Raw genomic sequence first — 56,409 nt, 5'->3', positions numbered from 1 at the left:
CCACTGCTCCGTCTGACCGCGCCGAGGCCCTCACCCGTCCGCGCGGCCGGTGGCGGTGCTGTCGTCCGGTACCGGCTCGCTCCCCCGTACGGCACAGCGGAGTGGCCCCGGAACGCGCGGTTGCGTCGAATGGGGGGCGGGACGTCGGGGCGGGATCGGGAGGCGCAATGTCGTGGACGAGCCGGGTGCAGGGCTTCCGGAGCGGGGCGGAGAGCCGGTTCCCCGTGCTCTCGGAGATGACGAGCCGGCTGGTGAGCGGCAATCTGCTGGACGCGGGCACCCGGCTCGCCGCCCAGGCGTTCCTGGCCTCGGTACCGCTCCTGTTCGCCCTCGCGGCCTTTGCCCCGCAGAGCGTCCGGGACCAGCTCGGTGAGTCCCTGAGGGCCATGTTCGGTCTGACCGGCCCGTCCGACCGCGAACTGCAGCAGGCCATGGGCCGGACCGCCACCGAAGGGCTGCGGGAGACCACCGGGATCGTCGGCGCGCTCGTGGCGCTGGTGTCGGCCACGAGCTTCAGCCGGGCGATGGCCCGGGTGTGCGAGCGGGCCTGGCTGCTCCCGAGGGCCGGGACCAGGATCGCGGCCTGGCGCTGGGCGGTGTGGCTGCTGGTGCTCCTGCTCGTGGTGCTGCTGCAGGCACCGTTCCGTAACGGCTTCGGGGCCGGCCTGTGGCTGGGTGCCCCGGTCTTCTTCCTCGTCAGTACGGGGGTGTGGCTGTGGACCCAGCACCTCCTGCTGGCCAACCGGGTCCGGTGGCTGCCGCTGCTGCCGGGCGCCCTCCTGGCCGCCGCGGCCACGAGCGCGCTCGCGCTCACGGCCCGGCTCTACATGCCGGGCGCACTCAACAGGGCTCTGGGGGAGTACGGCTCGTTGGGACTCGTCCTCACACTGCTGTCCTGGCTGATCGTGGTGTGCGGTGCGCTCACCTTCGCGTTCACCATCGGCGCCGTGCTCGCCCAGGAACCGCCGCTGAACCGGTACTTCGGTACGGGCGGTTCCGACGGCTGAGGACGCGTCAACCGCCCTTCCGGCCGGCGTTCTTACGGCATGTCGACTACCCCGCCACCCCAGGCCCCTGCCCTCGGTCCGGATTCGTCCCGTAGACCTTCTGGCGCGTAACGGACCGAAAGAGGGACCGTGCGACCACACACCGCCTCCCGAGGGCGAGGTTCACCGCCTTCGCCCTCACGGCCGCCCGGGCCGGCTCGCCGCGCCCGACTTCGGGTTCGACGCAGACGTTCTCCAGGTGAACGAGGCCGGCCCCGCGCCGGAGCTGCCGGCGCTGGATCGTCGGCGCCGCCGAACCGGAGCCCGATGTCACGACCGCCGTGATCGGCGATACGCACGGCCGGATGTACGACCTCGCAGCGATGGTGGACACGCATCACAAGGGTGCCCGCCGAGGGCATCGGGGTGAAGAACCGGGGCGAGGTCGCCTTCTACGCCATGGACACGACCGACGGCGGCTCGACGAAGGCCGTCACGGCCGGACTCCCCGGCTGACACCGGGACCTGGACCCGCGGAACCCGGCTCACGGGTTCCGCCGGACCTGTTCCGGCGAACCGGGCTCAGCCGTGCAGGGCCAGGTAGGGCGCCATCGCCAACAGGCTCACGACCAAGGCGTACTTGAGGCGCCGGGCCGGAATCCGGTGGGCGATGCGCCAGCCGATCAGGACCCCGGCCAGCTCCGGCACCCCCACCAGAGCGGCCAGCGGCCAGTCCACATCGCCGTGCACCACATACGCCACCGTGCCCACGCCCGCGATCACGATCGACTGCGCCTGAGCCGCGGCCAGCGCCGCCAGCACCGGCAGTCCGCAGACGACGAGCAGGGGTACGGCGAGCATCGGGCCGCCGAGCCCGAACAGGCCCGCCGCCAGTGACACGACGAAACCGACCACCGCCGTGCGGACGGGGGGAATGCCGGGGCTCACCAGGTCGTCGGGCACGTGCGGGGCTCGCCGGTCGCGTACCCACACCAGTACTCCGGTGACGGTGACGGCGAGGGCGAGCAGCAGTCCGAAACCGCGCCCCGCGACCAGGGTGTTGCACAGCACGCCCAGCGGGGTGCCGGCCAGCGCCGCCAGGGCGAGCACGGCGGCGCAGCGGCGGGTCGCCGCCGCCTTCAACTGGCCCGAGTGCGTATAGGCCGCCGTACCCAGGACGCCGGTGGCGACGTGCGTGACGATCGCGGTGCCGGCGACACCGGACGGTGACAGGCCGGTGAGGAGGAACAGGCCGATCGTAGGCAGCACGCCGCCGGGCCCGATGGCCGTGATCCCGATACCGCCGAGGAGCCCGGCGAGAGCCAGGAGGACGAGGTGTGCGGCGTCCGGATGGGCCGTCATCCGTTCAGCTCCTCGGCAGTACGGCGCGCAGCGCGAAGCGGTCGGCCCGTACACGCAGGGACTCCACGTCGACCGGCCTCCCGTCGGACAGCCGCGTGAGCCGGTCGATGGCGAACAGCGCGGCCCCGTCCGCGACATCGAGCACCCGGGCGATGTCCGGCTCGGCGGTGACCGCGTGCACGGTGACCTCGGCGCTGCCCAGGGCGGCCCCGGTCACCTCCTCGATCAGCGCGAACAAGTCCCGCCCCGCCAGGTCGCGTTCGAGGAGTGGCCGCCCGATGTCGGGGGCCAGCCACGTGGAGTCCAGGGACAGCGGGCTGCCGTCGAGCCGGCGCAGCCGCTCGATGTACACGGCCTCCGACCCAGGGGGCAGGGCGAGACGCTCGGCGATCGCCGGGGGCGGCTGCGGGACGACATGTGCTTCACGTACGTCGTTGGAGACCGTGCCATAGGGGGTGAGCTCCTCAGCGAGCCCCGCCAGACGGTCGAGTCCGTGCCGGTACGTGTGCGCGGTGACGAGGGTGCCGATGCCGCGCCGCCGGACGACGAGGTTCTCGTCCCGCAGCAGGTTCAGCGCCTCCCGGGTGACGTTGCGCGAGGCGCCGAGCGACCGGCTCAGCACGTGTTCGTCGGGGAGTCTGCCGTCCTCGAACTCACCGGCGACGATGCGCTGCCGCAAGGCGTCGGCGGCCCGCCGGGCCTGCGCCGCCCGGCCCGTGGTCGTGGTCATGTTCCGCCTCCCTCATCTGTTCAGGGCTGCAGACCGTACCCGCCTTCATGTTTCGCCGGTGTTACGCCACTCCCTGTGACCTGGGGGAATCGTCTGACCTGTGGTTCTGTCGCGGGCCGGGGGGCCAACGCCGGGCCGGCGCCGGGGACGGACGTCGCGAGCGGCGACCGCCCGCGCCCGGGACTTCCGCCCCGGGCCGGTGGTCCCGGGAGGGCCGGGGCGAAGGTCCCGCCGGTCGAGGACGGGCGCCTCGTGATGCCGGGGGGCGGGCGCCCTAGGCTGGTAGGTCAGACGGAAGGCCGCTCCGCTCCGGACCGCGGCGCCGTTTCGCGCCGGACGGCGGAACGCACCGGCAGGGTCATGTACCGCTGCCTCGGCAGCCGCGCGGAGAACCCGGACCCTCAGTGAGTTCCGGCCCTCGTTGAATTCCGGCCCCTCGGCGAAGTCCGGCCTCTCGGTGAGGCCTTGGTGAAGTCCCGCCTCAGGGAAGGATGATCAGATGCTCGCGCAGACGTCCACGGCCCACCAGCCATGGGTGATCCCCGCCGCCGCGATGGGGATCGTGGCGACGGCCTCGATCCTCGCGGGCCCCGGGTTCGGTCTCCTCCCCTTCTACACGGCCGGGCCCGCCCTGGCGGCCGCTCGCGGCACCTCACGGACCGTCCTGGGCGTGGGTGCCTTCTCGGCCGCGCTCTGCCTGGTCAGCGCGCTCGTCGACGACCACTTCGGGAACACCAGGATGCTGGTGGCCCTGGGCGGGATCGCCTTCGTCACTGCCGCCGCCTGCTACGTGAGCAGGGTCCGGCGGCGGGCGGAGCGGGACCTGGTGGACGTACGGGAGGTCGCGGAGGCGGTGCAGGACGTCCTGGTTCCCCCGCTGCCGGCTCAGGTCGGTCCCCTCACGCTGGCCGATTCGTACCTGTCCGCGACCAAGTCCGCGAGGGTCGGCGGTGACCTCTGCCAGGCCGTTCCCTGCGAGGGCGGAGTGCGCGTCATGATCGCCGATGTCCAGGGCAAGGGCATCGAGGCACTACGGACCGCCGCGGTCGTCCTGCACACCTTCCGCGACGCGGCACGCGGTCCACTCGGCCTGCGGGAGATCGCGCCGCGCATCGAGGAGGCCCTCGAAACCCGGACCGACGGAGAGCGGTTCGTCACGGGCGTCATCGCGGAGGCCCTTCATGACGGCACGGTCGACCTTCTGAACTACGGCCACCCCGCTCCGCTGATACGGCGCGCGGACGGGCACCTCGAACTCGCCCGGCCCTCCGAGCACGCACTCCCTCTGGGCCTCGCCGGCCTCGTCTGCCCCCGCACCCCCGGCCCTGCCGCCGCCCGGCTCGTCCTCGCCCCGGAGGAGCGGATCCTCTTCTACACCGACGGACTCAGCGAAGCCCGCGACGGCCGGGGCGAGTTCTATCCCGTCCGGGACCGGGCCGGGGGCCCGCTCTCCCACCCCGCTCCGGACCGGGCGCTGCAGGAGCTGCGCGCCGACGTGGACCACTACACGGGCGGCGGCGGTGACGACGACTCGGCGCTCCTGCTGCTCCAGTTCGAGCGGGTGTCGTGACCGTGACCTGAGAGGGCTGACGGATCAGGAGTCCGAGCCGTTCTCGGTCGCGAGGCTCATGCCGGAGCCCGACTTCTACCCGATGGGCTGAGCCGGTCCGCGGCCGCATGAGTCAGCCGGCGTCCTGGATCTCGACCCGGTCGACGGTCCAGAAGGCACTGTTCGTGCCCGTGTACCGGAACCGGAGCCGGAAGGTGTCCGCGCCCGCCGGCGCGGACACCTTCAGCCGCTCGGCCCTGTTCACGTCGGAGCGGTAGGACGTCAGCAGCTGCGGCTCCCCGCCGTCCCAGGAGACGTGGACGTCGCCTGTCTGGGGGCCGTCGACCCGGTAGTCGGTCACGTATGCGGCGGTGAACGTCCCGTCGGCCGGAACGCTGTACGTCGGGCCGATCAGCGTGGAGTCGAACGGCCCGGCGCCGTGGTCCTTGTCGTCCCATTCGTCGGAGTCGGCGACCGCGAACACGTTCCGGGCCCGGACGTTGGTTTCGCGTCCCTGCCCCGGCTCCGCTCCGGTCCAGAACTCGTCGGTCGCGAACGACCAGCCCCGCCATTCGGTGACGCCCCCGCTCGGCATGGCGGAGTTGTCGATCCGCCAGCCGCGCGGCGCGGTGGGCCGAACGGGGCCGGCCCGCCACGGATCGTGTCCGGAGACGTCATCGCCGTTGTGCCGGAGGGGGGGCAGGGGGGAATACAGGCGGAGCGGGATCCCCGCCCGGCTTCCGTGGTACACCGGAAAAGTCACGCGACACGAACAGAGAGGGCACCGCCCATGGGCCTGCCGACGACACATGCGCCTCTGCCGAAAGACACGAAGGTCCTGTCCATCGGGGTGCATCCACGTGCACTCGACTACAGCCGGATGCCCGAGGGCATCGACGAGGCGGCCTTCACCGCCCGGGTCGAAGCCGGGAACGCGGCGCTGCGCGAGTCGGGGTTCGATGTCGTCGCGTGTCTGATCGACACCTCTCCGGACCACGCCGAGGCGACCGTACGGGAGCACCTGGGGCGGCATGCGTTCGGCTTGGCCATGATCGGCGGTGGCGTACGCATGCTGCCGGAGAACACTCTGTTGTTCGAGCGGCTGCTCAACGTCCTCACCGAGGCGGCGCCCGGGATCCGGCTGTGCTTCAACACGGCGCCGGAGAACACGGTCGAGGCGCTGAGGCGGTGGATCCGGCCGTGAGCGGTCGAACCACCGGCTCATGAACCCCGCTGAGCTCATGAACGAGCACTGAGGCGAAGCGAGGGTACGGCGCGGACGCGCACCGCGCCGCGAGGCAGCCGCCCGATCATGTCTCTCCCGGGCTCGTCGCGTGCGGGGCCACCGTCCCCACAGACCTCGCGCACCGCGTCGCGGACCCGGGCGCGTGCCCTGTACACACACAAGGCAGGATCAACCCCGGAAGCCGCAGCCGGAGCCGCCCCTGGGCCACCCAGGTCCGGTTCCGCCCCCCCCCGCTCATGTCCAGGAGAACCGCATGCCCCTCGACGTCCCCGCGCTCCGTGCGCAGATCCCGGCCCTGTCGGCAGGGTCGGCCCGTTTCGACGCGCCCGGTGGCACCCAGACCCCGCAGCCGGTGATCGACGCGGTCGTGGAGGCCCTGTCCCGTCCGCTCGCCGTACGGGGCACGCAGAACGAGGGCGAGCGGAACGCGGAGGCGATCGTGACCGGGGCGCGGGCGGCGCTCGCGGACCTGGTGGGGGCGGAGCCGCGCGGCATCGTGTTCGGACGCAGTTCCACCCAGCTCACGTACGACCTGGCGCGGACCCTGGCCAAGGGCTGGGGGCCGGGGGACGAGGTGGTGGTCAGCCGTCTCGACCACGACGCCAACATCCGCCCCTGGGTGCAGGCGGCGGAGGCCGTCGGTGCGACGGTCCGGTGGGTCGACTTCGAGCCGGACAGCGGGGAGTTGACGCCCGCCCGGTTCGACGGGCTACTGTCCGCGCGAACCCGCCTGGTGGCGGTCACCGGAGCGTCCAACCTCATCGGCACCCGTCCCGACCTGCCCGCGGTCGCGGAGCTCGTCCACCGGGCGGGCGCCCTGCTGCACGTGGACGCCGTGCACCTGGCGGCCCACGGCTCCGTCCGCCTGGACACGCTCGGCGCCGACTTCCTCGTCTGCTCCCCGTACAAGTTCCTCGGCCCGCACATGGGCGTGCTGGCGAGCCGTCCCGAACTGCTGGAGACCCTGCGGCCCGACAAGCTGCTGCCGTCGACCGACGCGGTCCCGGAGCGGCTGGAACTGGGCACCCTGCCGTACGAGTTCCTGGCCGCGGCCAGGGCCGCGGTGGACTTCCTCGCCTCGCTCGCACCGGGCGTCGACGGCACCCGCCGGGAGCGGCTGGCCGCGGCGTTCGAGGAGATCGAGGCCCACGAGGACGTCCTGCGGGTCCGTATCGAGAAGGGTCTGTCCGCTCTCGACGGCATCGTCGTGCACTCGCGCGCGGCCCGGCGCACCCCGACGCTGCTGGTGACCTTTCCGGGCAGGTCGGCGGCGGACGCGTCCCGGTTCCTGGCGGAGCGCGGGGTCGACGCACCGGCGGGTTCGTTCTACGCCCTGGAGGCCTCGCGCCACCTGGGGCTGGGCGACGCGGGAGGGCTGCGGATCGGCCTGGCCCCGTACAACAATGAGGAGGACGCCGACCGGCTGCTGGAGGGTCTCGGCGCCTTCCTCGCGCAGACTCCGCGCGACTGACCCGGGGCTCAACGCAGGCTGACAGCCGGAAGTGCGTCGACGCGGTTCGGCTACTCGCGGCGGTCCTTGCCCTGCGCACCCTCGCCGCGTTGCCCCGGCGAAGAGCCGCAGACAGCGATCCGGAACGTGTAGGCGGTGCACCGGCCCGCGTTACGTGCCGATCCGGCGCAGGGCGAGGAGGGTCGCGTCGTCGGTGCGGTGCGGGCCGTCCAGGCGGGTGACGAGGCGCTCGATGTAGTCCTGGAGCCCGACGTGGCCGACGCCCGGGGCGGCTTCCTGGAAAGAGTGTTCGCTCGCCCTGAGGAAGCGCTTCGTGTCCTGGTCCGGGTCGGCAGGCCTGCGCTCGGTCAGACCGTCGGAGTACATCAGGACGATGTCGCCGACCTCCAGCGGTGTGGCGGTGGCCGCGTAGTCCGTGCCGGGCAGGACACCCAGCGTGAGGCCGGGGCCTTCGTCGGGCGTCGGCAGCTGGGTGGCGCGGCCGTCGCGCAGCAGGACGGGGCGCGGATGGCCGGCGCAGGTCCAGCGGAGCAGGGCGCGTTCGGGGTGGTAGCGGGCGATGATCGCGGTGGCGGTGGACTCGTTGCCGTCGCCGCAAGCCACCTCGTTGAGCCACTGCGTCAGCCGTTCGACGGGCTCCTGGGTGTAGGCCAGACCGGCTAGCGCGTACCGCAGTTTGGCCATCAGGGTGACGGCTTCCAGTCCGTGTCCGCGGGCGTCGCCCAGCGCGATCAGGAGGCGGCCGTCGGGCAGTCTGCGGGCCTTGTACCAGTCCCCGCCGACTCCGGCCCCGCGGGCGTCGGGGCGGTAGACGGCCGCTGCTTCGAGCCCGTAGGCGTCCAGCTCGTCCTGGAAGTGGGGCAGTACCGCTTCGCGCAGGGTGTCGGCGATTTCCGCCACGGTGTCGGCCCGCTCGTGCTCGCGGTGTGCCTCGAGTGCGGAGCGCTGTGCGGCTTCGCGCCGCCGCCGGTCGGTGGTGACGTCGATGAGGACGGCCCGCATGGCCCACACGAGGCTCCCGGGGGCGATGCGTACGGGTTCGGCGACCATGCGGAACACACGGTTGCCGCTGCCGCGCAGGCGCAGTTCGCACTCGGTGGTGCGCTTGCGCAGGATGACGTCGTACAGCGTCTGGTAGAGGGCGGGCAGGCTGTCCGGCGTTGCTGCGGCGGCCAGGTCGAACAGGCCGGGCAGGGGAGCGTCGTCGGCCAGGCCGAGCACGTGGCGAAAGCCACGGGAGGGCTCGACACCGTGGTCGCTGAGATTCCACTCCGCCCAGCAGGTGCGTACCAGCCGCTGGGCGGCGGCCGCCATGCGGAGCCGGTTGCCGCGTTCCCAGGTCAGCAGGAAGTGGTCACCGCAGGGGGCGATACGGACCTCGTCGTGGATTCGAACCGGCCCTGAGTGCGTGTTCGCCACCCACTGCACCGTTTCCGGCCCCTGCGGCGTGCCGTGACGGAGCGCGTCGGTGAGCATGCGGGGGACCGCGGTACGGGCCAAACCGGGGAAGCGTTCGAACAGCGAGGCCGGCGCGGTCCATGGGGGCACGGTGCCTGGAGGGAACCGGGCGGCCGCGTCGTCGGCGGCCAGAGGATTGTGGCGCAGGTAGCGGGCGTCCTGGAGTTCGCCGTCCTCGCCGAGGACGGGGCTCAGCAACAGGGCCGGTACGGGGAGGGCGTCGAGTACCTCCTGGCCCGAGGGCGGGAGCGAGGGTGGCACGTGCGGCGCGGCCGAGTGCCTGGGGGCGGCGGGGGAACCGGTCCGCCGGAGGTCGGCATAGGCCGTGACCCGGCGCCGTTGGGACTCCAACAGCTCCTGGATCGCCTGTAGTTCCAGGCGGGAGCGCACGCTGCCCGCCGAAGAGGGGTCGTCCATGCGCTCAGGGCCCTTCTCGGAACGGGGTATGCCGACGGTGCCGGGAACAGCATCGAGCCGAGCGGCGGGGCCCGCCAGCCGGCGTGGGCCGGGTGGCGGTCACGCCCGGACCGCGGTGCCGAGCGTCCGGTCGCCGACGGAGTCCAGGAAGAGCAGCACGGTGAGCAGGGCGCCACTGGTGGCCGGGCAGATTCCGTAACGGGTGAGCTGCTCGTCGAGCTCGGACAGCAGGCGACGGCCGTCGGGCGTACCGGAGCCGCCGGCGGCCGGGGCGGAGACGGCGTCCTCCTGGAGGATGCGCAGCGCGAGCGGGCCTTAGTCGCGTACCACGCGTTCGTCGTCCATGGCCGCCATCAGCGTCAGCAGCGCATCGAGCGGCGCGGTCTCCTCGGGGACGCCCTCCGCCCGTGCCACACGCAGCGTGCGGAGCGCATCCTCGGTGGTGGTGAGGCCGTGCCGCCTGGCATGGCTCGACAGCAGCCGGTAGCTGTCGCGCAAGTCGCCGGACGGCTCGATCTGCTCGCCCAGACCGAGAGCCGTCGCGCAGGCGTCGTGGGCGCTCGTGGCGTCGGCGACAGCAGGGCTGTCCGGCGAGCTTCAGGACCCGGCACGCGACCGTGACGGGAACCCCGTCCACGGCCGGATCCCTCACGAGCGGGTAGATCCTCCGTCGCGGCCGGTGTCCTCACGGTTCGGCGTCGCCCCACTCGTTCACAGCCACCTCGTTGCCGACCGACAGCTTCCCCGGCGTGATCACGGAGAACTTCGTGCCGAACACGACGCCTCCGTTCGCCGCTCGTCGGTAGCCGGCGAGCGTGCGCAAGGGCTCCGGCCCCTGCCGTGCCCCGACTTCCTGCGCAACCAGAGTGACGGCACATCGCACCGCGAGTTTGGCGTAGCCCAACTCGGTACTGCCGATGGTGATGCGGCGTGCGCGGTCCTCGGCGTGCGGCAGGGCCGTCCAGTCGCCGCCGCTTTCGTGGTCGTGGCCGTCGAGGCCGTCGACGACGATGTTGGGGCGGAAGCGCCCCATCGACAGGGGCGGGGCGCCTCGCTCGGCCATCCGACGGTTGAGGAGGGCGAGGGAGGCGCAGGACAACAGGTGCACGGCGCTGCTGTCGGCATAGCCGGACGGGCCAGGGATCAGGCCATCGGCGATCCGGTCGTGCTCCGGCGGCACGCGGACCAGGCGGCTGGGAGCGTCGAGGACCTCCGAGAGCCAGGCGGCGACCTCGTCACCCTGGTCGATCCCCTGGAAGGCGGCGCCGAACAGATCGACGTCTCGGCGTGGCGCGGTTGTCGTTACATCGAGGCGGACTGTGCCGTGACCGGCCGTACTGTCGGCCGAGTCGAGTGTGAGGCGGGTGCCGTCGGCGCTGACGGCCGGCCGGATCAGCGCGAGACGAGGGTGCCGGCGCTGCGTGCGGAAGATTCCGTCTTCGCTGATGACCATGAAGCTGCGGTCGTGCGCGAGGCCCGCCGGAGTCATGAACGCATCGCTCATCGACGTGCCCGCGCACCCCTTGACGGGATAGCAGGTCAGATTCACAACGTTGGCCATGCGCCGCCTCCTTGACCCCGGTACGACCATCGGGTTCCACTCCCACAATCAGGGGGATCCCGCATTCGATCATCATCACGGACAGGTCTTGTGTCGTAGGTGGTAGGACCGGGTCACCACGGCCAGGAGTGGACCCCACAGGAGGAGTGGGGCGTAGGCGGCGACGAAGAGGGCTTCGCCGACCGAGACGCCGGGATCCGGACTGGGGGAGGTCAGCAGTCCTCCGAGAAAGAGGACCCACCACAGGAAGGTGACCGCGAAGGCTCCCAGTGAAGCTGCGAGGGTCGCGATCCCGTGGTCGACTGGGCGACCTCCGAGGAACGGAATCCAGCGCGGCACCACTTCCCCCCAAGGCCGTACCAGGCCCAGCGTCAGGTACGAAGCGGCTTCCGCGACCCCACCTATGAGCAGTACGTAAGCCAGGCCGAGCACAGGGGAATGGTGCGGGAAGGCGGCGAGGAACTCTTCTCGCTCCATCACGCCGACCGGCACCCCGAGCACGAGCGCGACGCGCCACACCCCGGAGGGGACGGTCGACCAGGCCGCCACATGGGCGGCACACACGGCCCAGCGCGGGGGCGGTGGGACCGGCGGCACGCGAGATTCAGGCGGGGCGGGATCCGTCGTCGTCATGATCCGAACCTCTCGCACCGCCCCGCCCGCCACGTCATGCTGCATGATGATCCGCCTCCACCCCACGGGGGAGCGCGGACGCGCCCTGACCGTGTGCCGGTTGGAGGTGTACGGAGTCCGGAACGATGTCGCCCGGAAGCTCGTCGCCAAGGGCCGGCGGACATGATCCGCGGGCAAGATCGGTGAACGACTGTTCACATCACCGCGCGAGCAGCCGCCCGCCGCGCCCAGAACGTGCTCGGGTTCCTCGCGTGCCTGGCCGGCGGTGCCCACGCACAGCCGCACCGACGTGGAAGAGATCGGCGGCCGGATCGACACGACCACCCTCCAGCCGACCGGGCCCCGGAAGGACCGGCCCGGGAGGCTCTGGCGCGCCGCGCGTGCGACCTCACCCGCGAGGACCGGCGAGGCGACAGGCGACTGGTCCGACCGCCCAGGCCTCCGGCCCCGTGGTCCTCAGCCCGAGGCGCGGTGGGACGTCCGCGGCGTGGGCGTCGGTGCGGGGGCCTGCGCGGCACGGGTCACGTCCGATACCAGCTCGACCACATCGGGCCCGTACGCCTGCGAGTTGACCACCTTTAGCAGCAGGCAGAAGGTGTTGTTGCCGTGCTTGCGGGCGAGGCGCTCGTAGTTGCGGGCCAGGTAACGGGACGCCGCCTGGTTGGTGATGGCCTGCTGGCCGCAGAACAGGAAGACCGGGCGGGCTTCCTGACCGGCTGTCAGCCGTGCCAGGATCACGTACTCGGCCACGCCCTTCTCCACCCGGTAGCGTTCCGAGCCGATCTGGAAGGCGTTGCGGTCCGGGCCGGGCTCGGCGTCCGTGTTGATCTTCACGCCGGGCAGCAGGGAGTGCAGGTGCGCGGCCATCCGGCGGTTGGATACGGGGCCGCCGACGCAGAACTCGGTCCGTTCGCCGAACCCTTGCTGGGCGATGTCGTGCGCCAGGATCTGGGCATGTGCCGAGCAGTCCTTGATCAGCGCGGAGAGTTCCAGCAGGGCGAAGACGTCGTGCCGGTGGACGGCACCGTCACCACCCGCGTCGCGGTTGACGACGAGCAGGCACTCCGAGTTGCCCGGCAGCCCGAAGAACGCCTGCTTGCGGCGGAGCTTGCGGCGCCAGATATAGGTGCGCGCGAGCCAGCCGAGGGCGGCGCTGAGGCCGGCGGCTATCACGCCCAGCACGATGTTGCGTACGTCGTCAGTCATGGGCGGGCATGTTAGCGGGCATTCGGCCTCAAGTTCGAGGCGGTCCTGACGGGGCTGCCGGAGCGGCGTTACCCTGCGCGGACAATCCTTCACTGGAGGTGCGCATGAGGCGTTCCGTTGCGCGGAATGTGTCGTTGTTAGGTGTTCTCGCCGTTGTGGTGACGGTCGGGGCAGCCGCTCCGTCCTCCTCCGCGCCACCGGTCCCACCGCCTCCGAAGTCACCCGTGGCGGCCGGATACGGGGGAGCGGTCTCCAGCGTCGACGCCGATGCGACGGCCGCGGGCATCGAGGTGCTCCGCAAGGGCGGCAACGCGGTGGACGCGGCCGTCGCGACCGCGGCGGCGCTCGGGGTGACCGAACCGTACTCGGCGGGGCTGGGCGGGGGCGGCTACTTCGTGCACTACGACGCCCGCACCCGCACGGTGGAGACGATCGACGGCCGCGAGACCGCGCCGCGCAGCGCGGACTCCTCCCTCTTCCTGGAGAACGGGAAGCCCATCGCGTTCGAGTCCGCCGTCACCAGCGGCCTCGGCGTCGGGACCCCCGGCACCCCCGCGACCTGGGACGCCGCCCTCGACGCCTGGGGGAGCAGGTCGCTCCGGCAGGTCCTGCAACCGGCCGAGCGGCTGGCCCGCGACGGATTCGTCGTCGACAGCACGTTCCGCTCGCAGACCGAGGGCAACCGGGCCAGGTTCGCCGACTTCCCCGCCACCCGGAAGCTCTTCCTGCCGGGCGGCGCCCTTCCCGAGGTCGGTTCGGTCTTCAAGAACCCCGACCTGGCGCGTACGTATGACGAGGTCGGCCGCAAGGGGGTCGACGCGCTGTACCGGGGCAAGCTGGCGGACGACATCGTGCGGACCGTACGCAATCCGCCCGTGGACCCCGCGTCGGCCCGGGTGGTGCGTCCGGGGGACCTGACCGCGAAGGACCTGCGTTCCTACCGGGCTCTGCGCCAGGCACCCACCAAGGCCGGCTATCGCGGGCTCGACGTCTACGGCATGGCGCCGTCGTCGTCCGGTGGCACGACGGTGGGCGAGGCCCTCAACATCCTTGAGTCCACCGATCTTTCGAAGGCGAGCCAGGCGCAGTACCTGCACCGCTACATCGAGGCGAGCCGCATCGCCTTCGCGGACCGCGGGCGCTGGGTCGGGGATCCGGCGTTCGAGGACGTGCCGACGAAGGAGCTCCTCAGTCAGCGGTTCGCCGACTCGCGGGAGTGCCTGATCAGGGACGACGCGGTGCTCACCAGCCCGCTCGCCCCGGGGGACCCGCGCCACCCCGGTGACTGCGCCGGTACGGGGAAGGCCGCGCCGACGACGTACGAGGGTGAGAACACCACACACCTCACGACCGCCGACAAGTGGGGCAACGTCGTCGCGTACACCTTGACGATCGAGCAGACCGGCGGCAGCGGCATCACGGTGCCGGGGCGCGGATTCCTGCTCAACAACGAGCTGACGGACTTCTCGTTCGCACCGGCCGACCCGGCCGTCCACGACCCGAACCTGCCGGGTCCGGGCAAGCGGCCGCGGTCGTCGATCTCCCCGACCATCGTGCTGAAGCACGGCAAGCCGGTGCTGGCCCTGGGGTCGCCGGGCGGTGCCACGATCATCACCACCGTGCTCCAGTCGCTGATCGGTACGGTCGACCGGGGCCTGCCGCTGGTGGACGCCATCGCGGCGCCTCGCGCCAGCCAGCGCAACGCGGCGGCCACGGAGCTCGAACCGGGGCTGTGGAACAGCCCGGTCCGGGCCCAACTGGAAGCCCTGGGGCACGTCTTCAAGCCCAACCCGGAGATCGGGGCGGCGACGGGCGTGCAGCGGCTGCCGGACGGGCGTTGGCTGGCGGCGGCCGAGACGGAGCGGCGCGGCGGCGGTTCGGCCATGGTGGTGAGGCCGTCCCGATAGGGGTGTGATGGTTCGTCAGTAGTCGTACGGGCGGGGTCGGTCGGGCGCGGTGAGATGCGCGCCGGACCGGCCCCGCAGCCTCGACGGGGGCATGTCGGGGGGCGTCTTGGCTGATCTCAGCAAGGGAAAGACTCCTCACAGAAGGGCACCCCCACGGTGCGTATGCGAACGCTTGCCCTCGCCACGGTCTCCGGCGCCGCCCTGCTCGCGTCCGGATCCCTGACGCCCGCGGCCCGGGGCGGTTTGGTCCTGCGGTCCGCCGTGTTCACGCCGGTGCCGAAAGCGCGTCCGGTGGCGGTGGATCTCACTCCCGCCGCCTATGCCCGCCCGGCGTCCGACACCGGTCCGGCCGGGACCGCCCCGCCCCACCCTTCCGACGACCCCGCTCCTGCCGATGGCCCCGCTCCTGCCGATTCCGGCGAAGGTGCCGTCGGTGCGGCCGAGTTGCTGGCCAAGGTCGCCGCGTGCAAACCGATCTCGAACGGCTCCTACCGTACGGACGAAAGCGCCTCGCCGTCCGTGCCGGTGTGCGGGATGAACGGAGCCGTGTTCTGGAAGGCCGACCTGGACATCGACTGCGACGGCCAGGTGACCAAGGCCTGCAACGTGGACACCGACCCGTGGTTCCAGGGTGACACCGCGTTCCACACCTCCGGCGACCGGCCGCTGAACGCGGAGGAACTCCCGTACGTCGTGGTGCCGAGCCGCAGCTCCCTCTGGGACTTCAGCAGCTCGGGGATCAAGGGCGGCGGTGTCGTCGCCGTCGTCCACGAGGGAAAGGTGGAGTACGCCGTCGTCGGCGACACCGGACCCGCCGGGATCATCGGTGAGGCCTCCTACGCCACCGCCGAGGCGCTGGGGATCGATCCGGACCCGAAGGCGGGCGGCGTGGGATCCGGCGTCACGTACATCCTGTTCAAGGACTCCGTCGTCTCGCCGATCGAGAGCCACAGCGCGGCGGTGGCCGCCGGGCAAGACCTCGCCAGGGAGTTCCTGAAGAACAACTGACCGGAAGGCCGGGCCCTCCCGGCCGGAGGCCGTCAGAGGGCCGTCAGGATCCGGGGGCCGCCGTCCGTGATGGCCACCGTGTGCTCGGCGTGCGCGGCCCGGCTCCCGTCGTCCGTACGCAGGGTCCAGCCGTCCCGGTCCGGATGGAACCCGTCCCGGCCGCTGCCGATCAGCATCGGCTCGATGGCCAGCACCATGCCGTGCCGCAGCGGCATTCCGCGGCCGGGCCGTCCCTCGTTGGGGACGCCCGGGTCCTCGTGCATGGACCGGCCGATGCCGTGACCGCCGAATCCGTCCGGGATGCCGTAGCCGGCCGTGCGGCAGACCGTGCCGATCGCGTGCGCGATGTCACCGATCCGGTTGCCGACGACGGCCGCCGCGATGCCCGCCTCCAGCGCCTCGAAGGCCGTGTCGACGAGGCGGGTGTCCTCGGGCCGTGCGCGGCCGACGATGAAGCTGATCGCCGAGTCGCCGCACCAGCCGTCGAGCGTCGCGCCCGCGTCGATGCTCACCAGATCGCCGTCACGCAGCCGCAGATCGTTCGGGATGCCGTGCACGATCGCGTCGTTCACGGAGGCGCAGATCACGCCGGGGAAAGGGGTCGGCGCGAAATGCGGCCGGTAGTTCAGGAACGGCGATCCGGCGCCGGCCTCGCGCAGGACCCCGTGGGCCACTTCGTCGAGTTCGCGGAGTGAGACGCTGACGGCCGCCGCCTCGCGCGCGGCCGTCAGCAACTGCGCCACGACGCGGCCGGCCTCGCGCATGGCTTCGATGGATGTGTCTGTCTTGAGCTGCACCATGCCAATTACTATACCGGTCCGAGCGGTATTAGAATGACGGCATGGTTCGAACTCCTCTCACCCCCGAAGAGCGCCTGCGCGGCGAACGGCTCGGCCGGCTGCTCCGTGAGGCGCGCGGTCGCCGCAGCATGGCCGACATCGCAGGATGTGCCGGAATCTCGGCCGAGACGCTGCGCAAGATCGAGACCGGCCGGGCGCCGACTCCGGCCTTCTTCACCGTCGCGGCGCTCGCCGGGGCGCTCGGCATGTCCATGGATGAACTCCTCCTGCGGTGCGCCCCGGAGCCGGAGATCGTTCCACTCGCCGGGTAACGGGGCGAAGGGCGAAGGCCCTGAGTAGGGTTGGGGCATGAGCCTCCAGGACTTCGCCCGCAGCGAGTACGTCAGCCTCACCACCTACCGGAAGGACGGCACTCCGGTCGCCACGCCGGTCTGGGCCGCGGCTGACGGGAACGAGCTGTTCGTCTGGACCAAGAGCGATTCATGGAAGGTCAAGCGGCTGCGCAACGACAGTCGCGTCCGCGTCACCGTCTGTGATGTGCGCGGCCGGATCGCGGAGGGTGCCCCGAGCGCCGAGGGGACCGGCAGGCTGCTCGACGAGCAGGGTACGACCGGTGTGCGCAAGGCCATCGCCCGCAAGTACACCTGGAAGTACTGGCTGCTCGACTACCCGGCGATGATCGTCCGGCTCGGCAAGCGGCCGCAGACCGGGATCGCCATCACCTTCTGAGCCCGCATGCGGCATGCGGAGGGGGCGCGCCCGCCAACTTCCGCGCTCCTCCCGGACCTTGGGTGAAAAGTGCGTGTAGCCGTCCCGTAACACGACTGCGGTCGAATGCCTCCGGACTGGAAGGTTCCAGCCGACGGCGGCCGAGGGCGAAGATGACGGTGCATCAGCATGCTGTGTCCATAGGAGAGTTCGCGCACCATCTGCGAGAGGTGGCAGCGCTGCTCGATCCCGCGCGGGGTTGGTACGGGGTCTTCTGCCGGCGGGACCCCGAGGGGATGCGGGCCTGTCTGGCGGGGGCCGAGATCCCGCCCTGGGACGTCATGGAGTCGCTCTTCGCGGACCTCGCCGCGGTGCGTGGTGCCGCGTTCGCGGAGCGCGCCTCGGTGCGCGCGGCCGAGCTCTACGCCGCCTCCGCCGCCACCCATGACCGCCGCCCCGGCGGTCAGCGTCAGCTCGTGGAGCGCCTGGAGCTGATGCTGCGGGAACAGGCGAACGCGGCCGGGCGGCTGAGCGCGGCCCGGTCGGGTGGCGAGGCGGGCGGGGTGGACGCGGAGGCGGTCGCCTGGGCCCGCGACGACCACGCCCGGGCGTCGGCCCGCTGCACGGAGCTGCGCGGAAGACTGGCGGCGGTCTCGGCGCCGTCGGACTGGTTCCGTGCGGAAGGGGAAACTGCCCCCGGCTCACCGGACTCCCCTGCCGCGGCCCCGCCACGGCAACCCACGGCCATACGCGATGCCGCGCGCGAGAGCGCCGATCCGTCGCCGGTGCGCCGTGCGGGCGGGCCGGCCCGTACGAAGCCGCGGGGCGCACGTTTCGCCGGGCTGGAGGTCGAGGAGGAGGCCCCCGTGGCCGCTGCCCCCGTCCTGCCGGTCCCGCCCGTGGCGGCCGCCCAGCCACGCGGCGCCCGCTTCGGCGGCGCTCCCCGCACGGAGAGCGACCCGCCGGGGCCTGCGCCGGCGGCTCAGGACCAGGCCGCGCTGCGGTCCGCGCGGGCCACGGTCGCGAACCTGGTCCGGATGCGGACGGAGGGACTCGGCGGCGAGGCCCACGGCGTGCTCTGCGAGGCGGCGGCCGGGCCCGCGGAGCTGCTGCCCGCCCTCGCCGTCGAACTCCACCGGGCGGGGCTCGGCGCGGACTGGTCGACCCTGCTGTGGGAGGTGTCCTCGCTGCCCCCGGCCGAGCTGGCGGCAGCGGCGGACGCACTGGCCGGGGCGGGGCGACCGGAGGACTGCGGACATCTGTTGCGCCAGGGCGTGGCACGACCGCCCGCCGAGATCGCCGATGCCGTGATCGCCCTGGACCGGGCCGGCCGCGGCCCCCAGGCGCAGGCGCTGCTCGGCGCCTTCGTCCGCGTACGGACACCGCAGGACGCGGCCAGGATCGCGGAGAGCGACCCGCGCCGCCTCGTACCGCACCTGCTGGCGGCGGCCCGTACGGTCTCCGGGGCGCGGGAGCGGGACATCGAGCACGCCCTGCGTATCGCGGGTATCGGTTAGGACCATCCGGCCCAGCCCGGGCACTGGACCGCACGGGTGTGAAACGTGATCGACTCCGTCGGTTCACGGCGATGGTCTTGCCCCGCCGTGTGACGGGGCTTACGTTCTCCCCTACGCCCGTGTCTACGGGCGTAGAAACGCGAAGAGGCTCTCTGACGCCGCGTCGAAGGAGCAGCTCATGTCCCACGTCGTACGCGCCGCACTCGTCCAGGCGACCTGGACCGGCGACACCGAATCCATGATCGCCAAGCACGAGGAACACGCGCGCGAGGCCGCCCGGCAAGGGGCGAAGATCATCGGGTTCCAGGAGGTGTTCAACGCCCCCTACTTCTGCCAGGTGCAGGAGCCCGAGCACTACCGCTGGGCGGAGGCCGTGCCCGAAGGCCCGACCGTGCAGCGGATGCGGGAGCTGGCCCGCGAGACCGGCATGGTGATCGTCGTCCCGGTCTTCGAGGTCGAGCAGTCCGGCTTCTACTACAACACCGCAGCCGTGATCGACGCCGACGGCTCGTACCTCGGCAAGTACCGCAAGCACCACATCCCGCAGGTCAAGGGGTTCTGGGAGAAGTACTACTTCAAGCCCGGAAACGTCGGCTGGCCCGTCTTCGACACGGCCGTCGGCAAGGTCGGCGTCTACATCTGCTACGACCGGCACTTCCCCGAGGGATGGCGGCAACTGGGTCTCAACGGAGCACAGTTGGTCTACAACCCGTCCGCGACCTCGCGCGGCCTCTCCGGCTACCTCTGGCAGTTGGAGCAGCCCGCGTCCGCCGTCGCCAACGAGTACTTCATCGCCGCGATCAACCGTGTCGGCCAGGAGGAGTACGGCGACAACGACTTCTACGGAACCAGCTACTTCGTCGACCCGCGCGGCCAGTTCGTCGGCGAGGTGGCCAGCGACAAGGAGGAGGAACTCCTCGTCCGTGACCTGGACTTCGGCCTCATCGAGGAAGTCCGGCAGCAGTGGGCGTTCTACCGGGACCGCCGACCCGACGCGTACGAAGGGCTGGTGGAACCGTGAGCGGCCTGCACCACCGCCATCTGGCCGTCAGCCCCGACTGGCTGGCGCTCTACTACCGGCACCCGCTGGAGATCACCCACGGCGAGGGACGCCACGTCTGGGACGCGGACGGCAACCGCTACCTCGACTTCTTCGGCGGCATCCTCACCACGATGACCGCCCACGCGCTGCCCGAGGTCACCAAGGCGGTCAGCGAGCAGGCCGGGCGGATCATCCACTCCTCCACGCTCTATCTGAACCGGCCGATGGTCGAACTCGCCGAGCGCATCACCACACTCTCCGGCATCCCGGACGCCCGGGTCTTCTTCACGACCTCCGGCACCGAGGCCAACGACACGGCCCTGCTGCTCGCCACCACGTACCGCAGGTCGAACCAGATCCTTGCGATGCGCAACAGCTACCACGGCCGGTCCTTCTCCGCGGTCTCCATCACCGGCAACAACGCCTGGTCGCCGACGAGTCTCTCGCCGCTCCAGACCCTGTACGTGCACGGGGGCGTCCGCAGCCGCGGACCGTACGCGCACCTGGGGGACGGGGAGTTCATCGCCGCCTGCGTCGCGGACCTGGAGGACCTGCTCGGCCACACCCGGTCGCCCGCCGCGCTGATCGCCGAACCCATCCAGGGTGTGGGCGGGTTCACCTCCCCGCCCGACGGCCTGTACGCGGCGTTCCGTGAAGTCCTGAACCGGCACGGCATCCTGTGGATCTCCGACGAGGTGCAGACCGGCTGGGGGCGTTCCGGCGAGCACTTCTGGGGCTGGCAGGCGCACGGGAGGAACGGCCCGCCGGACATCCTCACGTTCGCCAAGGGCATCGGCAACGGCATGTCGATCGGCGGAGTCGTCGCCCGCGCCGACGTCATGAACTGCCTGGACGCCAACTCCATTTCGACGTTCGGCGGCTCTCCGGTCACGATGGCCGCCGGCCTCGCCAACCTGTCGTACCTCCTCGAACACGACCTCCAGGGCAACGCCCGACGCGTCGGCGGACTGCTCATCGAGCGCCTGCGGGCGATCGGCGCGGCCTCGGAGTGCGTGAGGGAGGTACGCGGGCGCGGTCTGATGATCGGCATCGAGCTGGTGAAGCCGGGCACGGACGAGGCGAACCCCGAAGCGGCCGCGGCCGTGCTCGAAGCGGCGCGGGAGGGCGGCCTGCTCATCGGCAAGGGCGGTGGTCACGACACCAGCGTGCTGCGCATCGCGCCGCCCCTCTCGCTCTCCATCCCGGAGGCGGAGGAGGGCGCGGGGATCCTCGCCGAGGCGCTTCGCTCGGTCGGGTGAGGACGGGGGTGCGGTGCCCGGCCGGACACCGCACCCCCGTGCCCGACGGGGCGCCCCGGCTACCCGACGCGCTCGAACGTCACGAAACCGCCGAAGTTCTCGTCGTCGGTGCCCCACAGGCCGAGCCGTCCGGGCAGGAAGGCGATGGCCTCGATCTTCCGGTTGTCCTGCCGGGTGAAGCGGCTCAGCGGGGTGAGGGCGTGCCGGGGCTTCATCCGCAGTACCGCGTCATTGGCCCGGTTCACGGTGAGCCGGCCGGCGTCGTACACGGCGGAGGCGAACGGCCCGTCGTTCACGTTGGGGTCCGAGGCCGACGACACGAGTACGGTGCCGTCGTCGAGCACCTTCAGGTCGCTGATGTGGCGCACCTCGTCCTGGTCCGGGAACGGCACGGCGAACTCCTGCCGCGCCGAGACCGTGCCGAAGGAGAGGCCGTTCGGCCCGACGCGTACCGAAGCGGCGTGCACGACGGCCTGCTGCGCACCGCTGCCCCGCGTCGCCCACACGGCGAAGGTCCGTCCCGACCGGTCGCGGTGCAGCGCGAAACTCTCGTAGTTGTCGCCGACCTGCCGGCCCGGCAGGGCGACGGGCTCGTCCTCGGCCGTCGCCCGGCCGTCCGCGACGACCATGTGGTACGCCTCGCCCCGGCTGGCGACGGCGATGTAGTGGCCGGGGCGGCCCGGCACCGCGTCAAGAGCCTCCAGGTCCGTGGGGAGCACGCCGAACCAGGGGAGCTCCGTGACGGCGGGAGCCTGACCGGGCCGCAGGCGTACGGCCGCCAGCCTGCTCTCCCGGTCTCCCTTGTTGTCCCGGACGACGACGGCATCGGCCAGACCGGGGCCCGCGGGCGCACCCTCGACGAGCGCGATACCGCTCACCCCGCCCTGGAGCCCGGAGCCGACCCGCTGCCACCCGTCGGAGGCGGCGGTGGCGCTCAGGGGAGCGGCGGCGAGGGACGCGCAGAGCACCGCCGTGACGATGATTCCGTTTCTGATCATGGAGCGAAGCTAAGGGCTGTCCCGCAATTCCTGGTGGATCAGCGCGCGGCGTCAGATGCGCATCGCAAGGCGGACAGGTGCCCGCATACTGGATGTATTCGGGCGTTTCGACAACGGGGGGGGTCCCCCCGTGCCGTTGAGGCTACGGGGGAGAGGTGCCGTAGCTGTCGTCGTGCGCCCGCCAGGAATTGCGGGACAGCCCTTAGGCGGCGGCCCGGGGCCCCGGCCGGACCGCGGCGTCCCGTCGCCCGAAGTTCCCCCGCACGAGCCCGCCGCGCTCGCCCGTACGGGCCGGGGCGGTCCCGTACCGCGCAGCCCGTGTATACGACGCGGGGCGCGAACCACCCGGACGGCGGAACGGCCCGCGGACTGGGCCGGTCGAGTGCCGGACGGGTGAAACAGAAACGTCTTCAGCGGTTAGCGGCAGCGGTATTGCCACAGTGGGTAACCCACTTCTACGTTCTTCATCACGCACCTTGTCTACGTGCGTAGACCCGTTCCGCCACAGTGAGGAGGGGTACATGAGCCGCACCGTCATCCACGGTGGCCTCGTCGTCACCGCGTCCGACGAGATCCACGCCGACGTACTCGTCGAGGGCGGCCGCATCGCGGCACTCGCCGCGCACGGCACCGAAGCCGCGGCAGGCTGGACCGCCGACCGGACCATCGACGCCACCGGGAAGTACGTCATCCCGGGCGGTGTCGACGCGCACACCCACATGGAGATGCCGTTCGGCGGCACCTACGCCGCGGACACCTTCGAGACCGGCACCCGCGCCGCGGCCTGGGGCGGCACCACCACGATCGTCGACTTCGCCATCCAGTCCGTGGGGCGCTCCCTGCGCGAAGGACTCGACGCCTGGTACGCCAAGGCGGACGGCAACTGCGCCATCGACTACGCGTTCCACATGATCCTCGCCGACGTGAACGACTCGTCGCTCAAGGAGATGGACCTGCTGGTCGCGGAGGGCGTCACCTCGTTCAAGCTCTTCATGGCCTACCCCGGCGTCTTCTACAGCGACGACGGGCAGATCCTCCGCGCCATGCAACGGGCCGAGTCCAACGGCGGCCTGATCATGATGCACGCCGAGAACGGCATCGCCATCGACGTCCTCGTCGAGCAGGCCCTCGCCGCCGGCCGCACCGACCCCCGCTACCACGGGGACGTACGCAAGGTGGCGCTGGAGGCCGAGGCCACGCACCGCGCCATCCAGCTCGCCCGCGTCGCCGGCTCGCCGCTGTACATCGTGCACGTCTCCGCCGACGAGGCCCTCGCCGAGATCGCCGCCGCCCGCCACAAGGGCCTGCCCGTCTTCGGCGAGACGTGCCCGCAGTACCTCTTCCTCTCCACCGACAACCTCGCCGAGCCGGACTTCGAGGGCGCCAAGTACGTCTGCTCCACCCCCCTTCGGCCCAAGGAGCACCAGGACGCGCTGTGGCGGGGGCTGCGGAACGACGAACTCCAGGTCGTCTCCACCGACCACTGCCCCTTCTGCTTCTCCGGCCAGAAGGAGATGGGCCGCGGAGACTTCTCGAAGATCCCCAACGGCATGCCGGGCGTCGAGAACCGGATGGACCTCCTGCACCAGGCGGTCGTCGACGGCCACATCTCGCGCCGCCGCTGGATCGAGATCGCCTGCGCCTCCCCGGCCAGGATGTTCGGCCTCTACCCGAAGAAGGGCACCATCGCGCCCGGGGCCGACGCCGACATCGTCATCTACGACCCGGCGGCCCGGCAGACCATCTCCGCCGAGACCCACCACATGAACGTCGACTACTCGGCGTACGAGGGAAGGCAGCTCACCGGTCAGGTGGAGACGGTGCTCTCGCGCGGCGAGGTCGTCATCGACCGCCGTACGTACACCGGCCGCGCCGGTCACGGCATGTACACCCCCCGCGCCACCTGTCAGTACCTCAACCAGGCGGTGTCCCGCCGGCCCTGACCGGTTCCGCGGCGTCCGGCACGGCACCTCGCCGCGTTACCGAAACGCCCCAACAGCTCCGCTGTCAAGACGCTCCGGCGCCTTGCGACGCACCGCACCGGACGCCGCGGCCTGTCCGGCCCCGACCGACGAGACACCCCTAGGAGCACCTGGCATGGACTTCGGACTCGTCCTGCAGACGGACCCGCCCGCCTCGGCCGTCGTCGGCCTGATGCGACGCGCCGAACGCAACGGCTTCCGCTACGGCTGGACCTTCGACTCGGCGGTGCTCTGGCAGGAGCCCTTCGTCATCTACAGCCGCATTCTCGAACACACCGAACGCCTCGTCGTGGGCCCCATGGTGACGAACCCGGGCACCCGCACCTGGGAGGTGACCGCCTCCACCTTCGCCACCCTCAACGACATGTACGGCAACCGCACGGTCTGCGGCATCGGCCGCGGCGACTCCGCGATGCGCGTCGCCGGACGCAGCCCCAACACCCTGGCCCGGCTCGGCGAGGCCATCGACGTCATCCGCGACCTCGCCGAGGGACGCGAGGCGCTCGTCGACGGTCAGCCGGTCCAGATCCCCTGGGTCAAGGACGGCCGGCTGCCCGTCTGGATGGGCGCGTACGGCCCCAAGGCCCTGGCGCTCGCCGGGCAGAAGGCCGACGGCTTCATCCTCCAGCTCGCCGACCCCTTCCTCACCGAATGGATGATCAAGGCCGTACGGGACGCTGCCGCCGAAGCCGGCCGCGACCCGGACTCCGTCACCATCTGCGTAGCCGCGCCCGCCTATGTGGGCGACGACCTCGACCACGCCCGTGAGCAGTGCCGCTGGTTCGGCGGCATGGTCGGCAACCACGTAGCCGACCTGGTCTCCCGCTACGGCGAGCACTCCGGCCTCGTCCCCGAGGCACTGACCGCGTACATCGCCGGACGCTCGGGATACGACTACAGCCACCACGGCCGCGCCGGGAACCCCGACACCACCTTCGTCCCCGACGAGATCGTCGACCGCTTCTGCCTGCTCGGCCCGCCCGAGGCGCACATCGAGAAGCTCAAGGCCCTGCGCGACCTCGGCGTCGACCAGTTCGCCGTCTACAACATGCACGACGCCCGCGAGGCGACCATCGACGCCTACGGATCCGAGATCATCCCCGCACTCAACGGCTGACCACCGCTTCCCTCCGGTCGTACGCACCCCCCCCGCCCCGCACGGCACCGTCCCCGAGCGAAGGGTCCAGCAGCCATGACATCGACCGCCCCACCGCCACCGCCTCAGGACCGGATACCCACGGCCCCGGACCGCGTCGAACTCCCCGCCGACGCCGCTCCGGACGACAGCCGGTTCGTCAACGCGGACCTCCTGCCCGTCCCGTTGGAGCGGCGCAACTGGACCACGTACAACTTCGCCGCTCTCTGGGTCGGCATGGCCCACAACATTCCGTCCTGGCTCCTCGCCTCCGGTCTCGTCGCCCTCGGCATGGACTGGAAACAGGCGGTCTTCACCATCGCGCTCGCCAACCTGATCGTGCTGGGGCCCATGCTGCTCACCGGGCACGCGGGCCCCAAGTACGGGATCCCCTTTCCGGTGCTGGCCCGCGCCTCGTTCGGGCTGCGCGGTGCCAATCTGCCCGCCCTGATCCGGGCCGCGGTGGCGTGTGCCTGGTTCGGCATCCAGACCTGGATCGGCGGCGTCGGTATCTTCACCCTGCTCGGGAAGATCTTCGGCGGCTGGGCGGAGGCGAACGAGATCGGCGGGCAGCCGTGGACGCTCTGGCTCTGCTTCGTCCTGTTCTGGGCCCTCGAGCTGGCCATCATCTACCGGGGGATGGACACCCTTCGCCGGTTCGAGAACTGGGCGGCGCCGTTCGTCATCGTCGGCGCGCTGGTGCTGCTGGTCTGGGTCGCCGTCAAGGCCGGCGGATTCGGCCCGCTGCTGGACCAGCCCTCCGAGCTCGGCTGGGGCAAGGAGTTCTGGCCGGTCTTCTTCCCCTCCCTGATGGGCATGATCGCGTTCTGGGCCACGCTCTCCCTGAACATCCCGGACTTCACCCGCTTCGGTGCCGGCCAGCGCGCCCAGATCCGCGGCCAGTCGCTCGGTCTGCCCACGACGATGACGCTCTTCGCGCTGCTCTCCGTCCTGGTGACCTCCGGCTCCCAGGCCGTGTACGGCGAGGCGATCTGGGACCCGGTCCAGCTGGTCGCCCGTACCGACAACGTCTTCGGGCTCCTGTACGCGCTCGTGACCGTGCTGGTGGCGACGATCTCCGTGAACATCGCGGCGAACGTCGTCTCACCGGCGTACGACCTGGCGAACCTCGCGCCGAAACTGATCAACTTCCGTACGGGTGCGCTGGTCACGGGCGTCGTCGGCGTCGTGATCATGCCGTGGAAGCTCACCGAGACGCCCGAGCTGTACATCTTCACCTGGCTCGGACTCGTCGGCGGGCTGCTCGGTACGGTGGCGGGCATCCTGATCGCCGACTACTGGATCGTCCGGCGCACGGTGCTCGACCTCGCCGACCTGTACCGGCCCGGCGGCCGCTACTGGTACACGAACGGCTGGAACTGGCGGGCCGTCGCCGCCTTCGCCGTCGGCGGCGTCCTGGCGATCGGCGGCTCGCACTCGGAGCCGGGAAAGGGGCCGTTCCCGGCGGACGGCCTGGTCCCGTTCCTGAAACCCCTCGCCGACTACGGCTGGGCGGTCGGGCTGGCGTCCTCGCTGGTGCTGTACGTGGTGCTCACCGGGCGAGGGACCGTCACACCGGGCTCGTCGACCGCCCCAGCAGCGCGCTGACGTCGAACGAGTCGGCCGGCGAGGGCGTGGTCCTGGGCACAGGTTCGTCGAAGGCGGAGAAGCCCACGACCGCGTCCGCGCCGTTGCCCTCGATCGTGAGGCGCAGCGGATACGGCTTGCCGGTGGCCGCGACGTCCAGCGTCAGGGTGGTGCCGTCGCGCATCCTGGTCAGCGGAATGACGGACGCCTCGCCGAGCGTGGTCTCCGCGCCCTTGTTGAGCGTGCCCCTGTCGTCGTTCGCGTTGTCGCTGACCAGCTTCTGGAACGTGTTCAGGTCACAGGTCTTGGTGAGGGCGCTCAGCCGGGGGTCGTCGGCCGATCCCTTCATGTAGCGGTCGCCGACGATCGCGGCGAAGGCCGAACCGCCGTTGGGGACCTGGTTCTTCCAGAAGTCCGCGTCCGGCTTGATCCAGATGTCGTCGCCCCGCTTCACGATCAGCGCCGAGCCCTGGCTGTTGCCGAGATCCACCGAGCCGTTGCAGTTGCCGTCCCGGTCCAGGGTGAGCTCCAGAGACATGGGCGTACTGCCCTTGCCGAGGTCCCCGCTCGTACTCAGGTGCACGGACTGCGCGCTGAGCAGCGCGTCGCGGGAGCGGTCGGCGATCTGCTGCGCGGTGAGGTGGTCGATGTCCTCCGCGTGGGCCGTGCCGGCCCCGGCGATTGCGCTGCCGGTGACGGAGAGAACGATCGCCGCAGTCCATGCGGCGGGGCGTGTGCCGAGGTGTGGACCGGTCACGTCGCCTCCTCGAAGGGTCGTGGCGGGACTGTCCGGGTCTGCGGCCCGATCTTCCGAGCGTACGCCGGGCGGGGGGTGGCCGCCCGGCGGCGGGGCGACGCTCCACCTCGGGTGCGTACACAGCGTGACGTTGTGTGCTGTGATCGGTTAAGGGGGCGGGGGACGGTTGTAGGCACCGCCCTCGTCACGACCGAGAGGGAGACATGAAGAAGTCCATGGGGAGCCGCTCCAGGGTTGCCGCCCGGGCCGCCGCCGTCGCAGGGCTGACCGCGGCACTCGCGGTGTCCACCGGTCTGGCCACGGCCGCCTCGGCCACGGCTCCGGCGAAGACGCCGCCGGGACTTTCCTGCGAGACGGGCAAGCACGCCATCGACGACTACACCGGCTACGCGCTCTGCCGCAACAACGGCTCCGTGGCGCAGACCTTCTGGGTGCACCTGGTCTGCGGCTGGTCCCCGGACGTCGACGGTGAGCACGTCACGCTGAACCCCGGGCAGTCCGGTCAGTCGACCGCGCACTGTGCCGGGCTCGGTACCGGAATCGGTGAGATCACCGTTCAGCCGTAGGGCGGGCGGCGCCCGGGCCCATGGCACCGCCCACGGGGCCCGGGCGCACGGTTGAGGGATCGGCCATGACTCGTTACCCTTCAGTAATTTCGTTCGGGCGGACAGGTGCGCGCACCTGACGGTACGAGGGAGGCGGGCAGCCCATGTCCTCAGTGGAATCCACCGGAACGGACGTCGGGACCCCGGCCGGGCTGGCCGACAGCGCGCGGGCCCTCGCGGAGGGCCGTACCACCTCCACCCGGCTGGTCACCGAGGCCCTCGCCCGGATCGAGGCGAGCCGGAGCACCCTGAACGCCTTCCGGCACCTGCGTGCGAGCGCCGCACTCGCCGAAGCCGCGGAGGCCGACCGCCGGCTCGACGCGGGGGAGCGGCTGCCGTTGCTCGGGGTGCCCGTCGCCGTCAAGGACGACACCGATGTCGCCGGGCTGCCCACCCATTTCGGCTGCGCGGGAGAGCGGCCCGCCGCGACCGCCGACAGCGAGTCCGTGCGCCGGCTGCGCGCCGCCGGGGCCGTGATCGTGGGGAAGACCAACTCCTGCGAACTGGGCCAGTGGCCGTTCACCGAGGGATCCGCCTTCGGCGCCACTCGTAATCCGTGGAACACCGCGCACACCCCGGGCGGCTCGTCCGGCGGCTCGGCGGCCGCCGTCGCCGCCGGACTGGTGCCCGCCGCGCTCGGCTCCGACGGGGCCGGGTCCGTCCGCATCCCCGCAGCCTGGACCCACCTCGTCGGCATCAAACCGCAGCGCGGCCGGATCTCCGTGCACCCCCACAGCGACGCCTTCCAGGGGCTCACCGTCAACGGCCCCCTGGCCAGGACCGTGGCCGACGCCGCGCTCCTGCTGGACGCCGTCGCGGGCGCCCACCCCGACGACCCGCACCGCCCGCCGCCCGTACGGGCCTCGGCCGCCGCACGCCGCGACCCGGGCCGGCTGCGCATCGCACTGGCCTGGCGCCCCCCGCTCACCCTCACCGGTGCGGCGCCGCACCCGGACGTGCGCCGCACGGTCACCGAACTCGCCGAGGCGCTGGCCCGGCTCGGCCACCACGTCGAGGAGGCCCGGCCCCGCTACGGGCTGATCGGCCTCGGCTTCCTCCCCCGCGCCACCGCGGGCATCGCCGAACTCGCCGCCCTGCACCCCGAACCCGCGCTCCTGGACCCCCGCACCCGCAGCGCCCTGCGCACCGGCACCCGGCTCGGCGGCCGGGTGGTGCGGGCGGCACGCGCGCGGGAGGTGCGCCAACACCGGCGGATCGGCGCCCTGTTCCACCCCTCCCGCGGGAGGGGTGGAAAAGGGCGCTCGGGATTTGACGTGTTGCTCACCCCGACGACCGCCCTGCCGCCTCCCCCGATCGGCAGGTTCGACGGACTGAGCGCCTGGCGCACCGATGTGGCGATGACCGAGGCCTGCCCGTACGCCTGGCCGTGGAACGTGCTCGGCTGGCCCGGAATCAACGTCCCCGCAGGCTTCACTTCCGGCGGGCTCCCCGTCGGGGCCCAACTGCTCGGCCCCTCCCGCAGCGAGGAACGGCTCATCTCGCTGGCCGCCCAACTGGAGGCCGACCGCCGCTGGTACGAGCACCGCCCGCCGGCCGTTTGACGAAGAACCTAAGGGCTGTCACCACCCACACGCCCGCCCGAAGCATCACCCCGCGCGGCGATTCATGGGGCCGCAAAGCCTCGGTCATCGCGGCACGTGTGGCTCCGGAGACCGTGAGACCGGGGGCGCGCGAGACGAAGAACTCGACCGCGTCCGCCGCGTCCTTCCCCCAGCAGGTGTCGGCGCTCACCCCCGTCACCCCGATGTCCGTGAAGCCCGCCGCGCCCAGGACCTCGTGGATGCGTTCCGGCTCCGAGAGCGAGGCCATCGCCGTGGCCACCGCGTTCTCGGTGGTGTGATCCCGTCCCAGCAACGAGGCCAGCAGGCCCAGTGCCTTGCGCTCCTCCCCGTCCGGCTGCGCGGGCTGCGGGCAGAGGAACGCCAGCCGGCCGCCCGGCCGCAGCGCCCCCGCGATGTTGGTGAACGCGGCGACGGGGTCGGCGAAGAACATCACGCCGCCCCGGCTGATCGCCAGGTCGTATCCGCCGGGTTCGAACGCGCAGCTCTGCGCGTCGTCCAACCGGTAGGCCACCTGCGGAAACCGTTCGGCGTCGGTGAGTTCGACGGCCCGTCCGACGAGCGGCGCCGAGATGTCGACACCGGTGACCCGGCCGCCCGGCGCGCGCCGCGCTGCCATGCGCGTCGTGTGCCCGCTGCCGCAGCCGATGTCCACCACCCGGTCCCCGGCGGCGATCGCCGCCGCGTCGAACAGGGCGGCGTCGAACCCGTCCAGCATGGCGTCGTAGCGGTCCGGGTGGGCGGCCCAGTGCTGCCCCAGCGGTCCGTTCCAGGCTTCGGCGACGGTCATGCGTGCTCCTTCGTCCCCAGGGTGAGCGTGGCCTCGACGCGCCCCATGGCGCAGATCGCACCGAACGCGATCAGATGGACCAGACAGTGATCGGTGAACGGCGGTGCGAGCCAGGCGGCCACGTCCTCGTCCGTGATCCGGTAAGGGGCGCGGGCCGCGAGGAGCGCCAGCCGGGCACCCGGGCGCTCGGCCCGGTCCGGCAGGTCCGCTCCGTGCAGGGGAAGCGGGGTGACACCGTCCCAGGCCGCCACCGCCTCCCGTACGAACGCCGCGTCCTCGTCGCTCAGCAGCCCGGCACCCAGCTCCGCCGCGGTGCGCAGGGCCCCGTACGCCGTGCCGACGGCGGTGCCCGCCGCCCAGGCGGGTGCTTCGCCCTCCGTTTCGAGCAGCGGCAGGCTCAGACCTGTCACCAGCTCGCGGCGCACGTTCCTGGCCAGGGAGCGGCCCGCCGCACTCCGCACGGCACGGATCCGCTGGAGACCGCCGGGCAGCATGCTCTCGGTCAGCAGCGCGGAGACGATCCGGTTGATGAAGTGGAAGGTGAGCGCGGTACCGATGTGTTCGGGTGCCGCGGTGGGACCGAAGGGCTGCGGTGTGCTCATGTCCTTCCCCCAGGCCAGCAGCCGGCGATGGGCGGGATCGGCCGGCTGCTCGCCGCGGGCGATCGTCTCCGCCAGCCGGTGGTCGCCGGTGGCGTGCAGCAGCACGGTGTGCGCGTCCACGCAGAACGGGCAGCGGTTGGCGAGCGACACCCCGGCCGCCACCACCTCCTTGTCCGTACGGGAGACCTGTCCGGCCAGAAGCGATTCGCGCGCCAGCGCCCAGGCCGAGGTGAGGAGCGGAGGAGAGGCGGAGAGGACGACGAACGTCGGGGCGCGCTCGATCCCGAAGTCGGTGGACATCTGGGCGTACACGTCGGCGACCACTCCGGTCGCGGACTTCGGAGGTACGGGTGAGGTGTAGCGGAAAGGTCCGGTCATGGCGACGATGTTCGCCCGCGGACCGGGGCCGGGGCGTCGTACCGCCGGAGGCAATCACCGCTGGTCCCCACCGGTCGCGGGGGGCCCGGCACTACTGCCCGGGGAGTAGTGCCCGGCCGGTCCCCAGGGCTGACGCCCCCGCGGCCGCCCGGGAGTTAGGGTGCGGCACATGACGGAGGACACGGGGGAGGCGGGGGACACGGGCCGCCGCGGCCTGTTGCTGGACGGGGTGCTCGCGGTGGCGATCGGTGCGGCGGTCACCGTCGCGGCCCGGTTGGCCTCGGCGCCCGGCGCCCTCGACCTGGTGCTCGTCGCGACCGGCTCGCTGGCCCTCGCCGCGCACCGCCTGGCACCTCGTACGGTCCTCGCCGTCACCACGCTCGCCCTGTCCGGCTACGTGCTCCACGCGCACCCGGGCACCTGGGCGGCGTTCCCCGTGCTGGTCGCCGTGCACGCCGCCGCCCGCAGTGGGCACCGCGCCTGGGGCGTCACGGCCGGTGCGCTCTTCCTCGTCGGCTACTTCACGGTCCTGATGACCGGCGCACCCGCCGCCGAGAGCGTCGTGGAGCGGACCCTGCTGCTGCTCGGATGGTTCCTCTGCGCCGGGGTCACCGGGCTCATCGACAAGAACTGGCAGGCCTATCTGCGTCAGACCGAGCAGCGGGCACTCGACGCCGAACGCACCCGGGACGAGGCGGCGCTGCGCCGGGCGGGGGAGGAAAGGCTGCGGATCGCCCGTGAGCTGCACGACTCGCTCACCCACTCCATCTCGATCGTCAAGCTCCAGGCGGGAGTAGCCGTCCACCTCGCCCGCAAGCGCGGCACCGAGGTGGAGCCCGCGCTCCTCGCCATCCAGGAGGCGAGCGGCGAGGCGATGCGTGAACTGCGCGCCACACTGGAGGTGTTGCGCACGGACGTGGTCGAACCCGGCACCGGGCTCGACCGGATCGGCGAGCTGGCCGAACGGGCCCGCAGTGCCGGCATCGCGCTCGCCCTCACCGTCAGCGGCGACGAACGGCCGCTTCCCGCGGCCGTGGACCGTGCCGCGTACCGCATCGTGCAGGAGGCCCTCACCAACGTGGCCCGGCACGCCGACCGGGCCCCGACCACCGTCCAGCTCGCCTACGGGCGGAGCGCGCTGACCGTGCGCGTCGACGACCACGGCCCGTGCGCCGCGGGTGACACCGTCACGGCGGGAACCGGCCTCACCGGCATGCGGGAGCGCGTCACGGCGCTCGGCGGCACCCTGGCCGCCGGACCGCGTGGCGCGGGCGGCTTCTCGGTCCACGCCGAACTGCCCCTGAACACCGCCGGAACCACCGCATGAGCAGCGATTCGGGCGCCCCGCTCCGGGTTCTCATCGTCGATGACCAGGCGCTGATGCGGGCGGGCTTCCGGGCGCTGCTCGACGCGGAGGACGGCATCGAGGTGGTCGGCGAGGCCGCGGACGGCCGGGAGGGGCTGGAGCTGGCCCGGCTGCACACGCCCGACATCGCCCTGGTCGACGTACAGATGCCGGTGATGACGGGCATCGAGGCGACCCGCGCGATCGCCGCCGACCCGCTGCTGAGCGGGGTCCATGTGGTGATCCTGACCAACTACGGCCTGGATGAGTACGTGTTCGACGCCTTGCGCGCCGGAGCGGCCGGCTTCCTGCTCAAGGACACCGAACCAGCCGAACTGCTCCACGCCGTCCGTGTCGCGGCCCGCGGCGACGCACTGCTCTCGCCCGCCATCACCCGCAGACTGATCGGCGAGTTCGTCGCCCGGCCCCCGGACCGGACGACCGCGCCGGGCTTCGAGACCCTGACCCGCAGGGAGCGGGAGGTCAGCGCGCTGGCGGCCCGGGGGCTGACGAACGAGGAGATCGCCGCGCACATGGTCATCAGCCCGTTCACCGCCAAGACCCACATCAGCCGTGCCATGACCAAGCTCGGCGCCCGCGACCGTGCCCAACTCGTCGTCTTCGCCTACGAATCGGGGCTCGTCACACCGCGTGAGCGCTGAGCGGGGTCTGTTCTACGGCACCCGACACCGCGTGAGCGCTGATCGGGGTCTGTTCTACGGCACCCGGGCGGTCCACTCGGCCGTGCCGAACTTGGTGCGCACGAGTTCCTCGGCCCGCGCCAGTTCCTGCGGGGTCACCCGGCCCTGGGTGAGGCCGTGGCGGTTGCGGAACGACTCGATCATCCGCTCGATGACGGCCTGACGGGGAAGACCGGTCTGCCGGCGCAGCGGGTCGACGCGCTTCTTGGCGCTCTTCGTACCCTTGTCGGACATCTTCTCCTTGCCGATGCGCAGGACGTCGAGCATCTTGTCGGCGTCGATGTCGTACGACATCGTCACGTGATGCAGCACCGCGCCGGGCCCGCCGTCCGGACCCACCACACGCTTCTGTGCCGCCCCCGCGATCTTCCCGACCTCCGTCGCGATGTCGTTCAGCGGCTGGTACCAGGCCTTGATCCCCATGTCGCCGAGCGCTTCGAGCACCCAGTCGTCCAGATACGCGTAGCTGTCGGCGAACGAGAGCCCGGAGACGAGGGAGTGGGGCACCGCGAGCGAGTACGTGATGGTGCTGCTCGGCTCCGCGAACATGGCGCCGCCCCCGGAGACGCGCCGGACCACCGTGACACCGTGCCGGTCGACGCCCGCCGGGTCCACCTCGTTGCGCAGGGACTGGAAGCTGCCGATGATCACCGCGGGGGAGTCCCACTCCCACACCCGGAGCGTCGGCGGCCGGTGGCCCGCGGCGACCTCGGCCGTGATGACCTCGTCGAGGGCCATGTGGAGAGCGGGGGACTGCGGGGCGTCGTGGATGAGCTGCCAGTCGTAGTCGCTCCACTCCGTGGCGTGTGCCAGCGCCCGGCGTACGGCGACGGCGACACCCTCCGACGTGAGCCCGAGCATCACCGTCGACTCAGGGAGCGCCGCGTCGATCCGGGCCGCCAGGCCTACGGTGTCGGTGGTGGCCGGGGCACCCTCCAGCGCCGCGTCGATCGCGAGGATCGCCTCGTCCGGCTCCAGGAAGAAGTCACCCGCCACCCGCACGTCCCGCAGTGCCCCGCCCCGGACGTCGAGGTCCACGACGACCAGTTTGCCGCCGGGGACCTTGTATTCACCGTGCACGGCCATGCCTCCAGTTCCGCCGGTTCTTCCGCTGACGAATCGGCTCCGGGCAGGCATAACGTCATCGCCGCGACATTTAGTCCGCCGGTAGGGCAGTGGACCGGGTGTCCCCACGGTGATGCCGGCTCGGGACATTCCGCGAAAGTGTGCAGGCCGGAGCGGCTCCTGCCGTGCCGTCGCTTCGACTCTTGGCCGCCGCGCGCACCCCGGGGCGAGCCGCAGGCAGGGGAGTGCGGGCGTTTTCGCACTCCGCAGGCGCATCTCGGGTGGGTCGGTCAGTGGTATGGACCAAGGTCTTGACACTCGCTTAGTTCACTTCTTAAATCACGTAGTGAACTAAGCGGCCTCACCGTCGCACCCCGCACGCAGTACTTCACACGGCACCCCCACCTCGGTCGGCGCAGCTCCCGCACCTCCTCCGCGCCCTGCGTCTGTCACGCGTATGAATGTCATATGCATGACAGATTCCCCTTCCTCCCCCTCATGCACCGGAAGGGAGAGTCATGGACTCCCCACGCCGTACGCGGCGCCTGCTGCACTCCGTACTCTCGGTTCTCACCCTCGCCCTGGTCACGACGGCTCTCACGGGTGGCGGCGGTCCCGCCTCCGCGTCCGTCGCCCCGATGTCCGAAACGGCGGCCGCGGCCGTCACGACGTTCTCCGACGAGTTCGACGGCTCCGCCGGCTCGGCCGTGAACGGCAGCAAGTGGCAGATCGAGACCGGCGACAACGTCAACAACCATGAGCGGCAGTACTACACGGCCGGAAACAGCAACGCGGCGCTGGACGGCCAGGGACATCTGGTCATCACCGCGCGCAAGGAGAATCCGAACAACTACCAGTGCTGGTACGGCACCTGCCAGTACACCTCGGCCCGGCTGAACACCTCCGGGAAGTTCACCCAGACCTACGGTCACGTCGAGGCGCGGATGAAGATCCCGCGCGGCCAGGGCATGTGGCCCGCCTTCTGGATGCTCGGCGACGACATCGGACAGGTCGGCTGGCCCAACTCCGGCGAGATCGACATCATGGAGAACGTCGGATTCGAACCCTCCACCGTCCACGGCACCCTGCACGGTCCCGGCTACTCCGGCTCCGCCGGCATCGGCGCCGGATACACCCTTCCGAACGGGCAGGCCTTCGCCGACGCCTTCCACACCTTCGCCATCGACTGGGCCCCGAACTCGGTGACCTGGTCCGTCGACGGCAACGTCTACCAGCACCGCACGCCCGCCGACACCGGCGGCAACACCTGGGCCTTCAACAAGCCCTTCTTCCTCATCCTCAACCTCGCGGTCGGCGGCTACTGGCCGGGTGACCCCGACGGCAACACCACCTTCCCCCAGCAACTCGTCGTCGACCACGTGCGCGTCACCACCAGCGACACGCAGCAGCCGGAGACGGGCGGCCGGATCACCGGCCTGGCCGGCAAGTGCGTGGACGTCGCCGCCGCGAGCAGCGCCAACGGCACCCCGGTCCAGCTCTACGACTGCAACGGCACCAACGCCCAGAAGTGGAGCGTGAACGCGGACGGCACGATCCGGGCGCTCGGCAAGTGCCTCGACGTGGCATCGGGCGGCACGGCCGACGGCACCGCCGTCCAGCTGTGGGACTGCAACGGTTCGGCTGCCCAGCGCTGGGCGGTCAGCGGAGCGCGCGACATCGTCAATCCGCAGGCGGACAAGTGCCTGGACGTCGTCGGGAACAGTTCGGCCAACGGCGCGCGGCTGCAGATCTGGACCTGCACCGGGGCGGCCAACCAGAAGTGGACGGTGAACAGTTGATGGGCACTCACTTCTCAGGCAGACGTGCTCCCGCCCTCCGCGGCGTGCTCGGTGCCGGGGCGGCCGCGGCGCTGCTGGCCGGTCTGACCGGATCGCCCGCCCTCGGCGCCGCCGCGGCGACCGGACAGATCACCGGCCTGGCCGGCAAGTGTATGGACGTCGCCGCCGCGAGCAGCGCCAACGGCACCCCGGTGCAGCTCTACGACTGCAACGGCAGCAACGCCCAGCAGTGGAACGTCGGTTCGGACGGGAGCATCAAGGCCCTGGGCAAGTGTCTGGACGTGACCTCGGCCGGCACGGCGAACGGCAGCACGGTCCAGCTGTGGGACTGCAACGGCTCCGCGGCCCAGCGCTGGACCGTCACCGCGGCCCACGACATCGTCAATCCGCAGGCGGACAAGTGCCTGGACGTCACCGGCAACAGTTCGGCCAACGGCACCCGGCTCCAGATCTGGACCTGCACCGGCGCCGCCAACCAGAAGTGGACCGCGCCGAGCGGCGGGGGAGACCCGACGACGCCGCCCGCCGGGGCGATGGCCGTCGCCCCGTACCTCTACAACGGCTGGGGCAGCCCGCCCAGCCCGACCACCGTCATGAACGCCACGGGCGTCAAGTGGTTCACCCTCGCCTTCGTCCTCAGCAACGGCTACTGCAACCCGCAGTGGGACGGCGGCAGGCCGCTGACCGGGGGCGTCGACCAGCAGACCATCAACACCGTCCGGGGCGCGGGCGGCGATGTCATCCCGTCCTTCGGCGGCTGGAGCGGCAACAAGCTGGAGAGCTCCTGCTCCAGCGCGGGTGAGCTGGCCGCCGCGTACCAGAAGGTCATCAACGCCTACGGGCTCAAGGCGATCGACATCGACATCGAGGCGGAGGCGTACGACAGCGCCACCGTCCAGCAGCGCACGGTCGACGCACTCAAGACGGTCAAGGCCAACAACCCCGGGATCAAGGTCTACGTCACCTTCGGCACCGGGCAGAACGGCCCCGACGACAGCCTGATCCGCAAGGCCTCCGCGTCCGGCCTGACCGTGGACAGCTGGACGATCATGCCGTTCAACTTCGGCGGGGCCGGCCAGAACATGGGCAACCTCACCGTCAGCGCGGCCGAAGGGCTGAAGAACACGGTCAAGAGCGCCTACGGCTACTCGGACGACCAGGCCTACCGGCACACCGGAATCTCCTCGATGAACGGCATCACGGACAACAGTGAGACCGTCACGGTCGCGGACTTCCGCACCATCCTCGGCTACGCGCAGCAGCGGCATCTGGCCCGGCTGACCTTCTGGTCGGTCAACCGCGACCGCCCCTGCACCGGCGGCGGCGCCGACACCTGCTCGGGCGTCTCCCAGCAGCCCTGGGACTTCACGAAGGTGTTCGCCCAGTACGCGGGCTGACCGTCCGGCCACCTCGTCAGCCACCCCTGAACAGCGCGACGCCTCCAGGACACACCGGGCCGGATCCGACACCCGTCGGATCCGGCCCGGCCCCCATCCGGTTCGGAGAGGACGGTTTCGTATGAACACCATCAGGGCCACCGCGGCCCTCCAGGCCGGCGTCGGCCGACTGTGCCGGTGGCTGCTCCTGCTGCCGGCATTACTGCTGGGGCTCACCGTCCCCGCACACGCCGCGCCGAGCGCCGCGCAGGCACCCGCCTTCCAGGTGATCGCCTTCTACAACGGCACCTGGGACGCGGCGCACATCAGCTTCGTCCAGGAAGCCAACCGGTGGTTCCCCGCCACCGCCGCCGCCAACAACTTCTCCTACACCTCCACCAACGACTGGGAGCGGCTCAGCAGCATCACCCCGGACCAGTACCAGGTGGTGCTGTTCCTCGACGACGCCCCGCAGACCGCCTCCCAGCGCGCCGGCTTCGAGCGGTACATGCGCTCCGGCGGCGCGTGGATGGGATTCCACGTCTCCGCCTTCACCACCGAGGCCCGTCAATGGCCCTGGTTCTACGACCAGTTCCTCGGCAGCGGCAACTTCAGGTCGAACACCTGGGGGCCGACCACGGCAGTGCTCCGTACCGAGGACCGGACACATCCCTCCACCACGGGCCTGCCGGCCACGTTCACCTCCTCGGTCAGCGAGTGGTACGCGTGGGAGAACGACCTCCGCGACCGTCCCGACATCAAGGTCCTGGCCTCCGTGGACCCGGTGAGCTTCCCGCTGGGGACGGATCCGAACCAGTCGTGGTACAGCGGCGACTACCCCGTCCTGTGGACGAACACCGGCTACCGGATGCTGTACGCGAACTTCGGCCACAACGCCATGGACTACGGCTCGGGGACCACGCTGTCCTCGACCTTCGCCAGCGAGACCCAGAACCGGTTCGTGGTGGACGGGCTGAAGTGGCTGGGCGGCGGCGGGGGAGACCCGGCGCCCGGGGACCCGATCTCGCAGACGTCGGCGTTCGCACTGGTCGCCGAGGCCAACGGGAACTGCGTGGACGCGCGCGCCGCGGCCACCGCCAACGGCACGGTGATCCAGCAGTACACGTGCAACGGCACCGCCGCCCAGCGGTACAGGTTCCCGGCCACGGACAGTGGTCATGTGCGGATCGCCGCGGACGGGGACGGCCGCCAGGTCGTCGATGTGGCGGACGTGTCCGTCGCCGAGCAGGCCCCGCTCCAGCTGTGGACCTACGGGGGCGGCGCGAACCAGCAGTGGAAGCCGGTACGGGAGGCCTCCGGCCGGTACCACTTCACCGCCCGGCACAGCGGCAAGTGCCTGAGCGCGCCGGCCTCCGCGGCCGTGGGCGTCCAGCTGGTCCAGCGGTCCTGCGACGGCTCGGCCGCGCAGAGTTTCCGTCTCGTCACGCAGAGCTGATCGCGGGGGTGCGGAGCGGCGTCTTCACGCCTTCTGCACCCCCGTTATCCGATCGTCAGTAAAAACCGTCCGCTATGTGGGCAGGCCCCTTGCCTTGCGGACTGTATGCGAAATACGGTCTGCGATATTCCCTGATCACCCCTTGGCGGGAGGTAGGCCCTCGTGCGCCGAAAAGCGGTTGCCCTGGTGGCGGTTGCATTGGTGTCCTTCACTTCGGGCTGCGCGTCGCTGCAGTCCTCGGCGACCGAGGTCGGCGGTGTACGCAAAACCGACGACCGGTCCGTACGCGACGGCGGGACACTCACCGTCGCTCTCAACTCGGACCCGGACAAACTCGACCCGACGCTCGCCCAGACCCTCGTCGGCCGCACGGTCTTCGCGGGCATGTGCGAGAAGCTCTACGACATCGACGAGGACGGGGTCGTCGTGCCGCAGCTCGCTGCCGCACTGCCCACCACCTCGGCCGACGGCCGCACCGTCACCCTGAAGGTGCGGCCCGGTGTGAAGTTCAGCGACGGCACCCGGCTCGACGCCGCGGCGGTCGTCACCTCGCTGCTGCGCCACCGCGATCTCCCCGGATCCGCCCGCGGCACCGAGCTCGCACCCGTCACCTCCATCGAGGCCACCGGCTCCGACACGGTACGGATGAAGCTCAAGCAGCCCTACGTACCGCTCACCGGCGTCCTCGCCGACCGGGCCGGAATGGTCATGTCACCGGCCGCGCTCAAGAAGTACGGGAAGAACTTCACGAACCACCCCTCCTGCGTCGGACCCTTCCGCTTCGTCGAGCGCGTCGGCGGCGACCGGATCGTGCTGAAGAAGGACCCGAACTACTACGACGCGGACAAGGTCCACCTCGACGGGGTCGTCTACAAGCCCATCCCCGACGGAAACGTCCGGCTCGCCAACCTGCGCTCCGGCGACCTCCAGGTCGGCGACCAGATGGGCCCCGTCGACGTACAGAGCGCCCTCACCGAGCCGAAGCTCCAGCTCTTCAACTCGCCCTCGCTCGGCTACCAGGGCATCGGTCTCAACGTCGGCAACGTGAAGGGCCTCGGGCAGAAGCCCGGCAAGCTCGACACCCCGATCGCCCGGGACGTGCGGGTCAGGGAGGCGTTCGAGCTCGCGATCGACCGCGACACCCTCAACGAGGTCGTCTTCCAGGGCATGTACGAACCGGCCTGCGGCCCCATCTCGCCCCAGTCCGCCATCGCCCCCGGCGTCAAGCCCGCGGACTGCCCGAAGCGCGACATCGCCAAGGCGAAGAAGCTGCTGAAGGAGGCCGGGGTGAAGACCCCGCTGAAGATCGAGCTCAAGACCTCCACCACCCCCGAGCAGGGACGCGTCGGGCAGGTCCTCCAGGCCATGGTCAAGGAGGCCGGCTTCGACCTCTCGCTGCGGCCCACCGAGTACGCCACCATGCTCTCGGAGACCGACGCCGGACACTACGACGTCTTCACCAGCGGCTGGTCCGGCCGGCTGGACCCGGACGGCAACGTCTCCAACTTCCTCAAGACCGCGGGCGCCATGAACGCCTACGGCCTCGGCGACCCCGAGATCGACAAGCTCATCGCGGAGGGCCGCACCGTCGCCGACCCGGCGCGGCGCACCGAGATCTACGACGAGCTCACCCGGCGCGTGCAGGACGCGCACACGCTGATCTACCTCTACCGGCAGAAGAACTACGTCGTCGCCACCAAGGACGTCGCGGGCATCCGCGTCTACGGCGACGGACTGGTCCGGGTCACGAATGCGGGGTACACCCGATGACGAAATACCTGCTGACGCGGCTGCGCCAGTCCCTCATCACCCTCTTCCTGGTCTCCGTCGTGGTGTTCGCCGGCATCCGGGCGCTGCCCGGCGACCCGGCGCTCGCCCTGGCCGGTGAGGAGCGCAGCCCCGAGGCGCTCGCCGCGATCCGCGAGGCGTACGGCCTCAACGACAACATCGTCGTGCAGTACGCCCGCTTCATCGGCCACGCCCTCACCGGCGACCTCGGCAACTCCTCCCGTACCGGGCTGCCGGTCGCCGACGCCATCGGCCAGGCCCTCCCCGTCACGCTGGAGCTGGCCGCACTGTCCCTGCTGCTCGCCGTGGTCCTCGGCATCGGCGCCGGAGTCGTCGCCGCCGTGCGGCGCGGGAAGCCCGAGGAGTGGATCGCCAACGTCATCGCGCTGATCGGGCTCTCCATCCCGACGTTCTGGCTCGGCATCGTGCTCGTCCTCGGCTTCGCCATCGCCCTCCCCGTGTTCGCCGCCTCCGGATACGTCCCCTTCGGAACCGATCCGGTCGACAACCTGCGCCGCATGGTGCTGCCCGCGATCGTGCTCGGCTCCGGCCTCGCCGCCGTCGTGATGCGCCAGACGCGGGCGGCGATGCTCGACTCGCTCTCCGCCGACTACGTACGCACCGCCCGCGCCAAGGGCCTGTCGAAACGGTCCGTCGTCGGCGGGCACGCCCTGCGCAACTCGCTCGTCACCGTCGTCACCGTGCTCGGGCTCCAGCTCGGACACCTGATCTCCGGCGCCGTCGTCACCGAGCAGATCTTCGTCCTGCCCGGCTTCGGCAAGCTCACCATCGACGCCGTCTTCACCCGTGACTACGCGACGCTGCAGGCCGTGGTGCTCTGCACCTCCGCCGCGTACATCCTCATCAACCTGCTGGTCGACGTGGTCTATTCGGTCATCGACCCGCGCATCCGGCTCGGAGGTGCCCGGTGACCACAGCGACCCCAGCGCTCCCCACCGTCCCGCAGACCGCGAAGAAGCGGACCGGCAACGGGCGGCTGCGTGCCCTGCGCAGGAACCGGCTGGCCATGACCGGCGGCATCATCGCCGCCGTCTTCATCCTGGTCGCCCTCCTCGCCCCGCTGATCGCCCCGTACGACCCCTCCCAGCCGGACTTCGGGAACGTCCTGGCGGAACCCGGCGCGGCCCACTGGCTCGGCACCGACGATCTGGGGCGCGACCAGCTGTCCCGCATCGTGTACGGCGCCCGCGCCTCCATGCAGGTCGGCCTCGTCGCCGTCGTGCTGGCGTTCGTCGTCGGCGTTCCGCTCGGGCTCGTCGGCGGCTACTACGGGAAGTTCGCCGACGGCGCGATCTCCCGGCTCACGGACACCATGCTGGCCTTCCCCTTCCTGGTGCTCGCCGTCGGTCTCGCCGCGATCCTCGGCCCCTCGCTGACCAACGCGACCATCGCCATCGGCATCTCGCAGATCCCCGCAGTCATCCGCATCACCCGGGCCGAGACGCTGCGGCTCAAGCACGTCGACTACGTCGGAGCGGCCATCGCCAACGGCGGCGGGGACGGGACCGTGCTCTTCCGGCACATCCTGCCCAACGCCACCTCCGCGCTGATCGTCCAGGCGACAGTCGGCATCCCCGCCGCGATCATCGGCGAGGCGCTCCTCAGCTTCCTGGGCCTGGGCGTCCAGCCCCCGGACCCGTCCCTCGGCGTGATGCTCTCCGGCGCCCAGTCCTTCCTGGCCCCCGCGCCCTGGCTCGCCGTCTTCCCCGGCCTGGCGATCGTCGCGGCGACCCTGGCCTTCAACCTGCTCGGCGACGGACTGCGCGACGTCCTCGACCCCCGTGGAGGGACCCGATGACCGAGACCGTGCTCGAATCCGTACGGGGACGGGTGAGTGAGCCCGTCCTGAGCGTCCGCGACCTGTCGGTCTCCTTCCGCTCCGACACCCGCACCGTGCACGCCGTCGACGGCGTCTCCTGGGACCTGCACCCCGGCGAGGTCCTCGCCGTCGTGGGGGAGTCCGGCTGCGGCAAGTCCGTCACCTCCATGGCCGTGATGGGACTGCTCCCGCCCACGGCACGCGTCGGCGGCTCCATCCGCGTCGGCGGCCGGGAACTCGTCGGCGCGCCGGAGAAGGAACTCCAGAAGATCCGCGGCAAGGACATCGCGATGATCTTCCAGGAGCCCATGACCTCGCTGAACCCGGTCCTCACCATCGGCCGGCAGATCGGCGAGGTGCTCCGCAGGCACCAGGGGCTGAGCCGGAAGGAGGCCAGGGAGCGGTCCGTGGACCTCCTCGACCTGGTCGGCATCCCCGCCCCGCGAAGCCGCATCGACGAGTACCCGCACCAGCTCTCCGGCGGCATGCGCCAGCGCGTGATGATCGCGATCGCGGTCGCCTGCGACCCCTCCGTCCTCATCGCCGACGAACCGACCACCGCACTCGACGTCACCGTGCAGGCCGGAATCCTCGAAGTCCTCCAGTCGCTGCGCGAACGGCTCGGCACCGCGATCGTCCTGGTCACCCACGACCTCGGCGTCGTCGCCGACGCGGCCGACCGGGTTCTCGTGATGTACGCCGGGCGCTCCGTCGAAGAGGCCCCCGTCCACGAGCTGTTCGCCACGGCCCGGCACCCGTACACCCGCGGGCTGCTCGGAGCCGTCCTGCGCCCCGGCGGCGAGGGCAAGCGCCGGCTGCCCGAGATCCCCGGCCTGGTGCCGAGCCTCGACAGCCAGCCCGACGCCTGCACCTTCGCACCCCGGTGCGGCCGCGCCGACGACACCTGCACGGGCGGCCGGCCCGGCTTCAGGTCCGTCGACCCGCGTACGGGAACGGACGCCGCCCACCGCGCGGCATGCTGGCACCCGTACGCCGCCGACGAGGCGACCGACACCCTCGTGGCCGCCCCCGCCCCCGCCCCCGAGCCCGCGCGACCCGACCAGGAGGCCGGAAAGTGACCGCAGCACAGACCGTCCCCGCCCCGCGCGAAAGCGCCGAGGGCGCCGCGGACCAGCAGCACCCCGTGCTGCGGATCGACTCGATGGAACGGCACTTCGCCGCTTCCGGCGGCGGCACCGTCCGCGCCGTCGACGGGGTCTCGATCACCGTCGGCCGCGGCGAGGTCGTCGGCCTCGTCGGGGAGTCCGGCAGCGGCAAGTCGACCGTCGGCCGCTGCGCGGTACGCCTCGACGAACCCACCGGTGGCACCGTCCACATCAACGGCACCGACATCACGCACCTGTCCCGCCGCGCCGTGCGCCCGCTGCGCAAGGACTTCCACCTGGTCTTCCAGGACCCCTCGTCCTCGCTCGACCCGCGCATGACCATCGGCCAGATCATCGCCGAACCCATCAGGCTGCACCGCCGGGCCCGCGGCGCCGCAGTCCGCGAGCGGGTCGAGGAACTGCTCGCCCAGGTCGGACTGCGCCCCGAACACGCCGACCGGCACCCGCACGAGCTCTCCGGCGGCCAGCGCCAGCGTATCTCCATCGCCCGCGCGCTCTCCTGCGACCCCGATCTCGTCGTCGCGGACGAACCGACCTCCGCGCTCGACGTCTCCGTGCAGGCCTCCGTCCTCAACCTGCTCGCCGACCTCCAGCGCGACCGCGGCTTCGGCTGCCTGTTCATCACACACGACCTGGCCGCCGTCGAGTTCCTCGCCGACCGCATCGCCGTGATGTACCTCGGCCAGATCGTCGAACAGGCCCCCACCGCCGAGCTGTTCGCCGACCCCAAGCACCCCTACACCCAGGCGCTGCTCTCCGCGGCGCCCGTGCCCGACCCGGTGCTCCAGCGCTCCCGCGAGCGCATCGTGCTCCACGGCGAGCTGCCCAGTCCGCTGGACCCTCCGCCCGGCTGCCGCTTCCACACCCGCTGCCCGCTCGCCACGGAACGCTGCCGCACCGAGGTTCCCGTCCTGCGGGAGCTGCCCGGCGGCCGGCAGGTCTCCTGTCACCTCGTCGACGACGACGGAACGGCCCCGGACGCGGCCGTCTGACCCCGTACGGGAGGCGGCCCCCGTTCCCGGGGCCGGCCTCCCGTACGTACGATCCGCAACGAACCACAGAACGTCGCAGCAAGGAGCCGCATCCGTGTTCACCACCCGGCCCACCCTCCAGGGCACCTTCGGCATGGTGTCGTCCACCCACTGGCTCGCCTCGCAGTCCGCGATGGCGGTCCTGGAGGACGGCGGCAACGCCTACGACGCCGCCGTCGCCGCCGGATTCGTCCTGCACGTCGTCGAACCCCACCTCAACGGCCCGGCCGGAGAGGTGCCGATGATCCTGGCGCACCGCGACGGCGACGTCCGGGTCCTCTGCGGCCAGGGCCCGGCCCCTGCCGGTGCGACGGTCGGCCACTACCGCGCGCTCGGCCTCGACCTGGTCCCCGGCACCGGACCGCTCGCCGCCGCCGTGCCGGGCGCCTTCGACGCCTGGATGCTGCTGCTGCGCGATCACGGGACCAAGACCGTCGCCGAGGTACTGCGGTACGCCATCGGCTACGCCGAGGACGGCCACGCACCCGTCGAGCGCGTCGGCCAGACCGTCGAGACCGTCCGCGAGCTCTTCGAGACCGAGTGGCAGTCCTCCGCCGACGTCTACCTCCCGGGCGGGAAGTCCCCGGCCCCCGGCGAGCTGTTCCGCAACCCCGCCCTCGCCGCGACCTGGCGCCGGCTGATCGCCGAGGCCGAGGAGACCGGCGGCGACGACCGCACCGCGCAGATCGAGGCCGCCCGCGCGATCTGGCGCGAGGGCTTCATCGCCGAGGCCCTGGTCCGCCAGGCCGCCGTCCCCACCATGGACACCAGCGGTACCCGCCACACCGGCACCCTCACCGCCGCCGACCTGGCCGGCTGGTCCGCTTCGTACGAGGCCCCCGCCACGTACGACTGGAACGGCTGGACCCTCGCCAAGGCCGGCGGCTGGAGCCAGGGCCCCGCCTTCCTCCAGCAGCTCGCCCTGCTGCCCGCCGAACTGCCGGCCTACGGCTCCGCCGAGTACGTCCACCTGCTCATCGAGGGCTGCAAGCTCGCCATGGCGGACCGGGAGGCCTGGTACGGCGACGCGGCCGAGGTCCCGCTCGCCACCCTGCTCTCCGAGCCGTACAACGCGACCCGGCGCGCCCTGGTCACCGACGAGGCCTCGCACGAGCTCCGCCCGGGCAGCCCCGACGGCCGCACCCCCGTGCTCAGCGAGCACGCCCACGCCGTCGCCGCCGGTGAGTCCGGCTTCGACGCCATGGGCATACCGGCCGCCGGTGTCGGCGAGCCGACCGTCGCGAAGGAAGGTGCCGGCGAGCCGACGGTCACCGCGGACCGCGCGGGCGAGCCGACCGTGGCCAAGGACGGCGCGACCCGGGGCGACACCTGCCACGTCGACGTCGTCGACCGCTGGGGCAACATGGTCTCCGCGACCCCCAGCGGCGGGTGGCTCCAGTCCAACCCGGTCGTGCCCGAGCTCGGCTTCCCGCTCGGTACCCGCCTCCAGATGGCCTGGCTGGACGAGGGCCTGCCGAACTCCCTCACCCCGGGCCGCCGCCCCCGCACCACCCTCACCCCGTCCCTCGCCCTGCGTGACGGCGTCCCGGTGATGGCCTTCGGCACCCCGGGCGGCGACCAGCAGGACCAGTGGCAGCTGCACTTCTTCCTCGCCGTCGCCCTGCGCGCCGAGGTCCGCGGCGGTCTCGACCTCCAGGGCGCCATCGACGCCCCGAACTGGCACAACGACAGCTTCCCCGGCTCCTTCTTCCCTCGCGGGATGCGCCCGGGCAGCGTCACCGTCGAGGAGGGCATGGACCCGGACGTCGTCGAGGAGCTGCGCCGGCGCGGCCATGACGTCACGGTCGGCGACCCGTGGTCCGAGGGCCGGATGTGCGCGGTCGCCCGTGACCCGGAGACCGGGGTGCTGTCGGCGGCGGCGAACCCGCGGGGCATGCAGGGGTACGCGGTCGGGCGCTGACCGGCCACCGGCCGGCCACGTCCCCGTCATGACCAGGCCGTCGGCGTCCGGACAGCCCGTGCTTAGCTGGGGGCATGATCGATGACTTCCTTGCCGGGGACCTGACCGAGGTCGAGGCGGCGGTCCGCGCAGCGGCCGCCGCCGAGATCATGCCGCGCTACCGGCAGCTCGCCGCACACGAGATCGTCGAGAAGAACGGTCCGCACGACCTCGTGACCACCGCGGACCGGCTCGCCGAGGAACACCTCACCGCCGCCCTGAGCCGGCTCCTGCCCGGTTCCGTCGTCGTCGGCGAGGAAGCGGTCCACGCCGACCCGACGGTGTACGAGGCGCTGAGCGGCGAGGCCCCCGTGTGGATCGTCGACCCGGTCGACGGCACGCGCCAGTTCGTCCGCGGCGAGCCCGGGTTCTGCACCCTGGTGGCCCTGGCCCACCGCGGCGAGCTGCTGGCCTCCTGGACGTACGCGGCCGCCCTGGACGAGATGGCCGTCGCCGTCCGCGGCCGGGGTGCCACGCTCGACGGCACGGCGATACGCTCCGGCTCGCCCACGCCCGACGCCGTACTGCGGGTGGCGATGTCGCACCCCGACTACACCACCGACGCGCAGAAGAAGGCCCTGCTCGGCCTGCGCACCGAAGGCATCGACGCCCGCCCCTGCGGCTCGGCCGGGCTCGAGTATTTGGCCGTCGCCCGCGGCGAGCTGGACGCGCTCGCATTCAACTGGGAGTACGCCTGGGACCACGCGGCGGGGCTCCTCCTCGTCACCGAGGCGGGCGGCACCCAGGCCACGCTGTCCGGTGTGCCGTTCCGCATCGCGGGCGGCAACGACCTGCCCTTCACGGCAGCCCGGGACCGTGCGACGGCCGACCGCATCCTCGCCGCCCTGCGCAGCGCGGCTTGAGCGAGGCGGTCCGGGGCGTGCGGTGGCCGGGCGCGCCCTTCAGCGCGACCGGTCACCCCGGCTCCCGTCGGTGGCTCCATTCCGCAGGACCTCGCGTACGTCCCGTACGACCGCCGCGGCCGTCTCCACGGCCGAGGGGTCCAGCCCCCTGAGCGCCTCGCCGACCCGCGCCGCGAAGTCCGCGGGCGTGTCCGGCAGGGCCGCGGCGGCGGCCAGCGCGCCCTTCTCGTTCAGGCACCAGGTGCGGTGGTGGGCGTGCAGCGACTGGGCGAGGACGCCGAACGCCCGGGACAGACAGAGCGAGACGTGGAGCCGGTCACCGCCCGGTGCCGACTTGCCGGCCGCCCCGACCGAGAACTCCGCCTCCCAGGCCGCCTCGGCAAGCGCCTGGCGCAGCGGCTCCGGGTAGTCGGACGTCTGCTGCTGAAGTTCGGTCAACTCGCTGTGCGGATCGGCGAGTACGCGCCCGAGGGCGACCTCGCCCGGATAGGCGGGGGACCAGAAGCCCAGCGGATGGCCGGGCTGGACCCCCACCTCGAAACGGCCCCGGCGGCAGTCCGACCAGACCGCCTCGACCCGGTCCAGATCGCGCAGGATCCAGTCGACCGGAACACCGTCCACCCGCAGCCACGCCCCGCCGTTCACCCACGGCCCCCAGCCGCCCGGCCCGGCCACCTCGACCGGGGAGCCCTGGAACCCTGACGCCAGCGCGGTCAGTGCGGCGAGGTCCGGCGCGCCCCGGTAGTAGAGGCCCAGGTCCCAGTCCGAATCGGGCCGGTGGGTGCCGCGGGCCCGGCTGCCGCCGAGTACGACGGCGCGGACGCCCGGCACCGCGGTCAGCCGCTCCGCCATCTCGTCGATGCTCCGCGGCAGTGCGGATTCCTCCGCTTCAGGGGAGGCGGCGGGGGGCGGGTTCGGGTGCGCCGGACGGGCGGGGTTCGGAGTATTCATGGGACGGGCACGGTACCCGCTCCCGAACTGTCGCCGCCTGCGAATATCCTGGGCTCTCAGACCGTCGGCTGACAAAGGAGTCCGAAGGTGCCGTCGATGCTCGATGCCGTCGTCGTGGGGGCGGGACCCAACGGACTGACCGCCGCAGCCGAACTGGCCCGCCGTGGCTTCGCCGTGGAGGTCTTCGAGGCCGGGGAGACCGTCGGCGGCGGAGCCCGTACCGAAGAACTCACGCTGCCGGGCTTCCGGCACGACCCCTGCTCGGCGGTCCACCCGTTGGCCATCGGCTCACCCGCCTTCGGCGCGATGCCCCTGGCGAAACACGGCCTGGAGTGGCTGCAGCCGGCCCTGGCCCTGGCGCACCCGTTCCCGGACGGTTCCGCGGCCGTGCTGGCCAGGTCGGCGGGGGAGACGGCCATGTCGCTCGGACCGCAGGACGCGGGGGCCTACCGCAGACTCCTCGCGCCCTTCCTCGGCCACTGGGACACGATCGCGCAGGACTTCCTGCGCACCCCGTGGGACGGACTGCCCCGGGACCCGTACCGCTGGGCGCGCTTCGGACTCGACGCGATCCAGCCCGCCACGCTCCTGTCCCGGCGCTTCCGCGGTGAGAAGGCCGCGGGGCTCTTCGCCGGACTCGCCGCCCACGCCATAGCCCCCACCAGCGGTCTCGCCACCGGCGGCATCGCCCTGCTCTTCGCGCTCGCCGCGCACGAGAAGGGCTGGCCGGTGCCGCGTGGCGGCTCGCAGGCCATCTCCGACGCTCTCGCCTCGTACCTGCGGGAGCAGGGCGGCACCATCCGTACGGGCACGGAGGTCAAACGGCTGGACGAGCTGCCGCCGGCCCGCGCCTACATCTTCGACACCTCACCGACCGCGCTGGCCCGGATCGCCGGACTGGGCAACGCCTACCGGGGCTACCGCTACGGAGCCTCCTGCTTCAAGATCGACTACGCGCTGTCGGGCCCCGTCCCCTGGACCGCCGAGGAGGCCCGCCGGGCCGGTACGGTCCACATCGGCCCCACGGCCGGCGAGATCGACACCGCGCTGCGCGCGGCGGTGACCGGCCGGGACCCGAGCGTGCCCTTCCTCATCACCGCGCAGCCCAGCCTCACCGACCCGTCCCGCGCCCCCGAGGGCAAGCAGGTCTTCTGGGTGTACGGACACGTTCCGGCCGGCTGGGAGGGCGATGCCACCGACGTCATCGAACGCCAACTGGAGCGGTTCGCCCCCGGCTTCCGCGACATCGTCCTCGCCCGCGCGGTGACGGGCCCGCCCCAACTCGCGGTGCGCAACGCGAACTACGTCGACGGGGACATCGCCTGCGGCGCCTTCGCCGGGCTGCAGACCGTGATCCGCCCCCGGCTCGCCCGGGTTCCGTACGCGACCGCGCACCCGTCCGTCTACATCTGTTCGTCGGCGACCCCGCCCGGCCCCGGTGTGCACGGCATGTCCGGTCACCATGCCGCGAAGGCGGTGTGGCGGCGGTTGCGCCGATCGGGGCCGTCCGGCGGCCGTTGACGTCCGCCGCGCGGGGTCGGCCGCCACGGACCCGCGTACCACGGCATGATGGCCGGATGCGCACACCTTCCACCGTCACCGTCACCCTCGTACGGGGCGACATCACCCTGCAGTCCGTCGACGCCGTCGTCAACGCCGCGAACTCCTCCCTGCTCGGCGGCGGCGGGGTGGACGGCGCGATCCACCGCAGGGGCGGCCCCGAAATCCTGGCCGCCTGCCGGGAGTTGCGTGCCTCGAAGTACGGCAAGGGGCTGCGCACGGGCCGGGCCGTCGCCACCACCGCCGGGAAGCTCGACGCCCGCTGGGTCGTGCACACGGTCGGCCCGGTCTGGAGCAGCGCCGAGGACCGCTCGGCCCTGCTGGAGTCCTGCTACCGCGAAGCGCTGGGCGTCGCCGCGGCGTTGGGGGCACGCACCATCGCCTTCCCCGCGATCTCCACGGGCATCTACGGCTGGCCGATGGACGACGGCGCCCGCATCGCCGTCCGCACCGTACTGGCGGAGGCCGCGGCACCCGTCGAGGAGGTGCGGTTCGTGCTCTTCGACGCGCACGCGTACGTGGAGTTCGAGGAGGCGCTGGCGGCTGCGCGGGGCTGACAGCGGGTGGGTGAACCTCCGCAACGCCCCGCGGGCCGTGCTCAGACCGCTCGGGCGGGCCCGATGCCGTCGACGTCGAAGGTCACCTGGTCCTCGTAGCACCACCACCACGTCTCGCCCGGCTCGTAGGAGCGGATCAGGGGGTGGCCGGTGGCCTCCCGGTGCGCGGTGGCGTGCTTGTTGCGGGAGGAGTCGCAGCAGCCGACCTGCCCGCAGCTCTGGCACTCGCGCAGATGCACCCAGGTGTCCCCCTGCGCGACGCACTGCGGGCAGGAGTCGGGGCTGTCCGGGGTGACACGCCTGACCTGGTCCAGATGCGAACAGATCGGCGCGGGCGTGTCCGTCATGGTGGACCTTCCTTGTGTTCCGCGCTACGGGGCCGGGCGAGCAGGTCCCCGCAGGGCCGGCGGGCAGCAGGCCCGCCCATGGGTGTCAGGACCCTTTCAAGGCTCCCACCGGGGCGTCGGCTGTCAACTCCAGGGCTTCCGGGCCGGCGGCCGGAGAAGTCCTGGCAGCTGAAGGCTGATGTCGGATTCTCGCCAGCCTCGCCCCCGCCGGTGGCCCATGCTTGAACCATGCACACCGACACCGAGCGCTGCGTGAGGGCCGTCCAGTCCAAGGACGCCCGGTTCGACGGCTGGTTCTTCACCGCGGTCCTGACCACCCGGATCTACTGCCGCCCGAGCTGCCCCGTCGTGCCGCCCAAGGTCGAGAACATGAGCTTCTACCCGAGCGCCGCCGCCTGCCAGCAGGCCGGGTTCCGGGCCTGCAAGCGGTGCCGGCCCGACACGAGCCCCGGATCGCCCGAGTGGAACGCCCGCGCCGACTCCGTGGCCCGCGCCATGCGCCTGATCCGGGACGGGGTCGTCGACCGGGAAGGCGTCCCCGGTCTCGCCACCCGGCTCGGGTACTCGGCCCGGCAGATCGAACGGCAACTGCTCGCCGAGCTGGGCGCCGGCCCCCTTGCCCTGGCCCGGGCGCAGCGGGCGCAGACCGCGCGGGTGCTCATCGAGACGACCGGGCTGCCCATGGCCGAGGTCGCCTTCGCAGCCGGGTTCGCCTCGATCCGCACCTTCAACGACACCGTGCGCGAGGTCTTCGCCCTCGCCCCGGGGGAGCTGCGCAGCCGCGCCTCCCGGTCGGTGCGGCCGCCGGCCACGCCCGGGGTGATAGCGCTGCGGCTTCCGTACCGGGCCCCGCTCAACCCCAGCAACCTCTTCGGGCACCTCGCCGCGACAGCCGTCCCCGGGGTCGAGGAGTGGCGCGAAGGGGCCTACCGCCGCACGCTCGACCTGCCGCACGGACACGGCATCGTCGCGCTCACCCCGCACCCCGACCACATCGCCTGCCGGCTCGCGCTCACCGACCCGCGCGACCTCACCCTGGCCATCAGCCGGTGCCGCTGGCTGCTGGACCTGGACGCCGACCCCGTGGCCGTCGACGAGCAGTTGCGCGCCGACCCCCTGCTGGCCCCGCTGGTCGACAAGGCGCCGGGCCGCCGGGTGCCGAGGACCGTCGACGGTGCGGAGTTCGCCGTCCGGGCCGTGCTCGGCCAGCAGGTGTCCACCGCCGCCGCCCGTACCCACGCGGCCCGGCTGGTCACGGCGCACGGCACCCCCGTCGACGACCCGGAGGGCGGCCTCACCCACCTCTTCCCGGCGCCCCGGGCGCTGGCCGGGCTCGACCCCGAACAGCTCGCCCTGCCCCGCAGCCGCCGCCGCACCCTCACCACGCTCGTCGGCGCGCTGGCGGACGGCTCGCTGCGGCTGGGCACCGACACCGACTGGGAGAAGGCGCGGGCGGAACTGACCGCGCTGCCCGGATTCGGCCCCTGGACCGTCGAGGTCATCGCCATGCGGGCGCTCGGCGACCCGGACGCCTTCCTGCCGACGGACCTCGGCATCCGGCGGGCCGCCGAGCAGCTCGGCCTGCCGTCGACACCGGCCGCGCTCACCGCACGCGCGGCGAGCTGGCGGCCGTGGCGGGCCTACGCCGTCCAGTACCTGTGGACCGTGGACGACCACCCCATCAACCACCTGCCCGCACAAGGAAGTTCCTCGTGACCACGACACGCACCACCGCAGCGCCCCGGCAGGCCCGGCAGGCCCGGCAACACACAGTGATCGACAGTCCGTACGGCCCGCTGACCCTAGTCGCCACCGACCGGGTCCTCGCCGGTCTCTACATGACCGGTCAGCGCCACCGGCCGCCCGAGGAAACCTTCGGCGAGCCCGACGCGGGCCCCTTCGACGAGGCCGTCGAGCAGCTGGACGCCTACTTCGCCGGAGAACTGCGGGAGTTCACTCTCCCGCTGAACCTCGCCGGCACCCCGTTCCAGCGTTCCGTCTGGGCCGAGCTCCAGCGGATTCCGTACGGCGAGACCCGTACGTACGGCGAACTGGCCGAGAACCTCGGAAAGCCCGGCGCCTCGCGCGCGGTGGGGCTGGCCAACGGCAAGAACCCGGTCGGCATCATCGTGCCGTGCCACCGCGTGATCGGGGCCTCGGGGAGCCTCACCGGGTACGGCGGCGGGCTCGACCGCAAGCAGCGGCTGCTGGCCTTCGAGAACGGTACGCAGGACAGCTCTCCGACACTCTTCCAGTGACCGTACGGCGAAGGGCTCCGCGCGGACGACACGCGGAGCCCTTCGCCCGTCCTTCAGGACCGGTCAGCCGGTGAAGATCTCGACGACCGTCCAGATCGCCAGCCCCAGCATGCAGATCCCGCCGATGCGCTGGACGGTCTTCAGCGGTACGCGCTTGGCGATGAACCGTCCCGCGAGCAGGGCCAGCGCCGATACGGACATCAGCGCGGCGGCGGATCCGATCGCGGTGGACCAGGCGCCGTTGCTCGCGGCCAGGTTGGCCGTCGTGATCTGGGTGAGGTCGCCCCACTCGCTGATGAACACCGCCATGAACGCGGTGGAGTACACCGGCCAGAAGCCGGTGACCGTCTTGGGGCCGCCGTCCTCGTCGTCGTCGCCCGCGTCGGCCCGGAGCAGCATGAACGCGCCGAAGGCGAAGAGGGAGGCGGAGACGAGCTTGACGATCCAGTCGGGCAGCAGGCCGAGCAGGCCGCCCGCCCCGACCGCGATGGCGACGTGGACGATGAACGCGGACGACGTGCCGAACCAGACGTAGAGCGGGCGCATGCGCGTGCCCATGGCCAGCGACGCGAACATCGTCTTGTCGGGAAGTTCCGCGAGGAAGATCAGCCCGAAAGCGGTGATGATCGCCAGGGGGTCGAGATGCATTCCGGGTGGCTTTCTGTTGGAGCCGGGCCCCGGATCTTCCGCGAAGTGCCGCTGGGGCTTTCGGAGGACCACTCGGCCCGGCATGACGGCACCGCCCACGGGGCGTGGGCGTGTCATACCTGACCGAAGGTCTCGCCCGCCCGCAATGATCCACGAGCCCGGCCACCGGGAACCCGGAGGTTCCAGTGTGTCGACGACCGGTTTGCAGGGCTACTCCCCTTCGCAGCCGTCAACGTTACCGCACCTGGTTCTGGGCCGCCCACGTGCGGTCCAGGAAGTCCGCGATCAGCGGGGCGATCCGGGGGAGGTGGTCCTCCAGAGCGAAGTGCCCGGTCGCGAAGAGGTGCAGTTCGGCGTCGGGGAGGTCGCGCAGATAGGCGCGGGCGCCGGGCTCGGTGAAGAACATGTCGCCCGTGCCCCAGACGACGAGCGCCGGTGGGGTGTGCTTGCGCAGCCAGTCCTGCCACTGCGGGTAGAGCGCCACATTGGAGTGGTAGTCGAAGGCCAGGTCCAGCTGCGGCAGGGTGCGGCCCGGAAGGTCCAGGAAGTGCTGGTCCAGTGTCCAGCCGTCCGGCGCCACGAGTTCGGGATCGGCCGTGCCGCCCTCGTACTGGCCACGGGTCGAGGGCAGGGTCAGCAGTGACCGCACGGTGTCGGCGGCGCCGGGGACCTCCGGGCGGAGGGAGATGAAGTCCCGGGCCTGCTGCGACAGTCCCTCCTCGTACGCGTTGCCGTTCTGGACCACCAGCCCGGCGATCCACTCCGGGTGGCGGGCGGCGAGCCGGAAGCCGACAGGGGCGCCGAAGTCGAACACGTACATCACGAAGCGGGACAGCCCGAGCTGCCGCACGAAGCCTTCGGTGATGTCGGCGAGCCGGTCGAAGGTGTACGTGAACGGGCCGCCGGCGGTCGAGGAGGCAGGGGCGTCGCTGTGGCCGAAACCCGGGTAGTCCGGGGCGATGAGCCGGTAGTGGGCGCCCAGCGCGTCCATCAGCCGGCGGAACTGGTGCGAGGCCGACGGAAAGCCGTGCAGCAGCAGCATCACGGGGGCGTCGTCCGCCGCACCCACGGGGAGCGACTCGCGGTAGAAGACACGGACGCCGTCGACCTCGATGTGCCGGTGACGGATGTGCGGAACAGCTTGAATCGCCATGTTCACATGCCTCCTGGTTGATCTGATGCATTAGTTCTACGCCGGAGGGTTCTAATGTGTCAAGCGATTGAGTTAGCGTTAGTGCCATGAACGGTGATGAGCCCTTGACCGGCGAGCTGCTCGCCCTGGACCTGCTCAACACGCTGCCGCACACGGCCCAGGGCCCCCCGGCCGATCACCTGGCCGATCCGGCCGGTCTGCTGGCGTGGCTGACGCTGGAGGGCGAGCGGCTGCCCGGGGCCACCGGGGTGCGGGAGGTGACCCCGGACGATCTGGCGGCGGTGCGCGCGGTCCGGGCGGCCGCGACCGAGGCCGTCGCGGCGGCCCGGCGCGGCGAGCGCCCGCCGGACACGGCCCTGCGCCGGCTCAACGAGGCCCAGCTCGCCGCCCCCGCCGTGCGGTACGCGGAGTGGAACGGCGAGAGCGTCGTGGCGCCGGCCCGCCGCTCCGGCCCGCTCGGGATGCGGGTGGCCGCGGCCCTGGCCGAGGAGGTCACCGAGCTGCTGGCGGATCCGGCGCTCGCGAGCATCCGGGAGTGCGAGGCGGAGCACTGCACGATGCTGTTCGTACCCGCCCACCCCCGCCGCCGCTGGTGCTCGGCCGCGCGCTGCGGCAACCGTGCGCGGGTGGCCCGCTACTACCGGCGCCACAAGGAGGGGGCGGGGGCCTCGCGGTAGGGGCCCCGGCGAGAGCGTCGCGCAGCGCACCGGCCGCCGGACTCGGAGCGCGCGTCGCCCCGCAGCGCACGGAGGGAGGAGGCGGTCACGCACCGGACCGAACCGGCTGCCACCGATCTCACTGCCCGGCGCTCGCCCCCGGACCCGCCTAGTCCGCCAGCCGTTCGAGCAGCGCCGGCAGTGCCGTGCCGATCGGCTCCCGGATCGTCTCCTGCGCCAGCGTGTCGTACGGCGTCGGCTCCGCGTTGACCACGATCAGCCTCGCCCCGTGCTCCGCCGCGATCCCGGCCAGCGAGGCGGCGGGCTGCACCTGGAGCGTCGTACCGACCGCGATGAAGACCTCGCAGCCCTTCGCGACCGCCATCGCCTCGCTCAGCACCACCGGATCGAGGCGTTCACCGAACATGATCGTGGCCGACTTGAGGATCCCGCCGCACACCGCGCAGGGCGGATCGGGCTCGCCCGCCTCGACTCGGGCGAGGGCCTCGGCCATCGTCGAACGGGCGTGACAGCGGGTGCACACCACGTGCAGGGCCGTGCCGTGGAGTTCGAAGACCTTGCGCGCCGGGAGACCGGCTGCCTGGTGCAGACCGTCGACGTTCTGCGTGATCACCCGCACGGCCACGCCCGACC

At 71.9% G+C, this 56,409-nt stretch carries 53 protein-coding genes (2 of these 53 only partly in view); 34 read left to right on the top strand and 19 right to left on the bottom strand.

The window, feature by feature from the left end; genetic code table 11:
* A protein-coding gene (locus OG959_RS04045) for a hypothetical protein (protein WP_326656637.1) crosses the window boundary here: on the top strand, positions 1-16 show its end. The gene continues 515 nt to the left of window position 1, outside the view; only the last 16 of its 531 coding nucleotides appear in the window; its start codon lies beyond the left edge, outside the window; the stop codon is at positions 14-16.
* Positions 17-167: 151 nt separating this feature from the next.
* The gene (locus OG959_RS04040; protein WP_326656634.1) at positions 168-1,007 is read left to right on the top strand and encodes a YhjD/YihY/BrkB family envelope integrity protein; all 840 of its coding nucleotides are present in this window, start codon (positions 168-170) and stop codon (positions 1,005-1,007) included.
* A 561-nt stretch (positions 1,008-1,568) separates the two neighbouring features.
* On the opposite strand, the gene OG959_RS04035 is transcribed toward OG959_RS04040, so the two are convergent.
* On the bottom strand, positions 1,569-2,348 hold the full coding sequence (locus OG959_RS04035) for a sulfite exporter TauE/SafE family protein (RefSeq protein ID WP_326656633.1): 780 nt from the start codon (positions 2,346-2,348) through the stop codon (positions 1,569-1,571).
* A gap of 4 nt (positions 2,349-2,352) precedes the next feature.
* Positions 2,353-3,078 carry a GntR family transcriptional regulator gene (locus OG959_RS04030; protein WP_326656632.1) on the bottom strand — a complete coding sequence of 242 codons (726 nt, stop codon included), beginning with the start codon at positions 3,076-3,078 and terminating at the stop codon, positions 2,353-2,355.
* A 499-nt stretch (positions 3,079-3,577) separates the two neighbouring features.
* On the opposite strand from OG959_RS04030, the gene OG959_RS04025 reads away from it, so the two are divergent.
* Complete coding sequence (locus OG959_RS04025; protein WP_326656631.1) at positions 3,578-4,648, top strand: PP2C family protein-serine/threonine phosphatase; 1,071 nt, start codon at positions 3,578-3,580, stop codon at positions 4,646-4,648.
* A gap of 112 nt (positions 4,649-4,760) precedes the next feature.
* On the opposite strand, the gene OG959_RS04020 is transcribed toward OG959_RS04025, so the two are convergent.
* The gene (locus tag OG959_RS04020; RefSeq protein ID WP_326656630.1) at positions 4,761-5,222 is read right to left on the bottom strand and encodes a hypothetical protein; all 462 of its coding nucleotides are present in this window, start codon (positions 5,220-5,222) and stop codon (positions 4,761-4,763) included.
* A 255-nt stretch (positions 5,223-5,477) separates the two neighbouring features.
* Between OG959_RS04020 and OG959_RS04015 the strand changes: the two genes are divergently transcribed.
* Together OG959_RS04015 and OG959_RS04010 are read left to right on the top strand one after the other, a co-directional pair.
* Positions 5,478-5,831: a hypothetical protein gene (locus OG959_RS04015; protein ID WP_326656628.1), complete on the top strand. Its 354-nt coding sequence runs from the start codon at positions 5,478-5,480 to the stop codon at positions 5,829-5,831.
* Positions 5,832-6,126: 295 nt separating this feature from the next.
* The gene (locus tag OG959_RS04010) at positions 6,127-7,344 is read left to right on the top strand and encodes a cysteine desulfurase-like protein (RefSeq protein WP_326656625.1); all 1,218 of its coding nucleotides are present in this window, start codon (positions 6,127-6,129) and stop codon (positions 7,342-7,344) included.
* Between the two features lie 150 nt (positions 7,345-7,494).
* Here the strand turns inward: OG959_RS04010 and OG959_RS04005 are convergent, their stop codons facing one another.
* The 5 genes from OG959_RS04005 to OG959_RS03985 form a co-directional block, all read right to left on the bottom strand.
* Positions 7,495-9,219, bottom strand: a complete 1,725-nt coding sequence (locus OG959_RS04005) for a PP2C family protein-serine/threonine phosphatase (RefSeq protein WP_326656624.1) — start codon at positions 9,217-9,219, stop codon at positions 7,495-7,497.
* A gap of 315 nt (positions 9,220-9,534) precedes the next feature.
* A complete protein-coding gene (locus OG959_RS04000; protein ID WP_326656623.1) occupies positions 9,535-9,717 on the bottom strand; it encodes a hypothetical protein in 183 nt (60 codons plus the stop codon).
* 187 nt (positions 9,718-9,904) lie between these two features.
* Entirely contained in the window at positions 9,905-10,780 is an 876-nt protein-coding gene (locus tag OG959_RS03995; RefSeq protein ID WP_326656622.1) for an MOSC domain-containing protein, read from the bottom strand.
* A gap of 75 nt (positions 10,781-10,855) precedes the next feature.
* The gene (locus OG959_RS03990; protein ID WP_326656621.1) at positions 10,856-11,413 is read right to left on the bottom strand and encodes a hypothetical protein; all 558 of its coding nucleotides are present in this window, start codon (positions 11,411-11,413) and stop codon (positions 10,856-10,858) included.
* 456 nt (positions 11,414-11,869) lie between these two features.
* Positions 11,870-12,619, bottom strand: coding sequence for a hypothetical protein (locus OG959_RS03985; RefSeq protein ID WP_326656620.1), 750 nt, complete (start codon positions 12,617-12,619; stop codon positions 11,870-11,872).
* Between the two features lie 104 nt (positions 12,620-12,723).
* Between OG959_RS03985 and ggt the strand changes: the two genes are divergently transcribed.
* A complete protein-coding gene (gene ggt / locus OG959_RS03980; protein WP_326656619.1) occupies positions 12,724-14,526 on the top strand; it encodes a gamma-glutamyltransferase in 1,803 nt (600 codons plus the stop codon).
* 162 nt (positions 14,527-14,688) lie between these two features.
* Positions 14,689-15,534: a glycoside hydrolase family 75 protein gene (locus OG959_RS03975; protein ID WP_326656617.1), complete on the top strand. Its 846-nt coding sequence runs from the start codon at positions 14,689-14,691 to the stop codon at positions 15,532-15,534.
* 32 nt (positions 15,535-15,566) lie between these two features.
* On the opposite strand, the gene map is transcribed toward OG959_RS03975, so the two are convergent.
* Entirely contained in the window at positions 15,567-16,334 is a 768-nt protein-coding gene (map, locus tag OG959_RS03970) for a type I methionyl aminopeptidase (RefSeq protein WP_326656616.1), read from the bottom strand.
* A gap of 41 nt (positions 16,335-16,375) precedes the next feature.
* Between map and OG959_RS03965 the strand changes: the two genes are divergently transcribed.
* From OG959_RS03965 to OG959_RS03945, 5 genes are all read left to right on the top strand, one after another.
* Positions 16,376-16,645: a helix-turn-helix domain-containing protein gene (locus tag OG959_RS03965; RefSeq protein ID WP_326656615.1), complete on the top strand. Its 270-nt coding sequence runs from the start codon at positions 16,376-16,378 to the stop codon at positions 16,643-16,645.
* Between the two features lie 37 nt (positions 16,646-16,682).
* On the top strand, positions 16,683-17,063 hold the full coding sequence (locus OG959_RS03960) for a PPOX class F420-dependent oxidoreductase (protein WP_326656614.1): 381 nt from the start codon (positions 16,683-16,685) through the stop codon (positions 17,061-17,063).
* Between the two features lie 152 nt (positions 17,064-17,215).
* The gene (locus OG959_RS03955) at positions 17,216-18,559 is read left to right on the top strand and encodes a hypothetical protein (RefSeq protein ID WP_326656613.1); all 1,344 of its coding nucleotides are present in this window, start codon (positions 17,216-17,218) and stop codon (positions 18,557-18,559) included.
* Between the two features lie 178 nt (positions 18,560-18,737).
* Complete coding sequence (locus OG959_RS03950) at positions 18,738-19,580, top strand: nitrilase-related carbon-nitrogen hydrolase (RefSeq protein WP_148021768.1); 843 nt, start codon at positions 18,738-18,740, stop codon at positions 19,578-19,580.
* Positions 19,577-20,860 carry an aspartate aminotransferase family protein gene (locus tag OG959_RS03945; protein WP_326656610.1) on the top strand — a complete coding sequence of 428 codons (1,284 nt, stop codon included), beginning with the start codon at positions 19,577-19,579 and terminating at the stop codon, positions 20,858-20,860. The genes OG959_RS03950 and OG959_RS03945 overlap by 4 nt, the downstream gene beginning before the upstream one ends.
* Positions 20,861-20,919: 59 nt before the next feature.
* Here the strand turns inward: OG959_RS03945 and OG959_RS03940 are convergent, their stop codons facing one another.
* Positions 20,920-21,858 (bottom strand): hypothetical protein, encoded by a 939-nt coding sequence (locus OG959_RS03940; RefSeq protein ID WP_326656609.1) that lies wholly within the window; start codon positions 21,856-21,858, stop codon positions 20,920-20,922.
* Between the two features lie 521 nt (positions 21,859-22,379).
* On the opposite strand from OG959_RS03940, the gene hydA reads away from it, so the two are divergent.
* The 3 genes from hydA (at position 22,380) to OG959_RS03925 (ending at position 26,583) form a co-directional block, all read left to right on the top strand.
* Positions 22,380-23,801, top strand: coding sequence for a dihydropyrimidinase (hydA, locus tag OG959_RS03935; protein ID WP_326656608.1), 1,422 nt, complete (start codon positions 22,380-22,382; stop codon positions 23,799-23,801).
* A 154-nt stretch (positions 23,802-23,955) separates the two neighbouring features.
* Entirely contained in the window at positions 23,956-24,957 is a 1,002-nt protein-coding gene (locus OG959_RS03930) for a TIGR03842 family LLM class F420-dependent oxidoreductase (RefSeq protein WP_326656607.1), read from the top strand.
* A 75-nt stretch (positions 24,958-25,032) separates the two neighbouring features.
* Positions 25,033-26,583, top strand: coding sequence for an NCS1 family nucleobase:cation symporter-1 (locus OG959_RS03925; protein WP_326656606.1), 1,551 nt, complete (start codon positions 25,033-25,035; stop codon positions 26,581-26,583).
* On the opposite strand, the gene OG959_RS03920 is transcribed toward OG959_RS03925, so the two are convergent.
* Positions 26,546-27,319, bottom strand: a complete 774-nt coding sequence (locus tag OG959_RS03920; protein ID WP_326656605.1) for a hypothetical protein — start codon at positions 27,317-27,319, stop codon at positions 26,546-26,548. The genes OG959_RS03925 and OG959_RS03920 overlap by 38 nt on opposite strands.
* Before the next feature lie 203 nt (positions 27,320-27,522).
* Between OG959_RS03920 and OG959_RS03915 the strand changes: the two genes are divergently transcribed.
* Positions 27,523-27,885, top strand: coding sequence for a hypothetical protein (locus tag OG959_RS03915; RefSeq protein ID WP_326656603.1), 363 nt, complete (start codon positions 27,523-27,525; stop codon positions 27,883-27,885).
* A gap of 143 nt (positions 27,886-28,028) precedes the next feature.
* The gene (locus tag OG959_RS03910; RefSeq protein WP_326656601.1) at positions 28,029-29,486 is read left to right on the top strand and encodes an amidase; all 1,458 of its coding nucleotides are present in this window, start codon (positions 28,029-28,031) and stop codon (positions 29,484-29,486) included.
* Here OG959_RS03910 and OG959_RS03905 read toward each other — a convergent pair.
* Positions 29,419-30,294 (bottom strand): class I SAM-dependent methyltransferase, encoded by an 876-nt coding sequence (locus OG959_RS03905; protein ID WP_326656600.1) that lies wholly within the window; start codon positions 30,292-30,294, stop codon positions 29,419-29,421. The genes OG959_RS03910 and OG959_RS03905 overlap by 68 nt on opposite strands.
* A complete protein-coding gene (locus tag OG959_RS03900) occupies positions 30,291-31,274 on the bottom strand; it encodes a carboxymuconolactone decarboxylase family protein (RefSeq protein ID WP_326656598.1) in 984 nt (327 codons plus the stop codon). Before OG959_RS03900 ends, OG959_RS03905 begins: the two co-directional genes overlap by 4 nt.
* 169 nt (positions 31,275-31,443) lie before the next feature.
* Here OG959_RS03900 and OG959_RS03895 point away from each other — a divergent pair, with 169 nt between their 5' ends.
* Positions 31,444-32,601 (top strand): sensor histidine kinase, encoded by a 1,158-nt coding sequence (locus OG959_RS03895; RefSeq protein ID WP_326656597.1) that lies wholly within the window; start codon positions 31,444-31,446, stop codon positions 32,599-32,601.
* Positions 32,598-33,281, top strand: a complete 684-nt coding sequence (locus tag OG959_RS03890; RefSeq protein ID WP_326656596.1) for a response regulator transcription factor — start codon at positions 32,598-32,600, stop codon at positions 33,279-33,281. The genes OG959_RS03895 and OG959_RS03890 overlap by 4 nt, the downstream gene beginning before the upstream one ends.
* Before the next feature lie 54 nt (positions 33,282-33,335).
* Here the strand turns inward: OG959_RS03890 and OG959_RS03885 are convergent, their stop codons facing one another.
* Positions 33,336-34,400, bottom strand: coding sequence for a lipoate--protein ligase family protein (locus OG959_RS03885; RefSeq protein ID WP_326666200.1), 1,065 nt, complete (start codon positions 34,398-34,400; stop codon positions 33,336-33,338).
* 503 nt (positions 34,401-34,903) lie between these two features.
* Between OG959_RS03885 and OG959_RS03880 the strand changes: the two genes are divergently transcribed.
* The 10 genes from OG959_RS03880 to OG959_RS03835 all read left to right on the top strand — a co-directional run bounded on the left by OG959_RS03880 (position 34,904) and on the right by OG959_RS03835 (position 47,625).
* Complete coding sequence (locus OG959_RS03880) at positions 34,904-36,184, top strand: ricin-type beta-trefoil lectin domain protein (protein ID WP_326656594.1); 1,281 nt, start codon at positions 34,904-34,906, stop codon at positions 36,182-36,184.
* On the top strand, positions 36,184-37,581 hold the full coding sequence (locus OG959_RS03875; RefSeq protein ID WP_326656592.1) for a ricin-type beta-trefoil lectin domain protein: 1,398 nt from the start codon (positions 36,184-36,186) through the stop codon (positions 37,579-37,581). The genes OG959_RS03880 and OG959_RS03875 overlap by 1 nt, the downstream gene beginning before the upstream one ends.
* Positions 37,582-37,702: 121 nt before the next feature.
* The gene (locus tag OG959_RS03870) at positions 37,703-39,016 is read left to right on the top strand and encodes a ThuA domain-containing protein (RefSeq protein ID WP_326656591.1); all 1,314 of its coding nucleotides are present in this window, start codon (positions 37,703-37,705) and stop codon (positions 39,014-39,016) included.
* A 201-nt stretch (positions 39,017-39,217) separates the two neighbouring features.
* Positions 39,218-40,786 carry an ABC transporter substrate-binding protein gene (locus tag OG959_RS03865; protein ID WP_326656590.1) on the top strand — a complete coding sequence of 523 codons (1,569 nt, stop codon included), beginning with the start codon at positions 39,218-39,220 and terminating at the stop codon, positions 40,784-40,786.
* Positions 40,783-41,736: an ABC transporter permease gene (locus OG959_RS03860; RefSeq protein ID WP_326656588.1), complete on the top strand. Its 954-nt coding sequence runs from the start codon at positions 40,783-40,785 to the stop codon at positions 41,734-41,736. Before OG959_RS03865 ends, OG959_RS03860 begins: the two co-directional genes overlap by 4 nt.
* Positions 41,737-41,801: 65 nt before the next feature.
* Positions 41,802-42,623, top strand: a complete 822-nt coding sequence (locus OG959_RS03855) for an ABC transporter permease (RefSeq protein ID WP_326666198.1) — start codon at positions 41,802-41,804, stop codon at positions 42,621-42,623.
* On the top strand, positions 42,620-43,723 hold the full coding sequence (locus tag OG959_RS03850; RefSeq protein ID WP_326656587.1) for an ABC transporter ATP-binding protein: 1,104 nt from the start codon (positions 42,620-42,622) through the stop codon (positions 43,721-43,723). Before OG959_RS03855 ends, OG959_RS03850 begins: the two co-directional genes overlap by 4 nt.
* Positions 43,724-43,806: 83 nt before the next feature.
* The gene (locus OG959_RS03845; RefSeq protein WP_326666197.1) at positions 43,807-44,763 is read left to right on the top strand and encodes an ABC transporter ATP-binding protein; all 957 of its coding nucleotides are present in this window, start codon (positions 43,807-43,809) and stop codon (positions 44,761-44,763) included.
* 94 nt (positions 44,764-44,857) lie between these two features.
* Positions 44,858-46,723, top strand: a complete 1,866-nt coding sequence (locus OG959_RS03840) for a gamma-glutamyltransferase family protein (protein WP_326656586.1) — start codon at positions 44,858-44,860, stop codon at positions 46,721-46,723.
* 74 nt (positions 46,724-46,797) lie between these two features.
* Positions 46,798-47,625: an inositol monophosphatase family protein gene (locus tag OG959_RS03835; RefSeq protein WP_326656584.1), complete on the top strand. Its 828-nt coding sequence runs from the start codon at positions 46,798-46,800 to the stop codon at positions 47,623-47,625.
* Positions 47,626-47,664: 39 nt separating this feature from the next.
* Here OG959_RS03835 and OG959_RS03830 read toward each other — a convergent pair whose 3' ends face one another.
* Entirely contained in the window at positions 47,665-48,477 is an 813-nt protein-coding gene (locus OG959_RS03830) for a nucleotidyltransferase domain-containing protein (RefSeq protein ID WP_326666195.1), read from the bottom strand.
* A 186-nt stretch (positions 48,478-48,663) separates the two neighbouring features.
* Between OG959_RS03830 and OG959_RS03825 the strand changes: the two genes are divergently transcribed.
* Complete coding sequence (locus OG959_RS03825) at positions 48,664-50,097, top strand: phytoene desaturase family protein (RefSeq protein ID WP_326656583.1); 1,434 nt, start codon at positions 48,664-48,666, stop codon at positions 50,095-50,097.
* Between the two features lie 56 nt (positions 50,098-50,153).
* Positions 50,154-50,693 (top strand): O-acetyl-ADP-ribose deacetylase, encoded by a 540-nt coding sequence (locus tag OG959_RS03820; protein WP_326656582.1) that lies wholly within the window; start codon positions 50,154-50,156, stop codon positions 50,691-50,693.
* Positions 50,694-50,734: 41 nt separating this feature from the next.
* Here OG959_RS03820 and OG959_RS03815 read toward each other — a convergent pair whose 3' ends face one another.
* The gene (locus OG959_RS03815) at positions 50,735-51,040 is read right to left on the bottom strand and encodes a UBP-type zinc finger domain-containing protein (protein ID WP_326656581.1); all 306 of its coding nucleotides are present in this window, start codon (positions 51,038-51,040) and stop codon (positions 50,735-50,737) included.
* 228 nt (positions 51,041-51,268) lie between these two features.
* Here OG959_RS03815 and OG959_RS03810 point away from each other — a divergent pair, with 228 nt between their 5' ends.
* Together OG959_RS03810 and OG959_RS03805 are read left to right on the top strand one after the other, a co-directional pair.
* Positions 51,269-52,756 carry an AlkA N-terminal domain-containing protein gene (locus OG959_RS03810; protein WP_326656580.1) on the top strand — a complete coding sequence of 496 codons (1,488 nt, stop codon included), beginning with the start codon at positions 51,269-51,271 and terminating at the stop codon, positions 52,754-52,756.
* Positions 52,753-53,298, top strand: a complete 546-nt coding sequence (locus OG959_RS03805; protein ID WP_326656579.1) for a methylated-DNA--[protein]-cysteine S-methyltransferase — start codon at positions 52,753-52,755, stop codon at positions 53,296-53,298. The genes OG959_RS03810 and OG959_RS03805 overlap by 4 nt, the downstream gene beginning before the upstream one ends.
* Before the next feature lie 63 nt (positions 53,299-53,361).
* On the opposite strand, the gene OG959_RS03800 is transcribed toward OG959_RS03805, so the two are convergent.
* Positions 53,362-53,946 carry a TMEM165/GDT1 family protein gene (locus OG959_RS03800; protein ID WP_148021820.1) on the bottom strand — a complete coding sequence of 195 codons (585 nt, stop codon included), beginning with the start codon at positions 53,944-53,946 and terminating at the stop codon, positions 53,362-53,364.
* 235 nt (positions 53,947-54,181) lie between these two features.
* The gene (locus OG959_RS03795; RefSeq protein ID WP_326656577.1) at positions 54,182-55,099 is read right to left on the bottom strand and encodes an alpha/beta fold hydrolase; all 918 of its coding nucleotides are present in this window, start codon (positions 55,097-55,099) and stop codon (positions 54,182-54,184) included.
* Positions 55,100-55,185: 86 nt separating this feature from the next.
* On the opposite strand from OG959_RS03795, the gene OG959_RS03790 reads away from it, so the two are divergent.
* Positions 55,186-55,776, top strand: coding sequence for a CGNR zinc finger domain-containing protein (locus tag OG959_RS03790; protein ID WP_326656576.1), 591 nt, complete (start codon positions 55,186-55,188; stop codon positions 55,774-55,776).
* A gap of 148 nt (positions 55,777-55,924) precedes the next feature.
* Here OG959_RS03790 and OG959_RS03785 read toward each other — a convergent pair whose 3' ends face one another.
* Positions 55,925-56,409, bottom strand: partial view of an SIR2 family NAD-dependent protein deacylase gene (locus tag OG959_RS03785; RefSeq protein ID WP_326656575.1) — the 3' portion only. 235 nt of this gene lie beyond the right edge of the window; 485 of the gene's 720 nt are visible here — the last part of the coding sequence; its start codon lies beyond the right edge, outside the window; its stop codon occupies positions 55,925-55,927.

Source organism: Streptomyces sp. NBC_00385, assembly GCF_035917155.1.
GTDB classification, from domain to species: Bacteria; Actinomycetota; Actinomycetes; order Streptomycetales; family Streptomycetaceae; genus Streptomyces; species Streptomyces poriferorum.
Note: the sequence above shows the minus strand (reverse complement) of the source record. Positions and strands in the feature narration are given on the sequence as shown.

Bases quoted from the DNA above. Each gene is read 5' to 3' on its own strand.
- OG959_RS04040 (WP_326656634.1), top strand. From the start codon at position 168: ATGTCGTGGACGAGCCGGGTGCAGGGCTTCCGGAGCGGGGCGGAGAGC.
- OG959_RS04035 (WP_326656633.1), bottom strand. From the start codon at position 2,348: ATGACGGCCCATCCGGACGCCGCACACCTCGTCCTCCTGGCTCTCGCC.
- OG959_RS04030 (WP_326656632.1), bottom strand. From the start codon at position 3,078: ATGACCACGACCACGGGCCGGGCGGCGCAGGCCCGGCGGGCCGCCGAC.
- OG959_RS04025 (WP_326656631.1), top strand. From the start codon at position 3,578: ATGCTCGCGCAGACGTCCACGGCCCACCAGCCATGGGTGATCCCCGCC.
- OG959_RS04020 (WP_326656630.1), bottom strand. From the start codon at position 5,222: ATGCCGAGCGGGGGCGTCACCGAATGGCGGGGCTGGTCGTTCGCGACC.
- OG959_RS04010 (WP_326656625.1), top strand. From the start codon at position 6,127: ATGCCCCTCGACGTCCCCGCGCTCCGTGCGCAGATCCCGGCCCTGTCG.
- OG959_RS04005 (WP_326656624.1), bottom strand. From the start codon at position 9,219: ATGGACGACCCCTCTTCGGCGGGCAGCGTGCGCTCCCGCCTGGAACTA.
- OG959_RS03995 (WP_326656622.1), bottom strand. From the start codon at position 10,780: ATGGCCAACGTTGTGAATCTGACCTGCTATCCCGTCAAGGGGTGCGCG.
- OG959_RS03990 (WP_326656621.1), bottom strand. From the start codon at position 11,413: ATGACGACGACGGATCCCGCCCCGCCTGAATCTCGCGTGCCGCCGGTC.
- OG959_RS03985 (WP_326656620.1), bottom strand. From the start codon at position 12,619: ATGACTGACGACGTACGCAACATCGTGCTGGGCGTGATAGCCGCCGGC.
- ggt (WP_326656619.1), top strand. From the start codon at position 12,724: ATGAGGCGTTCCGTTGCGCGGAATGTGTCGTTGTTAGGTGTTCTCGCC.
- OG959_RS03975 (WP_326656617.1), top strand. From the start codon at position 14,689: ATGCGAACGCTTGCCCTCGCCACGGTCTCCGGCGCCGCCCTGCTCGCG.
- map (WP_326656616.1), bottom strand. From the start codon at position 16,334: ATGGTGCAGCTCAAGACAGACACATCCATCGAAGCCATGCGCGAGGCC.
- OG959_RS03965 (WP_326656615.1), top strand. From the start codon at position 16,376: ATGGTTCGAACTCCTCTCACCCCCGAAGAGCGCCTGCGCGGCGAACGG.
- OG959_RS03960 (WP_326656614.1), top strand. From the start codon at position 16,683: ATGAGCCTCCAGGACTTCGCCCGCAGCGAGTACGTCAGCCTCACCACC.
- OG959_RS03955 (WP_326656613.1), top strand. From the start codon at position 17,216: ATGACGGTGCATCAGCATGCTGTGTCCATAGGAGAGTTCGCGCACCAT.
- OG959_RS03950 (WP_148021768.1), top strand. From the start codon at position 18,738: ATGTCCCACGTCGTACGCGCCGCACTCGTCCAGGCGACCTGGACCGGC.
- OG959_RS03940 (WP_326656609.1), bottom strand. From the start codon at position 21,858: ATGATCAGAAACGGAATCATCGTCACGGCGGTGCTCTGCGCGTCCCTC.
- hydA (WP_326656608.1), top strand. From the start codon at position 22,380: ATGAGCCGCACCGTCATCCACGGTGGCCTCGTCGTCACCGCGTCCGAC.
- OG959_RS03930 (WP_326656607.1), top strand. From the start codon at position 23,956: ATGGACTTCGGACTCGTCCTGCAGACGGACCCGCCCGCCTCGGCCGTC.
- OG959_RS03925 (WP_326656606.1), top strand. From the start codon at position 25,033: ATGACATCGACCGCCCCACCGCCACCGCCTCAGGACCGGATACCCACG.
- OG959_RS03915 (WP_326656603.1), top strand. From the start codon at position 27,523: ATGAAGAAGTCCATGGGGAGCCGCTCCAGGGTTGCCGCCCGGGCCGCC.
- OG959_RS03910 (WP_326656601.1), top strand. From the start codon at position 28,029: ATGTCCTCAGTGGAATCCACCGGAACGGACGTCGGGACCCCGGCCGGG.
- OG959_RS03905 (WP_326656600.1), bottom strand. From the start codon at position 30,294: ATGACCGTCGCCGAAGCCTGGAACGGACCGCTGGGGCAGCACTGGGCC.
- OG959_RS03900 (WP_326656598.1), bottom strand. From the start codon at position 31,274: ATGACCGGACCTTTCCGCTACACCTCACCCGTACCTCCGAAGTCCGCG.
- OG959_RS03895 (WP_326656597.1), top strand. From the start codon at position 31,444: ATGACGGAGGACACGGGGGAGGCGGGGGACACGGGCCGCCGCGGCCTG.
- OG959_RS03890 (WP_326656596.1), top strand. From the start codon at position 32,598: ATGAGCAGCGATTCGGGCGCCCCGCTCCGGGTTCTCATCGTCGATGAC.
- OG959_RS03880 (WP_326656594.1), top strand. From the start codon at position 34,904: ATGGACTCCCCACGCCGTACGCGGCGCCTGCTGCACTCCGTACTCTCG.
- OG959_RS03875 (WP_326656592.1), top strand. From the start codon at position 36,184: ATGGGCACTCACTTCTCAGGCAGACGTGCTCCCGCCCTCCGCGGCGTG.
- OG959_RS03870 (WP_326656591.1), top strand. From the start codon at position 37,703: ATGAACACCATCAGGGCCACCGCGGCCCTCCAGGCCGGCGTCGGCCGA.
- OG959_RS03860 (WP_326656588.1), top strand. From the start codon at position 40,783: ATGACGAAATACCTGCTGACGCGGCTGCGCCAGTCCCTCATCACCCTC.
- OG959_RS03850 (WP_326656587.1), top strand. From the start codon at position 42,620: ATGACCGAGACCGTGCTCGAATCCGTACGGGGACGGGTGAGTGAGCCC.
- OG959_RS03845 (WP_326666197.1), top strand. From the start codon at position 43,807: ATGGAACGGCACTTCGCCGCTTCCGGCGGCGGCACCGTCCGCGCCGTC.
- OG959_RS03835 (WP_326656584.1), top strand. From the start codon at position 46,798: ATGATCGATGACTTCCTTGCCGGGGACCTGACCGAGGTCGAGGCGGCG.
- OG959_RS03830 (WP_326666195.1), bottom strand. From the start codon at position 48,477: ATGGCGGAGCGGCTGACCGCGGTGCCGGGCGTCCGCGCCGTCGTACTC.
- OG959_RS03820 (WP_326656582.1), top strand. From the start codon at position 50,154: ATGCGCACACCTTCCACCGTCACCGTCACCCTCGTACGGGGCGACATC.
- OG959_RS03815 (WP_326656581.1), bottom strand. From the start codon at position 51,040: ATGACGGACACGCCCGCGCCGATCTGTTCGCATCTGGACCAGGTCAGG.
- OG959_RS03810 (WP_326656580.1), top strand. From the start codon at position 51,269: ATGCACACCGACACCGAGCGCTGCGTGAGGGCCGTCCAGTCCAAGGAC.
- OG959_RS03800 (WP_148021820.1), bottom strand. From the start codon at position 53,946: ATGCATCTCGACCCCCTGGCGATCATCACCGCTTTCGGGCTGATCTTC.
- OG959_RS03795 (WP_326656577.1), bottom strand. From the start codon at position 55,099: ATGGCGATTCAAGCTGTTCCGCACATCCGTCACCGGCACATCGAGGTC.
- OG959_RS03790 (WP_326656576.1), top strand. From the start codon at position 55,186: ATGAACGGTGATGAGCCCTTGACCGGCGAGCTGCTCGCCCTGGACCTG.